The 57,671-nt window shown below is 69.8% G+C and carries 39 protein-coding genes, 3 rRNA genes and 8 pseudogenes (1 of these 50 cut by a window edge); 31 read left to right on the top strand and 19 right to left on the bottom strand.

All coding sequences use genetic code 11. The annotated features are described in order from the left end of the window. From ACSMXW_RS05145 to ACSMXW_RS05135, 3 genes are all read left to right on the top strand, one after another. Positions 1 to 114: the 3' end of an ABC transporter ATP-binding protein gene (locus tag ACSMXW_RS05145; RefSeq protein WP_485804270.1), read on the top strand. Its footprint begins 678 nt before the window's first position; 114 of the gene's 792 nt are visible here — the last part of the coding sequence; its start codon lies beyond the left edge, outside the window; the stop codon is at positions 112 to 114. A gap of 71 nt (positions 115 to 185) precedes the next feature. Continuing rightward, positions 186 to 614, top strand: a complete 429-nt coding sequence (locus ACSMXW_RS05140; protein ID WP_485804269.1) for an NfeD family protein — start codon at positions 186 to 188, stop codon at positions 612 to 614. 173 nt (positions 615 to 787) lie between these two features. Beyond that, positions 788 to 1,723 (top strand): SPFH domain-containing protein, encoded by a 936-nt coding sequence (locus ACSMXW_RS05135; protein ID WP_485804268.1) that lies wholly within the window; start codon positions 788 to 790, stop codon positions 1,721 to 1,723. Between the two features lie 121 nt (positions 1,724 to 1,844). On the opposite strand, the gene ACSMXW_RS05130 is transcribed toward ACSMXW_RS05135, so the two are convergent. The 3 genes from ACSMXW_RS05130 to ACSMXW_RS05120 all read right to left on the bottom strand — a co-directional run bounded on the left by ACSMXW_RS05130 (position 1,845) and on the right by ACSMXW_RS05120 (position 3,984). After that, positions 1,845 to 2,351, bottom strand: a complete 507-nt coding sequence (locus ACSMXW_RS05130) for an HNH endonuclease (protein ID WP_485804267.1) — start codon at positions 2,349 to 2,351, stop codon at positions 1,845 to 1,847. A 263-nt stretch (positions 2,352 to 2,614) separates the two neighbouring features. Next, positions 2,615 to 3,154 (bottom strand): YbhB/YbcL family Raf kinase inhibitor-like protein, encoded by a 540-nt coding sequence (locus tag ACSMXW_RS05125; RefSeq protein WP_485804266.1) that lies wholly within the window; start codon positions 3,152 to 3,154, stop codon positions 2,615 to 2,617. A gap of 47 nt (positions 3,155 to 3,201) precedes the next feature. Beyond that, the gene (locus ACSMXW_RS05120) at positions 3,202 to 3,984 is read right to left on the bottom strand and encodes a sporulation protein (RefSeq protein ID WP_485804265.1); all 783 of its coding nucleotides are present in this window, start codon (positions 3,982 to 3,984) and stop codon (positions 3,202 to 3,204) included. A gap of 153 nt (positions 3,985 to 4,137) precedes the next feature. On the opposite strand from ACSMXW_RS05120, the gene ACSMXW_RS05115 reads away from it, so the two are divergent. The 7 genes and pseudogenes from ACSMXW_RS05115 to ACSMXW_RS05085 form a co-directional block, all read left to right on the top strand. Further along, positions 4,138 to 4,779 carry a DNA-3-methyladenine glycosylase gene (locus ACSMXW_RS05115; protein WP_485804264.1) on the top strand — a complete coding sequence of 214 codons (642 nt, stop codon included), beginning with the start codon at positions 4,138 to 4,140 and terminating at the stop codon, positions 4,777 to 4,779. A gap of 531 nt (positions 4,780 to 5,310) precedes the next feature. Continuing rightward, positions 5,311 to 6,840 (top strand): 16S ribosomal RNA (locus ACSMXW_RS05110). Between the two features lie 324 nt (positions 6,841 to 7,164). Continuing rightward, positions 7,165 to 10,288, top strand: a 23S ribosomal RNA gene (locus ACSMXW_RS05105). Positions 10,289 to 10,427: 139 nt separating this feature from the next. Next, positions 10,428 to 10,544, top strand: a 5S ribosomal RNA gene (gene rrf, locus ACSMXW_RS05100). Together the 16S, 23S and 5S rRNA genes form the textbook arrangement of a ribosomal RNA operon. A gap of 495 nt (positions 10,545 to 11,039) precedes the next feature. Then, positions 11,040 to 11,612 (top strand): annotated as a pseudogene (locus ACSMXW_RS05095) (DEAD/DEAH box helicase); the annotation flags it as partial. 222 nt (positions 11,613 to 11,834) lie between these two features. Then, positions 11,835 to 12,542, top strand: a pseudogene (locus tag ACSMXW_RS05090) (tetratricopeptide repeat protein); the annotation flags it as partial. Positions 12,543 to 12,899: 357 nt separating this feature from the next. Further along, a pseudogene (locus ACSMXW_RS05085) lies at positions 12,900 to 13,006 on the top strand (IS5/IS1182 family transposase); the annotation flags it as partial. A 3-nt stretch (positions 13,007 to 13,009) separates the two neighbouring features. On the opposite strand, the gene ACSMXW_RS05080 reads toward ACSMXW_RS05085, so the two are convergent. Both ACSMXW_RS05080 and ACSMXW_RS05075 read right to left on the bottom strand, forming a co-directional pair. Then, positions 13,010 to 14,104, bottom strand: coding sequence for a DNA polymerase III subunit beta family protein (locus ACSMXW_RS05080; protein WP_485804263.1), 1,095 nt, complete (start codon positions 14,102 to 14,104; stop codon positions 13,010 to 13,012). Between the two features lie 307 nt (positions 14,105 to 14,411). Beyond that, positions 14,412 to 15,884, bottom strand: coding sequence for a DUF1015 family protein (locus ACSMXW_RS05075; RefSeq protein WP_485804262.1), 1,473 nt, complete (start codon positions 15,882 to 15,884; stop codon positions 14,412 to 14,414). A 132-nt stretch (positions 15,885 to 16,016) separates the two neighbouring features. Between ACSMXW_RS05075 and ACSMXW_RS05070 the strand changes: the two genes are divergently transcribed. From ACSMXW_RS05070 to ACSMXW_RS05055, 4 genes and pseudogenes are all read left to right on the top strand, one after another. Continuing rightward, positions 16,017 to 17,060 carry an HAD-IIA family hydrolase gene (locus ACSMXW_RS05070; protein WP_485804261.1) on the top strand — a complete coding sequence of 348 codons (1,044 nt, stop codon included), beginning with the start codon at positions 16,017 to 16,019 and terminating at the stop codon, positions 17,058 to 17,060. A 411-nt stretch (positions 17,061 to 17,471) separates the two neighbouring features. Then, entirely contained in the window at positions 17,472 to 18,515 is a 1,044-nt protein-coding gene (locus ACSMXW_RS05065) for a FecCD family ABC transporter permease (RefSeq protein ID WP_485804260.1), read from the top strand. A 20-nt stretch (positions 18,516 to 18,535) separates the two neighbouring features. Next, a complete protein-coding gene (locus tag ACSMXW_RS05060) occupies positions 18,536 to 19,600 on the top strand; it encodes a FecCD family ABC transporter permease (RefSeq protein WP_485807818.1) in 1,065 nt (354 codons plus the stop codon). 167 nt (positions 19,601 to 19,767) lie between these two features. Then, positions 19,768 to 20,556: pseudogene (locus ACSMXW_RS05055) on the top strand (ABC transporter ATP-binding protein); the annotation flags it as partial. Between the two features lie 332 nt (positions 20,557 to 20,888). Here the strand turns inward: ACSMXW_RS05055 and ACSMXW_RS05050 are convergent. After that, a complete protein-coding gene (locus tag ACSMXW_RS05050; protein WP_485804259.1) occupies positions 20,889 to 21,236 on the bottom strand; it encodes an alkyl sulfatase C-terminal domain-containing protein in 348 nt (115 codons plus the stop codon). A gap of 238 nt (positions 21,237 to 21,474) precedes the next feature. Between ACSMXW_RS05050 and ACSMXW_RS05045 the strand changes: the two genes are divergently transcribed. From ACSMXW_RS05045 to recN, 4 genes are all read left to right on the top strand, one after another. Beyond that, positions 21,475 to 21,822, top strand: coding sequence for a hypothetical protein (locus ACSMXW_RS05045; protein ID WP_485807817.1), 348 nt, complete (start codon positions 21,475 to 21,477; stop codon positions 21,820 to 21,822). 14 nt (positions 21,823 to 21,836) lie between these two features. Beyond that, entirely contained in the window at positions 21,837 to 22,652 is an 816-nt protein-coding gene (locus ACSMXW_RS05040; RefSeq protein WP_485804258.1) for a TlyA family RNA methyltransferase, read from the top strand. Further along, on the top strand, positions 22,649 to 23,554 hold the full coding sequence (locus ACSMXW_RS05035) for an NAD kinase (RefSeq protein ID WP_485804257.1): 906 nt from the start codon (positions 22,649 to 22,651) through the stop codon (positions 23,552 to 23,554). Before ACSMXW_RS05040 ends, ACSMXW_RS05035 begins: the two co-directional genes overlap by 4 nt. A 172-nt stretch (positions 23,555 to 23,726) precedes the next feature. After that, complete coding sequence (recN, locus tag ACSMXW_RS05030) at positions 23,727 to 25,454, top strand: DNA repair protein RecN (RefSeq protein ID WP_485807816.1); 1,728 nt, start codon at positions 23,727 to 23,729, stop codon at positions 25,452 to 25,454. A gap of 437 nt (positions 25,455 to 25,891) precedes the next feature. Here recN and ACSMXW_RS05025 read toward each other — a convergent pair. From ACSMXW_RS05025 to ACSMXW_RS05015, 3 genes and pseudogenes are all read right to left on the bottom strand, one after another. Beyond that, positions 25,892 to 26,170: pseudogene (locus ACSMXW_RS05025) on the bottom strand (transposase); the annotation flags it as partial. After that, positions 26,170 to 26,621, bottom strand: a pseudogene (locus tag ACSMXW_RS05020) (IS5 family transposase); the annotation flags it as partial. The pseudogenes ACSMXW_RS05020 and ACSMXW_RS05025, both read right to left, overlap by 1 nt. Before the next feature lie 718 nt (positions 26,622 to 27,339). Next, the gene (locus ACSMXW_RS05015) at positions 27,340 to 28,830 is read right to left on the bottom strand and encodes a hypothetical protein (RefSeq protein ID WP_485804256.1); all 1,491 of its coding nucleotides are present in this window, start codon (positions 28,828 to 28,830) and stop codon (positions 27,340 to 27,342) included. 312 nt (positions 28,831 to 29,142) lie between these two features. On the opposite strand from ACSMXW_RS05015, the gene ACSMXW_RS05010 reads away from it, so the two are divergent. After that, positions 29,143 to 29,499 (top strand): helix-turn-helix domain-containing protein, encoded by a 357-nt coding sequence (locus ACSMXW_RS05010; protein ID WP_485807814.1) that lies wholly within the window; start codon positions 29,143 to 29,145, stop codon positions 29,497 to 29,499. Positions 29,500 to 29,531: 32 nt separating this feature from the next. Here ACSMXW_RS05010 and ACSMXW_RS05005 read toward each other — a convergent pair whose 3' ends face one another. The 3 genes from ACSMXW_RS05005 to ACSMXW_RS04995 all read right to left on the bottom strand — a co-directional run bounded on the left by ACSMXW_RS05005 (position 29,532) and on the right by ACSMXW_RS04995 (position 32,125). Further along, positions 29,532 to 30,641 carry a hypothetical protein gene (locus tag ACSMXW_RS05005; protein ID WP_485804255.1) on the bottom strand — a complete coding sequence of 370 codons (1,110 nt, stop codon included), beginning with the start codon at positions 30,639 to 30,641 and terminating at the stop codon, positions 29,532 to 29,534. A gap of 81 nt (positions 30,642 to 30,722) precedes the next feature. Beyond that, the gene (locus ACSMXW_RS05000; RefSeq protein ID WP_485804254.1) at positions 30,723 to 30,989 is read right to left on the bottom strand and encodes a hypothetical protein; all 267 of its coding nucleotides are present in this window, start codon (positions 30,987 to 30,989) and stop codon (positions 30,723 to 30,725) included. Between the two features lie 215 nt (positions 30,990 to 31,204). Continuing rightward, a complete protein-coding gene (locus tag ACSMXW_RS04995; RefSeq protein WP_485804253.1) occupies positions 31,205 to 32,125 on the bottom strand; it encodes an SMI1/KNR4 family protein in 921 nt (306 codons plus the stop codon). A gap of 293 nt (positions 32,126 to 32,418) precedes the next feature. On the opposite strand from ACSMXW_RS04995, the gene ACSMXW_RS04990 reads away from it, so the two are divergent. From ACSMXW_RS04990 to ACSMXW_RS04980, 3 genes are all read left to right on the top strand, one after another. Continuing rightward, positions 32,419 to 33,609: an IS110 family RNA-guided transposase gene (locus tag ACSMXW_RS04990; RefSeq protein ID WP_485797820.1), complete on the top strand. Its 1,191-nt coding sequence runs from the start codon at positions 32,419 to 32,421 to the stop codon at positions 33,607 to 33,609. 148 nt (positions 33,610 to 33,757) lie between these two features. Further along, positions 33,758 to 35,215 carry an NF041680 family putative transposase gene (locus ACSMXW_RS04985; protein WP_485797821.1) on the top strand — a complete coding sequence of 486 codons (1,458 nt, stop codon included), beginning with the start codon at positions 33,758 to 33,760 and terminating at the stop codon, positions 35,213 to 35,215. 775 nt (positions 35,216 to 35,990) lie between these two features. Continuing rightward, positions 35,991 to 36,806, top strand: a complete 816-nt coding sequence (locus ACSMXW_RS04980; RefSeq protein WP_485804252.1) for a serine hydrolase — start codon at positions 35,991 to 35,993, stop codon at positions 36,804 to 36,806. 368 nt (positions 36,807 to 37,174) lie between these two features. On the opposite strand, the pseudogene ACSMXW_RS04975 reads toward ACSMXW_RS04980, so the two are convergent. Beyond that, positions 37,175 to 37,579, bottom strand: a pseudogene (locus tag ACSMXW_RS04975) (transposase); the annotation flags it as partial. 215 nt (positions 37,580 to 37,794) lie between these two features. Between ACSMXW_RS04975 and ACSMXW_RS04970 the strand changes: the two are divergent. Further along, positions 37,795 to 38,283 carry a VOC family protein gene (locus ACSMXW_RS04970; RefSeq protein WP_485804251.1) on the top strand — a complete coding sequence of 163 codons (489 nt, stop codon included), beginning with the start codon at positions 37,795 to 37,797 and terminating at the stop codon, positions 38,281 to 38,283. A 235-nt stretch (positions 38,284 to 38,518) separates the two neighbouring features. Here the strand turns inward: ACSMXW_RS04970 and ACSMXW_RS04965 are convergent, their stop codons facing one another. Then, positions 38,519 to 39,121, bottom strand: coding sequence for an SDR family NAD(P)-dependent oxidoreductase (locus ACSMXW_RS04965; protein ID WP_485804250.1), 603 nt, complete (start codon positions 39,119 to 39,121; stop codon positions 38,519 to 38,521). A 56-nt stretch (positions 39,122 to 39,177) separates the two neighbouring features. Here ACSMXW_RS04965 and ACSMXW_RS04960 point away from each other — a divergent pair, with 56 nt between their 5' ends. Further along, on the top strand, positions 39,178 to 39,441 hold the full coding sequence (locus ACSMXW_RS04960) for a Tn3 family transposase (protein ID WP_485804249.1): 264 nt from the start codon (positions 39,178 to 39,180) through the stop codon (positions 39,439 to 39,441). On the opposite strand, the gene ACSMXW_RS04955 is transcribed toward ACSMXW_RS04960, so the two are convergent. Then, entirely contained in the window at positions 39,425 to 40,000 is a 576-nt protein-coding gene (locus ACSMXW_RS04955; protein ID WP_485804248.1) for a CGNR zinc finger domain-containing protein, read from the bottom strand. The two genes, ACSMXW_RS04960 and ACSMXW_RS04955, sit on opposite strands and share 17 nt — an antisense overlap. A 103-nt stretch (positions 40,001 to 40,103) precedes the next feature. Between ACSMXW_RS04955 and ACSMXW_RS04950 the strand changes: the two genes are divergently transcribed. Beyond that, positions 40,104 to 41,270: an epoxide hydrolase family protein gene (locus tag ACSMXW_RS04950; RefSeq protein ID WP_485804247.1), complete on the top strand. Its 1,167-nt coding sequence runs from the start codon at positions 40,104 to 40,106 to the stop codon at positions 41,268 to 41,270. A 371-nt stretch (positions 41,271 to 41,641) separates the two neighbouring features. On the opposite strand, the gene ACSMXW_RS04945 is transcribed toward ACSMXW_RS04950, so the two are convergent. Further along, the gene (locus ACSMXW_RS04945; protein ID WP_485804246.1) at positions 41,642 to 42,025 is read right to left on the bottom strand and encodes a hypothetical protein; all 384 of its coding nucleotides are present in this window, start codon (positions 42,023 to 42,025) and stop codon (positions 41,642 to 41,644) included. Here ACSMXW_RS04945 and ACSMXW_RS04940 point away from each other — a divergent pair. Next, positions 42,024 to 42,458, top strand: coding sequence for an HNH endonuclease family protein (locus ACSMXW_RS04940; protein ID WP_485804245.1), 435 nt, complete (start codon positions 42,024 to 42,026; stop codon positions 42,456 to 42,458). The two genes, ACSMXW_RS04945 and ACSMXW_RS04940, sit on opposite strands and share 2 nt — an antisense overlap. Here ACSMXW_RS04940 and ACSMXW_RS04935 read toward each other — a convergent pair. After that, entirely contained in the window at positions 42,372 to 43,568 is a 1,197-nt protein-coding gene (locus ACSMXW_RS04935) for an ATP-dependent DNA ligase (RefSeq protein WP_485804244.1), read from the bottom strand. The genes ACSMXW_RS04940 and ACSMXW_RS04935 overlap by 87 nt on opposite strands. A gap of 193 nt (positions 43,569 to 43,761) precedes the next feature. Continuing rightward, positions 43,762 to 44,205, bottom strand: a complete 444-nt coding sequence (locus ACSMXW_RS04930) for a hypothetical protein (protein ID WP_485804243.1) — start codon at positions 44,203 to 44,205, stop codon at positions 43,762 to 43,764. Between the two features lie 1,826 nt (positions 44,206 to 46,031). Here ACSMXW_RS04930 and ACSMXW_RS04925 point away from each other — a divergent pair. Continuing rightward, the gene (locus ACSMXW_RS04925; protein WP_485804242.1) at positions 46,032 to 47,180 is read left to right on the top strand and encodes a glycosyltransferase family 4 protein; all 1,149 of its coding nucleotides are present in this window, start codon (positions 46,032 to 46,034) and stop codon (positions 47,178 to 47,180) included. Between the two features lie 487 nt (positions 47,181 to 47,667). Here ACSMXW_RS04925 and ACSMXW_RS04920 read toward each other — a convergent pair whose 3' ends face one another. Then, entirely contained in the window at positions 47,668 to 49,470 is a 1,803-nt protein-coding gene (locus ACSMXW_RS04920; protein WP_485804241.1) for a glycoside hydrolase family 15 protein, read from the bottom strand. Between the two features lie 462 nt (positions 49,471 to 49,932). Here ACSMXW_RS04920 and pyrG point away from each other — a divergent pair, with 462 nt between their 5' ends. The 4 genes and pseudogenes from pyrG to ald all read left to right on the top strand — a co-directional run bounded on the left by pyrG (position 49,933) and on the right by ald (position 57,187). Next, entirely contained in the window at positions 49,933 to 51,591 is a 1,659-nt protein-coding gene (gene pyrG, locus ACSMXW_RS04915) for a CTP synthase (protein ID WP_485804240.1), read from the top strand. A 354-nt stretch (positions 51,592 to 51,945) separates the two neighbouring features. Further along, positions 51,946 to 52,572 (top strand): NUDIX domain-containing protein, encoded by a 627-nt coding sequence (locus tag ACSMXW_RS04910; protein WP_485804239.1) that lies wholly within the window; start codon positions 51,946 to 51,948, stop codon positions 52,570 to 52,572. A 386-nt stretch (positions 52,573 to 52,958) separates the two neighbouring features. Continuing rightward, a pseudogene (locus tag ACSMXW_RS04905) lies at positions 52,959 to 54,983 on the top strand (tetratricopeptide repeat protein); the annotation flags it as partial. Positions 54,984 to 56,071: 1,088 nt separating this feature from the next. Next, positions 56,072 to 57,187: an alanine dehydrogenase gene (gene ald / locus ACSMXW_RS04900; RefSeq protein ID WP_485804238.1), complete on the top strand. Its 1,116-nt coding sequence runs from the start codon at positions 56,072 to 56,074 to the stop codon at positions 57,185 to 57,187. The last annotated feature ends 484 nt before the right edge of the window (positions 57,188 to 57,671 follow it).

The raw sequence follows: 57,671 nt of genomic DNA, 5'->3' as shown, positions 1-57,671 counted from the left end.
GGCCCGCTGGAGCTCGAGCTCACCTCCCGCAACCTGTCCCGCTGCTTCGGGCTCCCCCTGGTCGTCGAGCAGGTCGGCCAGCGCTGGACCGCGCAGGGCCTCCCGATGTCCTGAAAACCCCGCGCGGTCCAGTGCCTTGACAGGAGGTCTGTTCGGCGGCGGGACGGCGGTCCTACCATGACGATGTGAGCATCGACGCATGGGTGTGGTGGCTGGTCGGCGCCGTCGCGCTCGGAATTCCGCTCGTAGTGACCGCAATGCCCGAATTCGGGATGTTCGCCGTGGGAGCCGTCGCGGCTGCCGTCGTCGCGGCGCTCGGGGGCGGCATTGTCTTCCAGGTCGTCGTCTTCGTGATCGTCTCCGTCGCCCTCCTCGCGGTCGTACGCCCCATCGCCAACAGACACCGGCTGCAACGCCCTGAACTGGCCTCGGGAGTGGACGCGCTCAAGGGCAAGCAGGCCGTCGTCCTGGAGCGGGTCGACGGCGCCGGCGGGCGGATCAAGCTCGCCGGGGAGGTCTGGTCGGCGCGCTCACTCGACAGCACACAGAGCTACGAAGTGGGACAGGAAGTCGACGTGGTGGAGATCGACGGCGCCACGGCCGTCGTCATCTGAGCCGGCAAGGCCGTCCCAGCCCGCTCTCCCTGCACCGAACCGCCTTGAGCAGAGGCGGAGTTGCCGGAAGTCGCCCACGACGGGCGGGCTTCTGACAGACTCGACAAGCAAGATCTAATAGAGCCGCGGATCTTCCGGAAAAGCCGAGGCAAGAAGGGTACGGGGAAGCCACGATGGAACCGATCATCATCGTCCTGATCATTCTGGTGGTGCTGGTCTTCATCGCCCTGATCAAGACCATCCAGGTCATCCCACAGGCGAGCGCCGCCATCGTGGAGCGCTTCGGCCGCTACACGCGCACGCTCAACGCCGGGCTCAACATCGTCGTGCCCTTCATCGACTCCATCCGGAACCGCATCGACCTGCGCGAACAGGTCGTGCCCTTCCCCCCGCAGCCGGTGATCACCCAGGACAACCTGGTCGTCAACATCGACACGGTCATCTACTACCAGGTGACCGACGCCCGCGCCGCGACCTACGAGGTCGCCAGCTACATCCAGGCCATCGAGCAGCTCACCGTCACCACCCTCCGCAACATCATCGGCGGCATGGACCTGGAGCGCACCCTCACCTCCCGCGAGGAGATCAACGCGGCCCTGCGCGGCGTCCTCGACGAGGCGACGGGCAAGTGGGGCATCCGCGTCAACCGCGTCGAGCTGAAGGCGATCGAGCCGCCCACGTCCATCCAGGACTCCATGGAGAAGCAGATGCGCGCCGACCGGGACAAGCGCGCCGCCATCCTCCAGGCCGAAGGTGTCCGGCAGTCCGAGATCCTGCGCGCCGAGGGCGAGAAGCAGTCCGCGATCCTGCGCGCCGAGGGTGAAGCCAGGGCGGCCGCGCTGCGCGCCGAGGGCGAGGCCCAGGCCATCCGGACGGTCTTCGAGTCCATCCACGCCGGCGACCCCGACCAGAAGCTGCTCTCCTACCAGTACCTGCAGATGCTTCCGAAGATCGCCGAGGGCGACGCCAACAAGCTGTGGATCGTCCCCAGCGAGATCGGCGACGCCCTCAAGGGCCTCTCCGGCGCCATCGGCAACTTCGGCCCGATGGCCGGCGGCCCCACCAGTGCCAACGGCAAGGAACTGCGCGAGCAGCCCCCGATCGACTGACACCATCGCGGCGCCGACCGAAGCCCCACCCACCCGCAGCAGCCCCCCGCCGGTTCCCCGGCGAGGGGCTGCGTGCGTGCGTGTTCCACGGCGCCGACGGTGGGCTGTACGCCCTTCTTCGCTAGGCCGCCGGCTGCCCCAGCCACTCCGGCAGCGTCTCGCGCTCCTCACGGCCCAGTGCCAGCAGCATCGCGTCCGCCGGAGTCGGCTCGAAGGGCTGCCACAGCAGCTCCATGCCCGCCTCCTCCGGCGTGCGGTTCGCCTTGCGGTGGTTGTCCTCGGCGCAGGACGCCACCGTGTTCAGCCAGGAGTCCGAGCCACCCGCGGAGCGCGGCACCACATGGTCGACGGTGGTCGCCCGCCGGCCGCAGTACGCGCATCTGTGCTGATCGCGTACCAGCACACCACGCCTGGACCAGGGAGCGCGTCTTCGGAACGGCACGCGGACGTACCGGCAGAGCCTGATCACCCGCGGCACCGGAAGATCCATGGTCGCGGCACGCACCCGAAGCGCGGGGTGGGCCTGCTCCACTACCGCCTTGTCCTGCAGCACCAGCACGACGGCACGGTTCATGGTCACCGTCGACAGCGGCTCGAAGCTCGCGTTGAGCACCAGCGTGTCCCGCAACTCGCCCACCTCCCGTACGACTCGCCCACCCCTGGCGGGCTGGGATCAACTCTGGCCGGGCGCGCCGGGATGGACAACGCAATAAAGATGCCCACCTCCGGCCAAGGGCAAGGTCGAAGGCGGGCAAACGTCGGGTGAACTCGGGCCCAGCAGGAGGGCGGCCTCTTCCAGGCGGAACGGCCCCCCTGGGAGCACGTCTTCCGGACGTCCTCCCGGGGAGGGCCTTCGCCCGTCCGCGGGGCCGTCACCCTAGTGGGCGCGTGTCACCCCTGGGCCGGGGTCGCGTACTCCCCGATGAGCTGCGCCCGCGCCAGGGTGTGGAAACGCAGGTTGAACCCGACGAAGGCCGGTGACGCATCCGCGTCGGGCCCCAGTTTCTCCTGGTCCACGGCGTACACGGTGAACACATAGCGGTGCGCGGGGTCCCCGGCGGGCGGCGCGGCCCCGCCGAAGTCCCTCGTGCCGTAGTCGTTGCGCGCCTGGATCGCACCGCTCGGCAGCCCCTCGAACGACTTGCTCCCCGCCCCCGCGGGCAGCTCCGTCACCGAGGCCGGGATGTCGAAGAGGACCCAGTGCCAGAACCCGCTGCCCGTCGGGGCGTCCGGGTCGTAGCAGGTGACGGCGAAGCTCTTGGTCTCCGGCGGGAAGCCTTCCCACCGCAGGTGCGGCGAGGTGTTCCCGGCCGCGTAGACCTGGGCGTCCTTGAGCGTCGCCCCCTCCGCCACGTCCTCGCTCACCACGGTGAAGGACGGAACCTGAGGAAGGAATTCGTGGGGAAGCGGCGGCCTCTTGCGCTCGGTCACAACGGCACCTCCTGATCAGTGACAACGTTCGGAGCCGAGCCTAGGACCTAGAACCAGTTGCGGCGGCTACCGACCTCCGAGATCCACTGATTCAGATAAGCCGCCCAGTCCGTCGCCTGGAAGTCGTGCAGCCCCACCACGAAGGACTTGAAGGTGTCGCTGCCCTCACTGAACAGCCCCGCCTTCTTGTCCATCTCCAGGACGACGTCCATCTCCCGGTCGTCGGCCACGAAGCTCAACTCGACCTGGTTCAGCCCCCGGTACTGCTGCGGCGGGAAGAACTCGATCTCCTGGTAGAAGGGCAGCTGCTGCCGGGTGCCACGGATGTGGCCGCGCTCCATGTCCGCGTTCTTGAAGTGGAACCCGAGCCGCCCGAAGGAGTCCAGGATCGCCTGCTGCGCCGGCAGCGGATGAACCGTGATCGGATCGAGATCACCGGAATCCACCGCATGGGCGATCTGCAGTTCCGTCGTCACTCCGATGTTCATGCCGTGCAGCGCATGCCCGGAGAAGCTGGTGATCGGCGTCTCCCAGGGGATCTCCAGGCCGAACGGCACCGCGTGCACCGCCCCCGCCTGGAGCGGGAAGGCCCCGCCGAGCCGCACCTTGGTGAACTCGATGTCCTGCTTGAACTCCTGGTCGTTGCCCTCGACCTCGACCCGGGCCTGCAGACCGACCGACAGGCCCTGGATCTCCTGGTCCACGGACCCGCCCTGGATCCGCACCTCGCCCTGGACCACACCGCCGGGCACCACATTGGCGTCGTTCAGCACCGTCTCGACCGAAGCGCCGCCCGCGCCCAGACTCGCAAGCAGCCTCTTGAACCCCATGTCTCTCCTCCCCAGGCCCCGCCTGTGGTCTGCCTACCTGTTTCCTGATCCGTACACGCGACTCGGGCGCGTCTGGTTCAGCCCTCATCCTGGCAGCAGCCGGGCCGCTCCGCCGTCCATTCGGACGCCACCTGTGGACTACGCTCGGACCCCATGATCGTGGCCCCTGACCGTACGCCCCTCGACCGGGAGTTCTTCGACCGCCCTGTCCTCGACGTGGCCAGAGGACTCCTCGGACGACTGCTCGTACGCAACACCCCCGAGGGCCCGATCGAGCTGCGCCTCACCGAGGTCGAGGCCTACGCGGGCGAGGCCGATCCCGGATCGCACGCCTACCGTGGGCGCACCCCCCGGAACGACGTGATGTTCGGCCCGCCGGGACATGCGTACGTCTACTTCACGTACGGCATGTGGTTCTGCCTCAACGTCGTGTGCGGCCCCGAGGGCCATGCGAGCGGGGTTCTCCTGCGGGCCGGGGAGATCGTGGAGGGCGCGGAACTCGCCCGGGTGCGCAGGCTCTCCGCCCGGTACGACAGGGAGCTGGCCAAGGGTCCGGCCAGGCTGGCGACGGCCCTGGACGTGGACCGCGCACTCAACGGCACGGACCTCTGCGCCGGCCCCGACGCTCCGCTCCGGCTGCTCAGCGGGATCACCTGTGAGCCGGATCAGGTGCGCAACGGTCCACGCACGGGCGTGGCGGGGGAGGGCGGGGTCCACCCGTGGCGCTTCTGGATCGACGGCGACCCCACGGTCAGCCCGTACCGGCCGCACACACCGCGGAAGCGCCGAACTTGACGCGGGTGCCACGGATCCGTAATGTAGATGGAGCCGCTTGAACCGGGTACGGCTCTCAGCCAGCAGCCGGAAGCGGCACAACCACTACCTACGATCCCCTTCAGCGGGTGCGCATTCGGCATGCCGAAAAGCGAACCTGAATAGGGCTGCGGACGCACTTTGGGGGTCCGCACGGGAATCGGTTAAAGTGGTGATCGCCGAAAGGCCGTCAGGCCGAATAAGGCACCCCGCTCCGGCCGGGGAATCGGATCCGAAAGATCTGATAGAGTCGGAGACACCGAAGGGAAACGCCCGGAGGAAAGCTGCGGAACTTGGTTCCGGGGTGAGTACAAAGGAAGTGTCCGTTCCTTGAGAACTCAACAGCGTGCTAAAAGTCAACGCCAGATATGTTGATACCCCGTCTGCCGGAGATTGTTCTCCGGTGACGAGGTTCCTTTGAAAGAAATACACAGCGAGGATGCTGTGTGCGGGAGGGTAATTCCTCTTCCCGCACCGCTCTCGTGATGTGTTCGCCCCGAGTACGGGGAAGCATTCACGGAGAGTTTGATCCTGGCTCAGGACGAACGCTGGCGGCGTGCTTAACACATGCAAGTCGAACGATGAACCGGCTTCGGTCGGGGATTAGTGGCGAACGGGTGAGTAACACGTGGGCAATCTGCCCTTCACTCTGGGACAAGCCCTGGAAACGGGGTCTAATACCGGATATGACACCGGGAGGCATCTCCTCGGTGTGGAAAGCTCCGGCGGTGAAGGATGAGCCCGCGGCCTATCAGCTTGTTGGTGGGGTGATGGCCTACCAAGGCGACGACGGGTAGCCGGCCTGAGAGGGCGACCGGCCACACTGGGACTGAGACACGGCCCAGACTCCTACGGGAGGCAGCAGTGGGGAATATTGCACAATGGGCGCAAGCCTGATGCAGCGACGCCGCGTGGGGGATGACGGCCTTCGGGTTGTAAACCTCTTTCAGCAGGGAAGAAGCCGCAAGGTGACGGTACTTGCAGAAGAAGCGCCGGCTAACTACGTGCCAGCAGCCGCGGTAATACGTAGGGCGCAAGCGTTGTCCGGAATTATTGGGCGTAAAGAGCTCGTAGGCGGCGTGTCACGTCGGTTGTGAAAGCCCGGGGCTTAACTCCGGGTCTGCAGTCGATACGGGCATGCTTGAGTTCGGTAGGGGAGATCGGAATTCCTGGTGTAGCGGTGAAATGCGCAGATATCAGGAGGAACACCGGTGGCGAAGGCGGATCTCTGGGCCGATACTGACGCTGAGGAGCGAAAGCGTGGGGAGCGAACAGGATTAGATACCCTGGTAGTCCACGCCGTAAACGGTGGGCACTAGGTGTGGGTCACATTCCACGTGGTCCGTGCCGCAGCTAACGCATTAAGTGCCCCGCCTGGGGAGTACGGCCGCAAGGCTAAAACTCAAAGGAATTGACGGGGGCCCGCACAAGCGGCGGAGCATGTGGCTTAATTCGACGCAACGCGAAGAACCTTACCAAGGCTTGACATACACCGGAAAACCGTGGAGACACGGTCCCCCTTGTGGTCGGTGTACAGGTGGTGCATGGCTGTCGTCAGCTCGTGTCGTGAGATGTTGGGTTAAGTCCCGCAACGAGCGCAACCCTTGTCCCGTGTTGCCAGCAGGCCTTTGTGGTGCTGGGGACTCACGGGAGACCGCCGGGGTCAACTCGGAGGAAGGTGGGGACGACGTCAAGTCATCATGCCCCTTATGTCTTGGGCTGCACACGTGCTACAATGGCCGGTACAATGAGTTGCGATGCCGTGAGGTGGAGCGAATCTCAAAAAGCCGGTCTCAGTTCGGATTGGGGTCTGCAACTCGACCCCATGAAGTCGGAGTCGCTAGTAATCGCAGATCAGCAGTGCTGCGGTGAATACGTTCCCGGGCCTTGTACACACCGCCCGTCACGTCACGAAAGTCGGTAACACCCGAAGCCGGTGGCCCAACCCCTTGTGGGAGGGAGTCGTCGAAGGTGGGACTGGCGATTGGGACGAAGTCGTAACAAGGTAGCCGTACCGGAAGGTGCGGCTGGATCACCTCCTTTCTAAGGAGCACTTCTTACTCGGATCCTGTTGTGGGGTTCGGGTCAGAGGCCGGTTCATCGGCGAGTGTCCGGTGCCGGTTGCTCATGGGTGGAACGTTGACTATTCGGCCTGGTTCTGGGCTGGAGGCTGCTAGTACTGCCCTTGTGGGGGCGTGGAACGTGGTTCTTCGGGTGGGACGGGTTGAGCACGCTGTTGGGTGTCTGAGGGCGCGGCCGCTTGGTTGTGTCTTCGGTTGCCGGCCCCAGTGAACTCAAGCCGTGTGGTTTGGGGTGGTGGGTGGTTGGTCGTTGTTTGAGAACTGCACAGTGGACGCGAGCATCTGTGGCCAAGTTTTTAAGGGCGCATGGTGGATGCCTTGGCACCAGGAACCGATGAAGGACGTGGGAGGCCGCGATAGGCCCCGGGGAGCTGTCAACCGAGCTGTGATCCGGGGGTGTCCGAATGGGGAAACCCGGCAGTCGTTATGGGCTGTCACCCATACCTGAACTCATAGGGTATGTGGAGGGAACGCGGGGAAGTGAAACATCTCAGTACCCGCAGGAAGAGAAAACAACCGTGATTCCGGGAGTAGTGGCGAGCGAAACTGGATGAGGCTAAACCTTGTATGTGTGAGACCCGGCAGGGGTTGCATGCAGGGGGTTGTGGGAGCTTTCTTTCGTGATCTGCCGGTTGCGAGGCAAGTGAGAAATCGTTGATGTAGGCGAAGGGCATGCGAAAGGCCCGGCGTAGAGGGTAAGACCCCCGTAGCTGAAATGTCAGCGACTTGTTTGAGAGTTTCCCGAGTAGCATGGGGCCCGAGAAATCCTGTGTGAATCTGGCGGGACCACCCGCTAAGCCTAAATATTCCCTGGTGACCGATAGCGGATAGTACCGTGAGGGAATGGTGAAAAGTACCCCGGGAGGGGAGTGAAATAGTACCTGAAACCGTGTGCCTACAAGCCGTGGGAGCGTCGGAATGGAGTTTGCTTCATTCTCGTGACTGCGTGCCTTTTGAAGAATGAGCCTGCGAGTTTGCGGCATGTTGCGAGGTTAACCTGTTGTGGGGGAGCCGTAGCGAAAGCGAGTCCGAATAGGGCGGTGGAGTAGCGTGCTCAAGACCCGAAGCGGAGTGATCTAGCCATGGGCAGGTTGAAGCGGCTGTAAGAGGTCGTGGAGGACCGAACCCACCAGGGTTGAAAACCTGGGGGATGACCTGTGGTTAGGGGTGAAAGGCCAATCAAACTCCGTGATAGCTGGTTCTCCCCGAAATGCATTTAGGTGCAGCGTCGTGTGTTTCTTGCCGGAGGTAGAGCACTGGATAGGCGATGGGCCTTACCGGGTTACTGACCTTAGCCAAACTCCGAATGCCGGTAAGTGAGAGCGCGGCAGTGAGACTGTGGGGGATAAGCTCCATGGTCGAGAGGGAAACAGCCCAGAGCATCGACTAAGGCCCCTAAGCGTGTGCTAAGTGGGAAAGGATGTGGAGTCGCAGAGACAACCAGGAGGTTGGCTTAGAAGCAGCCATCCTTGAAAGAGTGCGTAATAGCTCACTGGTCTAGTGATTCCGCGCCGACAATGTAGCGGGGCTCAAGCACACCGCCGAAGTCGTGTCATTGCAGCGGAAGCCTTAACGGGTGTTGTGATGGGTAGGGGAGCGTCGTCTGCTGGGTGAAGCAGCACCGGAAGGTAGTTGTGGACGGTTGACGAGTGAGAATGCAGGCATGAGTAGCGATTCACACGTGGGAAACGTGTGCGCCGATTGACTAAGGGTTCCTGGGTCAAGCTGATCTGCCCAGGGTAAGTCGGGACCTAAGGCGAGGCCGACAGGCGTAGTCGATGGATAACCGGTTGATATTCCGGTACCCGCTGTGAAGCGTCAAACATTGAATCCAGTGATGCTAAGCCCGTGAAGCCGTCGGGCCTCGTCTTTGACGTGGTTCGGAGTGGTGGAGCCGGTGGTCCGAGCTGGTAGTAGGTGAGTGATGGGGTGACGCAGGAAGGTAGTCCATCCCGGGCGGTGGTTGTCCCGGGGTAAGGGTGTAGCCCGTCAGGTAGGTAAATCCGCCTGGCTTGTGGGTGAGGCCTGATGCCGAGCCGATTGTGGTGAAGTGGATGATCCTATGCTGTCGAGAAAAGCCTCTAGCGAGTTTTGTGGCGGCCCGTACCCTAAACCGACTCAGGTGGTCTGGTAGAGAATACCGAGGCGTTCGGGTGAACTATGGTTAAGGAACTCGGCAAAATGCCCCCGTAACTTCGGGAGAAGGGGGGCCATTCCTGGTGATGGCATATGCTGCCTGAGCTGGGGGTGGCCGCAGAGACCAGCGAGAAGCGACTGTTTACTAAAAACACAGGTCCGTGCGAAGCCGTAAGGCGATGTATACGGACTGACGCCTGCCCGGTGCTGGAACGTTAAGGGGACCGGTTAGCTCACTTTCGGGTGGGCGAGGCTGAGAACTTAAGCGCCAGTAAACGGCGGTGGTAACTATAACCATCCTAAGGTAGCGAAATTCCTTGTCGGGTAAGTTCCGACCTGCACGAATGGCGTAACGACTTCTTGACTGTCTCAACCATAGGCCCGGTGAAATTGCAGTACGAGTAAAGATGCTCGTTTCGCGCAGCAGGACGGAAAGACCCCGGGACCTTTACTATAGTTTGATATTGGTGTTCGGTTCGGCTTGTGTAGGATAGGTGGGAGACTGTGATGCGGGCACGCCAGTGTTCGTGGAGTCGTTGTTGAAATACCACTCTGGTCGTGCTGGATGTCTAACCTGGGTCCGTGATCCGGATCAGGGACAGTGTCTGATGGGTAGTTTAACTGGGGCGGTTGCCTCCTAAAGGGTAACGGAGGCGCCCAAAGGTTCCCTCAGCCTGGTTGGTAATCAGGTGTTGAGTGTAAGTGCACAAGGGAGCTTGACTGTGAGACTGACGGGTCGAGCAGGGACGAAAGTCGGGACTAGTGATCCGGCGGTGGCTTGTGGAAGCGCCGTCGCTCAACGGATAAAAGGTACCCCGGGGATAACAGGCTGATCTTCCCCAAGAGTCCATATCGACGGGATGGTTTGGCACCTCGATGTCGGCTCGTCGCATCCTGGGGCTGGAGTCGGTCCCAAGGGTTGGGCTGTTCGCCCATTAAAGCGGTACGCGAGCTGGGTTTAGAACGTCGTGAGACAGTTCGGTCCCTATCCGCTGTGCGCGTAGGAGTCTTGAGAAGGGCTGTCCCTAGTACGAGAGGACCGGGACGGACGAACCTCTGGTGTGCCAGTTGTTCTGCCAAGGGCATGGCTGGTTGGCTACGTTCGGGAGGGATAACCGCTGAAAGCATCTAAGCGGGAAGCCTGCTTCGAGATGAGGGCTCCCACCTACTTGATGGGGTAAGGCTCCCAGTAGACGACTGGGTTGATAGGCCAGGTCTGGAAGCACCGTGAGGTGTGGAGGTGACTGGTACTAATAGGCCGAGGGCTTGTCCTCAGGTGCTCGCGTCCACTGTGTTGGTTCTCAGACAACGAACAGTCGTGTCGGCTGAACGGCTTCACTTACTAATTAAAGAGTGTGCTTGTTCGCTGGCCCTGTTCAAAGCCCCGTTCAGAGACGGGGCGACTGATAGGGTTTCGGTGGTCACAGCGAAAGGGAAACGCCCGGTTACATTCCGAACCCGGAAGCTAAGCCTTTCAGCGCCGATGGTACTGCAGGGGGGACCCTGTGGGAGAGTAGGACGCCGCCGAGCAATTTTTGGAGGACCCTTGGTCCCAGCGTGCACGCTGGGACCAAGGGTCCTTTTGTTTTTTCGGGCACCGTCCACGTGCTCGGCTGCGTAAGAATGATTGTGGTAGCGACGACAGGAGCCAAACCCATGTCCGCCAACTCTCCCGACGAGCGTCCGGAGCGCGAGCAGCGCCGCCGGGACGGCGGTGACCGCGACGGTTACCGGAGTGGGCCACGACGCGACGGCGAGCGAGGCGGCTCCGGACAGCGCGCCGACCGCGATCGCGATGGTCAGCGATTCGGCGAACGCCGCGGCCCCCGAGGGGACTTCGACCGTGGTGACCGTGGTGGCCGCAGGGACCATGGGGATGCCCGCCATGACGACGGCCGAGGGGGCCCGCGTGGCCGGGACTACCGCGAGCGTGGCTCCCGGGACCACGGTGGGCGTCCGCCCTACCGTCGCGACGACCGGTTCGGCGGGCCCCGTCGCGACGACCGGTACAGCGGTGACCGCCAGGGCGACCGTTACGGCTCCGATCGCCGTGCCGGCGGCGACGGCGACCGCGGCTTCCGCAGGGACGCGGACCGCCCGGCCTCCCGCAGGGACGACCGCCCCGGCTTCCGGCGCGATGGCGACCATGCCTCTCGCGGCGGCTACCGCAGGGACGATCGGTGGAACGACCGCAGGGACGAGCGGCGGAGCGAACCACGAGACGACCGTCGCGGATTCCGTCGCGACGACCGCGACTCCAGGGACGGAGGCCGTCGCGATGACCGTGGTGGCTTCCGCCGAGATGACCGGGGCGGGTACCGCCGGGATGATCGAGATGACCGGGGTGGGTACCGCCGCGATGATCGAGATGTCCGACGTGACGACCGCGACGCCCGCAGGGACGAACGCGGGGGCCCGCGCGGTGACGGACAGCGAGGCGGCTTCCGTCGCGACGACCGGCGTGCCGAGCACAGGCGCGACGACAGGCGCGACGACCGCGGTGGCTTCCACCGGAGCGACAGCCGTGGTGCCCGCACAGATGACCGCGGTGGCTTCCGGCGGGATGACAGCCGTGGTCCCCGCACAGGGGAGTACCGCGGCCGTGACGACCGGCCCCGTGGTCCCCGAAGGGACGACCGGCGTGACGACGGCCGCGGCCGCCCCGGAGGGTTCCGCGGCCGGGATGGCCGGGACGGCCGGGATGGCCGCGGTGGGGACTGGCGCGGCGAGCGCCGCGGGGACCGACGCGGAGGCGGCCGCTTCCGGGACGACCGCGACCGCGACCGGAGCCGTGAGCGTGACCGCGAGCCCATCCAGCGGCTGCCGATCCCCGAGGACGTCACCGGCGAGGAGATCGACAAGGAAGTACGGCAGGAACTGCAGAGCCTGCCGAGGACTCTGGCGGACGACGTCGCGAAGAACCTGGTCATGGTCGCGCGGCTGATCGACGACGAGCCCGAGCGGGCATACGGCTACTCCAAGGTCGCACTGCGGCTCGCGTCGCGCGTCGCGGCCGTACGGGAGGCCGCGGGGTTCGCCGCGTACGCCAACCAGCTCTACGGCGAGGCCCTGGCGGAGTTCCGTGCCGCCCGGCGTATGACCGGAAACGTGGATCTGTGGCCCCTCATGGCGGACTGCGAGCGTGGCCTCGGCCGGCCTGAGAAGGCTCTCGACATGGCGGGCGCCCCGGAGGTGAGCAAGCTCGACAAGGCCGGCCAGGTCGAGATGCGGCTGGTGGCCGCAGGCGCCCGGCGCGACCTCGGCCAACTCGACGCCGCCATCGTGACGTTGCAGAGCCCGGAACTGGCCTCGAACTCCGTCCAGCCGTGGACCGCGCGCCTGCGCTACGCGTACGCCGACGCGCTGCTCGCCGCGGGCCGGGCCGACGAGGCACGGGAGTGGTTCGCCAAGGCGGTCGAGTCCGACCGGGACGGCAGCACCGATGCCTCCGACCGGCTCGCCGAGCTGGATGGCATCGAGTTCACGGACGCCCTCGACGACAGCCTGGACGACGAGGCCGAAGCCGAGGAGGCCCTGGCGGAGCCCCTCGCCCGCGGAGAGGAGCCCCTCGCCCGCGGAGAGGAGTCTTCCGCCCGCGGAGAGGAGTCCTCCGCCCGGGAAGAGGAGCACCCGGCCAAGGACCCCCAGGCCGAGGAGCCGCTCTCCGACGAACTGCCCACCGAGGAGCCTCTCGCCGAGCAGCCGCCGGCGGAGCGGCACCAGGAGGACGAGGAGATCAGCGACACCGAGGAGACCAAGAGCGCCGAGGACACCGAGGACAACCCGGGCACCCCGGGCGCCGACGACGCGCGGGAGCAGGACGCTTAGGCCTGGGCCGTGACCCTTTGTGAGTTGATCAGTTGATCGGATGCGTCAGTCCGGTTAATGATCACTGGTCCGATGTGGGACCGGATCGAGCGGCTATGCCGGCCGATCCGGTCCCTGGCAGGCGGTGGGCAGACCACCGCCGAACCTTTGAAGCCATCGCATGGAATCTAGTTCTCCAGGCGGACAGGCATCAGTAGCGAAAAGGCGTCCTCGGTGTCGGTGCGGCGAATCACCAGGGGTGCCTTGGGGGCGCCGAACTCCAGAATCAGTTCGTTCCGGGCTCCGGCGGTGAGGGCCTGCAGCAGGAACTCGCGGTTGACGGCAACGCGGTCCTGACCGCCGTCACCGTCTTCGCACACGGTCACCACGCCGTCAGCCCCGACCTTGAGCAGGGTGAGATCACCGGACTTGCCGTCCTGGTCGCGAACCTCGCTTGCACGGACAGGACCGGTTTCCACCGCCTTCAGGAAAGTCGGGACATCGACAAGGGCACGGCGCCCTGCCGGCAGGCGGACGAGGCGACGGTAATCAGGAAAGTCGTGAGCGAGGCACTGGCCGGCCGCCTGGCCGCCCTCCGTTTCCAAGGTCACGCGGTCACCGTCCACAGTGAGCTGAATCGATGCGTCGTCATTCAGCAGCGCCCGCATCGCATCGACCAGCGGGGACGGCACGATGGCCTGCACCCGGGGCCCTCCATGGCCGGTGGTACCGGCTTGTGCGACAGCCATCCGGTACCGGTCGGTGGCCACGACACGGAGTGCGTCGCCCTCGATGTCGAAGAGGACACCGCCGAGCATCGGCAGCTCCGGGTCGGTACTGGCGGCGAAGCGGACCGCATCCAGCGCACCGGCCAGTTCACGTGTGAGGACAGCCGTCCGGACGGTCGTGTTGCTGAGTGAAGTCATGGGGTTCTCCCTGCATTCGAGGAGTGCTCGGATCGTGGAGAACTCATTGCGAGCATCGGCCAGGCCCAGTTCGAGACGGTGCAGATGGGCCTGGAGCAGCTTCCGCACCAGGTCGGTGTCCGCAGCGGACCATCCGGCGAGTACCAGCCGAATGTCCGCCAACGGCATACCGGCCCGGCGTAGCCGTGCCAACAACCGGGACTCCTCAAGCTGCTCGGGGTCGTACCAGCGGTAACCGCTCACCGGGTCCACCCAGGCGGGAACCAGTACTCCGGCACCGTCGTAGAACCGCAAGGCGCTCACGCTCAGTCCACTGTCCCGGGCCATCTCGCCAATACTGCGCATCTCGCTCTCCACACCCAGAACTCTGAGCCCTTCACCAAGTCGAGGGTCAACCAGGACTTCGGCGGTGTCTGCGACCGCCTACCACGGACCGGACCGGACCGGCCGGCATCAGCAGCGCCATCCGGCCCCATATCGCCAGTGATCACAGACCGGACAGGCATATTCGATCCACACAGCAACTCACCAAAGAGGCAGGCTGAAGGCCGGACGTTTGAAAGGCATCCGTCCGCCAAGAGCACACGCCCCGACCGTCCGCACAGGGGAGAGCGGCCGGACCGTTCGCACGGGGAGAGCGGCCGGACCGTCCCCCCCGGCCCGCTCAGTCCGTGAGTACCCGCAGGACCAGCCCGGTCGCCGGTTTCGGGCCGAAGGACGTCGACTTGCGCGGCATCATCACGCCCTGCCGCGCAAGGTCCCGCACCACCTCCTCGCGGACCGGATGCATCAGGACGGCCGTGCCACCGTCGTGTTCCGCCTTGGCGACGGTGGCCGCGGTGTCGTGGATGTAAGCGATGTGTTCCGCGGCGTCCGGCACCTGCCAGATGTGTTCCAGCAGGACCGAGTGGAGCACGGTCGCGTCCAGGGTCCGCCAGGCCGCCGGGCCCGCGGGGACCAGACGGTCCAGCAGGGCGGGCGAGGGCCGGTCGATCAGGTGCAAGCCGCCGTCGCCGGCGAGCAGGAACGCGTTGCCGTCCGTGCGGGCCTTGGCGAGCGCGTCCATGGCGTGCTCCAGGGGCCCGTCCACCCTGCGCACCCGGAAGTGCCCGCCGACGGCGGCAAGCGCCTCGGAGACCGACAGCCGGTGCAGCAGGCGGTGGATCGCACGCACCCGCAAGGGATAGCGCACCGTGTCCACCAGCAGCACCAGCCCGTAGTCCCACGGCCCCCATGCGTCTGCCGTCTCTGCCGTCTCTGCCGCCTCTGCCGCATCTGCGGCTCGTGGCGCCCGGGCCCCGTGTGCGGCGTGCTCCGCGCGTAGATTCAGGTAGGTCGCCCACCGGTGATGGCCGTCCGCGATCAGCGCCTGGTGACGGGCGAGGTCCGCGCGCACCGCGGCGATCTCGGCCGGGTCCGCGACGGACCACAGGCGGTGGCGGACGCCGTCCTCGGTGGTGGTGACCAGCAGCGGCGGGCGCCGCACGGCATCGTCGACGACCGCGGCGGTGTCCCTCGGTGCCGGCCCCGGCACGGGTACCGACCCCGAGCGGTCGGACGCGCCCGCCCCGGCCTGGTGCGCCGTCCGCGGCTCCTCGGACGGGGCCACGATGTCCCTGAAACCCCCGCCCCCGTCACCGCGGTACGTCAGCAGCAGGGGCTCCAGATTGGCGGCCGTCGCGCGCATCAACTCGGCGCGGTCCGCGACGATCCGGGGCATGACGTCCTCATGGGGCAGGACGACGCCCCGGCCGGGCGCGGAGAGCCGCAGGGCGCCGATGACGCCGCGTTGCAGCAGATCACCGGTGTGCTGCTCGTAGACGTAGAGGGCCGGCTCGGGATCAGTGGTCAGGATGCCCGCGGCCCGCCACTCGCGGAGGGTGTCCGCGGCCCGCCTGGAGCGTTCGGCGGGCGTGGCGGCCTGCGGGAGGATCAGCCGGACGATGTTGTAAGGGTCGGCGGACTCCAGATGGTGCAGGCCGTCCGGGCGTACCACCACGTCGTACGGGGGCGAGGTGACGGCGGCGAGGCTGCGGACCCGGTCGGGGTGGTAGCGCACGCCGCGGAACGGGATCAGGTCGAGCCCGTCGCCGGCCGGGTCCTGGGCTGGATCTTCAGCGGGACCTGCAGAGTTCATTGGTGCATCGTAAGTGCGCCGGGCGCTGTCGGAGGCATGCGGGATGATCGGAGTGCACGGTGCCGAAGGGGCGCGGCAAGGGCCCGGCGGCGTGCACCATGCAGGGCACGAGCAAGTGGGAGACGAGGCGTGATGAGCCAGACGGTCAGGACGCGGCCCGAGGGCAGCGAGCAGGAGCTGAGCCGGGCCTACGACACGGCGCTGCTCGACCTGGACGGAGTCGTGTACGCGGGCGGCCGGGCGATCCCGCACGCCGTGCGCTCCCTGACGGCGGCCCGCGACGCCGGCATGCACCTGGCCTATGTGACCAACAACGCCCTGCGGACGCCCGACGCCGTGGCCGCGCACCTCACCGATCTGGGCGTGCCCGCGCAGGCGTCGGACGTCATCACCTCGGCGCAGGCCGTGGCCCGGCTGATCAGCGATCAGATCCCGCACGGGTCGCGGGTCCTGGTGGTCGGGGGCGAGGGGCTGCGGGTCGCGCTGCGGGAGCGCGGTCTGGTACCGGTGGAGTCCGCGGACGACGATCCGGCCGCCGTCGTCCAGGGTTACGGGGGGCCGGACCTGGCGTGGGGGAGGTTCGCGGAGGCCTGCTACGCCATCGCGCGCGGGGTGCCGTGGTTCGCGTCCAACACCGACCGGACGATCCCGAGCGGCCGTGGCATCGCCCCCGGCAACGGCGCGGCCGTCGAGGTCGTCAGGATCGTCACCGGCGGCGAGCCGCAGGTGGCGGGCAAGCCGCTGCCCCCGATGCACCGGGAGACCATCCTGCGCACCGGCGCGCAGCGCCCCCTCGTCGTCGGCGACCGGCTGGACACGGACATCGAGGGCGCGTTCCAGGGCGGCGTTGACTCCCTGCTCGTCCTGACCGGCGTGACCGACGCCGCCGAACTGCTGGCCGCCGAGCCGCGCCACCGGCCGACCTACGTGGCCGCGGACCTGCGCGGCATGCTGACCGGGCATCCGCGGGTCACCCAGGAGGAGGGCGAGGACGGCAAGGCGGCGTTCCGGTGCGGCGGCTGGCGCGCCTCGGCGAGGCGGGAGCGGCTCGACGTGCAGGGCGAGGGCGACGCCCTCGACGGCCTGCGCGCGCTGTGCGCGGCCGCCTGGACGGCCGCGGGGGAGGACGCCTGCCGTCTCGACGGCGGCAAGGCCGTGGCGCGTCTCGGGTGGTGAGCCGACCGCCCGGTGGTACGCGGCCCTCGGCCGGGTGGCGAGGAACGGAAGACGAGTAACGAGAAGCCGGCGTCGAGACACCGGCGTCGAGACACCGGCGTCGAGACACCGGCGTCGAGACACCGGCGTCGAGACACCGGCGTCGAGAAACCAGCGACGAGGATCGAGCGACGAGGAACGGGATGACGGAAGCTGGGGCGTTGGAGAGAGGGGCAACGAAGGCCGGGCCCCGAGGAGCCGACCGCAAGAGCCACGCAACCGGGCCCCGAGGAGCCGACCGCAAGAGCTACGCAACGAGGGCACGAGCCCCGCGGCGACCACCGCGGCCGAGCCGCGAGGGCCAGGCCGTGAGGGCCGGGCGCCGGGGGCGCGGACGTGAGCCCAAGGATCGGTTAGGCTAACCTAACCTCTGTGTTGGTCGACAGCCCGCCAGAGAAGCACGCGAACGCCACCCCTGTGCCCCGCGGCCGGCGGGCGGCGCGCGGGGCGGGGCTCCTCGTCTCCGTGGCCGTCCTGGCGCTCGTCGCCGTCGCCAGTCTGGTGATCGGGGCGAAGCCGCTGCCCGTGGGGCAGGTGTGGCACGGCCTGTTCGAAAACTCCGGCAGCTACGGAGACGTGGTGGTCGACGAGCGGCTGTGGCGCACGCTCCTCGGGCTGCTCGCCGGAGCGGCGCTCGGCCTCTCGGGCGCGGTCCTTCAGGCGCTCACCCGCAATCCCCTGGCGGACCCGGGCCTGCTCGGCATCAACACCGGGGCCGCGGCTGCCGTCGTCACCGGCCTCACCTTCTTCGGGGTCGACTCGCTCACCGGCTATGTGTGGTTCGCGTTCGCCGGGGCCGCCGGGGTCGGCGTGCTCGTCTACCTGCTCGGCGGCAGCCGAAGTGCCACTCCGGTACGGCTCGCGCTGGCCGGCACCGCCGTCAACGCCGCCCTCTACGGCTATCTGCAAGCCGTGATGATCATGGACGACGCGGCGCTCGGCAAGATGCGGTTCTGGACCGTCGGCTCACTGGCCTCCGCGAACTCCGCCACGATCCTCCAGGTGCTGCCGTTCCTCGGCGTGGGCACCCTCCTCGCACTGGGCCTCGCCCGGCCGCTGAACGCCGTGGCGATGGGCGACGACACGGCCCGTGCGCTGGGCGCCCACCTCACCCGCACCCGGGCGCTGTCGATGCTGGCGGCGACCCTGCTGTGCGGGGCGGCCACCGCGGCTTGTGGGCCGATCGCGTTCGTGGGGCTGATGGTGCCGCACGCCGTGCGCTCGTTCGCCGGGCCCGACCTGCGCTGGGTCCTGCCGTACGCCACCGTCCTCGCGCCCGTGGTGCTGCTCGGGTCCGACGTCATCGGCCGCCTGGTGGCCCGGCCTGCGGAGCTCCAGGTCGGCATCGTCACGGCGATCGTCGGCGGGCCCGTCTTCATCTACCTGGTACGGCGGCGGAGGATGGCGCACCTGTGAGAACCACCCGTACCGCGACCGTGCGAGCCACCGGGGCCGGCACGGTGCGAACCACCCGGGGCCGGAGCCTGCGCACCGGCCGGCTGTCCGTCCGGTTCGACGTCCGGGCGCTGGCCGTCGTCCTGCTGCTCGTCCTCGCCGCGCTGGCCGCGAGCGTGGCCCTGATCGGCACCGGCGACTTCCCGATCCCCGTGCCGGACGTGCTGCGGGCACTGGCCGGCGGGGGCGACGCGGGCCAGGAGTTCGTCATCCATGAACTGCGGCTGCCGCGGGTCCTGGTCGGGCTGCTGGTGGGCGGCGCGCTGGGGCTCGGCGGCGCGCTCTTCCAGGCGGTCTCCCGCAATCCGCTGGGCAGCCCCGACGTGCTCGGCCTGGGACAGGGCTCCACGGCGGGTGCCCTGGTGGTGATCGTGCTCTTCTCCGGGAGCGCCGTCGATGTCGCGCTCGGGTCCCTCGTCGGCGGCCTCGCGACCGGCCTGGTCATCTACCTGCTCGCGTGGCAACGGGGCGTGCACGGCTACCGTCTCGTGCTGGTCGGCATCGGCGTCGCCGCGGTGCTCACCGCAGTCAACGGCTATCTGCTCACCAAGGCCGACCTCGTCGACGCCGCACGCGCCGTCGTCTGGATGACCGGGTCACTGGGCGGACGGGACTGGGACCAGGTGTGGCCGCTGCTCGGGCTGTGCGCCGTCCTCGTACCGCTCGCCCTGCTCAACGCCCGGCCGCTGCGAATGCTGGAGATGGGCGACGACGTCGCCTCCGCTCTCGGCGTCCGTGTCGAGCGCACCAGGCTGCTGCTGATGCTGGCCGCCGTCCTGCTCACCGCGGCCGCCACCGCCGCGGCAGGACCGGTCGGCTTCGTCGCCCTCACCGCCCCCCAGCTCGCCCGCCGGCTCGCCCGCTCGCCGGGGCCGAACCTGCTCCCCTCCCTCGTCATGGGCGCCGCACTGCTCGTCACCGCGGACTGGGCCTCGCAGCGGGTCTTCGGCGCCGACCAGCTGCCCGTCGGCGTCGTCACCGGCGTGCTGGGCGGCGTCTACCTGCTGTGGCTGCTGGTCACGGAGCGCAGGGCGGGCCGCATATGAGTCGCGGGAACGAACCCGGACGGTCCCGCGGACACCGCGGCGCCGCGCCCCGTCCGCCGTCGTCGGCCCATCGGCCGCCGCCAGCCGGTCGATCCTCGCCGGCCCCCGACCGCCGTCGGCCCCCCGACCGCCGTCACCTCACCGATCGCCCTCAGGAGGGTGCCCCCGTGAACCGGCTCATCGCCGATGACGTGACCCTCGGCTACGACCAGCGCGTCATCGCCGAGAACCTCTCGGTCGAGATACCCGACCACTCCTTCACGGTGATCGTGGGCCCCAACGCCTGCGGCAAGTCCACGCTCCTGCGGGCACTCTCACGGATGCTCAAGCCGTCCCAGGGCCGGGTGCTCCTCGACGGGCAGGTCATCCAGTCGATGCCCGCGAAGAAGGTCGCACGGACCCTCGGGCTGCTGCCGCAGACGTCCGTCGCGCCGGAGGGGATCACGGTCGGGGACCTGGTGGCACGCGGGCGCTACCCGCACCAGGGGCTGCTGCGGCAGTGGTCGCCCGAGGACGAGCGCGTCGTCCGCGAGGCCATGGCCTCGACCCGGGTCGCCGACCTGGCCGACCGCTATGTGGACGAGCTCTCCGGCGGCCAGCGGCAGCGCGTCTGGATCGCCATGGCGCTGGCCCAGCAGACCCCGCTGCTGCTGCTCGACGAGCCCACCACCTACCTGGACATCCAGCACCAGATCGACGTCCTCGACCTCTGCGCCGACCTGCACGAGCAGCAGGGCAGGACGCTGGTCGCGGTGCTGCACGACCTCAACCACGCCGCCCGGTACGCCACGCACCTCATCGCACTCCGCGAGGGGCGGGTCATCGCCGAGGGCGCGCCGTCCGACGTCGTCACCGCGGAGCTGGTGCACGACGTCTTCCAACTCGACTGCCAGGTCGTCGACGACCCCGAGACGGGCACCCCGCTGGTCGTGCCCGCGGCCCGCAGGCCCCGCGCCGCGCGCCGGCCGGCCGAGGACCGGCGTCCCACCGGGACGACTACCACGGGAACGACCATCACGGGAACGAGCACCACGGAAACGAGCACCACTGCGGCGAGCCACGCCGCAACGGGCTCTTCCGGCGCGAGCTCGGCTGGTGCGGGCTCCGCTGGTACGAGCCCTGCCGGTACGAGGCCCGCTGGTACGGGCCCCGCTGGTACGGGCCCCGCTGGTACGGGCCCCGCTGGTACGGGCCCCGCTGGTACGGGCCCCGCTGGTACGGGTCCCGCCGGTACGAGCCACGCCGGGCCGGGCGACGCCGGGGACTCCGCCGGGACGGACTGACCGGCTCAGATCAGGCTTCGCAGCCGCAGCAGATCGCCGATGCCGGCCTCCAGACGGACCCGGCCGGCGGCCCACGCCCGCGGAAAGCTCAGCTCGCCTGCGACCAGCGCCACCAGGTCGGCGCCGGTCATCGCCAGCCGGATGTCCGCACGCTCCCGCGGCGGGCCCCGGAAGATGTCCTGCACCTCGATCCGGCCGTTGCTGAGGCGGCCCGCGAAGGTGGTGTCGAGGTCGGTGACGTGGCAGCTGACCGAGCGTTCCACGGTGGTGGCACTGCGCACCTCGCCGTCGGCGGAGTCCAGACGCTCCGCGAGCCTGTCGAGCGCGGCACGGCACTCCTGAATCGTCGCCATCGCGACAGACGGTACCGCAGCTCCACACGGTAGCGTCGGGGCCATGAGCGACTCCACGGCAGGCCAGGAGCCCCCCGAGGGCCGGCCCGGGGCGGAGCCCCTGGCGCCCTCGCCGGTGCCCAGGCCCTTCGCGCCCCCGCGCCCCGCCCCGCCCCCGGGCGCCGCAGGCGCCGTACCGCGCCCCGGTCCCGCTCCGGGGCCCGATCCTGTCCCTGGTCCCGTTCCCGTCTCCGGACCCGTGGCGGCCGTCCCCGGACCCGCGGCGCCCGTCCTCGGGCCGGCCGGCCCGAGCCCCGTCCAGGCGCCGCCGCCCGCCGAGCCCGGGACGGACCCGAGTGCCGAGCCCGGGACGGACCCGGGCGCCGACCCCGCCGCGCCCGCGCCCCTCGGTGTCGATCGGGCGCCGACCGGGCATGCCGACGTCGATGGCCTGCTGGAGCGACTGGCCGACGCCGACCACCTCGCGATCGATGGGCACCTGGAGGTGTACGAGGATGTGCACAGGGGGCTGCGCGACGCGCTGACGGCGCTCGACCAGCGTCCGGGACCGCCGCCCCCGCCCAGACCTGGCGACATCCGACGATAGGAGCTGAACCGACCGTGGCAGGAGTGGCACGCCGCCGCCTCGATGCCGAGCTGGTCCGCCGCAAGCTCGCCCGCTCGCGCGAGCACGCGGGGCAGCTCATCGCCGCCGGACGCGTGAGCGTCGCCGGCAGCACCGCGCTCAAGTCCGCCACCCAGGTGGCCACCAGCGCCGCCATCGAGATCGCCGAGGACGCCGACGACCCCGGCTACGTCTCCCGCGGCGGGCACAAGCTCGCCGGCGCACTCGCGGCCTTCGTGCCGCGCGGCCTGCGGGTGGAGGGCCGGCGCGCGTTGGACGCCGGGGCGTCGACGGGCGGCTTCACGGATGTGCTGCTGCGCGCGGGCGCCGCACACGTCATCGCCGTCGACGTCGGGTACGGGCAGCTCGCCTGGTCCCTGCGCAGCGACGAGCGCGTCACCGTCAAGGACCGCACCAACGTCCGCGAGCTGACGCCCGAGCACATCGACGGGCGGCTCGTGGACCTGGTCGTCGGGGACCTCTCGTTCATCCCCCTCGGCCTGGTGCTGCCCGCCCTCGTGCGGTGCGCGGTGCCCGGCGCCGACCTGGTGCTGATGGTGAAGCCACAGTTCGAGGTCGGCAGGGAGCGCCTGGGCAGCGGCGGGGTGGTGCGCAGCCCCCGGCTGCGCGCGGAGGCCGTGTGCGAGGTGGCGCGGCAGGCCGAGGGGCTCGGGCTGGGCGCTCTGGGCGTCACGGCGAGCCCGCTGCCGGGCCCTTCCGGAAATGTCGAGTATTTTCTGTGGCTGCGTGCCGGGGCACCCGTTCTGGACCCGGCAGAAGTCGACCGTGCAGTGGCGGAGGGGCCGCGTTGACCGAGACCCGTGCTCGTACTGTTTTCCTGCTCGCCCACACCGGGCGGCCCGCGGCGGTGCGCAGCGCCGAACTGGTCGTCCAGGGGCTGCTGCGCTGCGGCCTGACCGTGCGGGCGCTGGAGTCGGAGGCGTTCGACCTGCCTCTGCCGTCCTCCGTCGAGCTGGTGCCCGAGGCGACCCCCGAGTCGCTGGACGGCTGCGAGCTGCTGATCGTGCTCGGCGGCGACGGGACGCTGCTCCGCGGCGCGGAGTTCGCGCGGGCGTCCGGGGTGCCGATGCTCGGCGTCAACCTCGGCCGGGTCGGCTTCCTCGCGGAGGCAGAGCGGGACGACCTGGACAAGGTCGTCGACCGTGTGGTGACCAAGAGCTACGACGTCGAGGAGCGGATGACCGTCGACGTCGCGGTGCACAGCAACGGCGAGATCGTGCACACCGACTGGGCGCTCAACGAGGCCGCCGTGCAGAAGGTGTCGCCCGAGCGGATGCTGGAGGTCGTCCTGGAGGTGGACGACCGGCCGGTGACCGGCTTCGGCTGCGACGGCATCGTCTGCGCCACGCCCACCGGCTCCACCGCCTACGCCTTCTCGTCCGGCGGACCCGTGGTGTGGCCGGAGGTGGAGGCCCTGCTCATGGTGCCGATCAGCGCGCACGCCCTGTTCGCCAAGCCGCTGGTGACCTCCCCGACGTCCGTGCTCGCCGTGGAGGTGCAGCCGCACACGCCGCACGGCGTGCTCTGGTGCGACGGCCGCCGCACGGTCGGGCTGCCGGCCGGTGCCCGGGTGGAGGTCAGGCGGGGCGCCGTCCCGGTCCGGCTGGCCCGGCTGCACCAGGCGTCGTTCACCGACCGGCTCGTCGCCAAGTTCGCCCTGCCGGTCTCGGGGTGGCGCGGCAAACCGGCCTGACCCGCGGCAGGGCGGCCCGGAGGCGGGGCCGGTCATACCGGGTGGCCGCCCACCCCCGCGGGTGACAGCCACCGCCGTGGCTCGGCCGCCACCTGCGTCTTCACAGATCCGCCGCGGGGCCCGTCGCACAGCGCGGCCCGGACCTCGTAAGGTCGTGTGCGTGTTGGAGGAGATGCGGATACGGTCGCTCGGAGTCATCGAGGACGCCGTCGTCGAGCTGTCGCCCGGGTTCACCGCCGTCACGGGCGAGACCGGCGCGGGCAAGACGATGGTCGTCACCAGCCTGGGCCTGCTGCTCGGCGGGCGCGCGGACCCGGCCCTGGTACGGATCGGCGCCAGGTCGGCGGTCGTGGAGGGCCGCATCGCCGTGCCCGCCGACGCCCCGGCGGCCGCCCGGGCCGAGGAGGCCGGGGCCGAACTCGACGACGGCGCGCTGCTGATCACCCGCACCGTCTCCGCCGAGGGACGCTCCCGGGCCCACCTCGGCGGCCGGGGCGTCCCAGTCGGCCTGCTGTCCGAACTAGCCGACGACCTCGTGGCGGTGCACGGCCAGACCGACCAGCAGGGCCTGCTGAAGCTTTCGAGGCAGCGCCAGGCGCTCGACCGGTACGCGGGGGACGCGGTCGCCGTACCGCTCGCCAAGTACACCGCCGCGTACCGCAGGCTGCGCGCCGTCACCGCCGAGCTCGAGGAGATCACCACCCGCGCGCGGGAACGCGCCCAGGAGGCCGACCTGCTCCGCTTCGGCCTGGACGAGATCGCCGCCGTCGAGCCCAGGCCCGGCGAGGACGCCGAGCTGGCCGCCGAGGCCGAGCGGCTCGGCCACGCCGAGGCCCTGGCCTCCGCGGCGGGCGCCGCGCACGCCGCACTCGCGGGCAACCCGGAGGACCCCGAGGGCGTGGACGCCACCACGCTGGTCGGGGGCGCGCACCGGGCGCTGGAGGCCGTGCGCTCTCACGACCTGGCGCTGTCCCAGCTCGCCGACCGGCTCGGCGAGATCGCCATCCTGCTCAGCGACGTCTCCGGCGAGCTGGCGGGCTACGCCGACGACCTCGACGCCGACCCGCTGCGGCTCGCGGCCGTGGAGGAGCGGCGGGCCGCGCTCACCCAGCTCATCCGGAAGTACGGCACGGACGGCGAGGGGATCGCGGCGGTGCTGGACTGGGCCGCCCAGGGCGCCGCCCGGCTCACCGAACTCGACTCCGACGACGACCGCATCGGCGAGCTGACCGCGGAGCGCGACGCGCTCCGCGCCGAGCTGGGGGAGTTCGCCCAGGCGCTCACGGACGCCCGGAGCGAGGCCGCGGCCCGGTTCGGGGCGGCCGTGACCGAGGAACTGGCCTCGCTGGCCATGCCGCACGCCCGGGTCACCATCGAGCTCCGCCAGAGCGACGACCCCGAGGGCGTCGAGGTGGGCGGCCGCACCGTCGCCTACGGCCCGCACGGTGTCGACGAGGTCGAGCTGCTGCTCGCCCCGCACCCCGGGGCGCCGCCGCGGCCGATCGCCAAGGGTGCCTCGGGTGGTGAGCTGTCGCGGGTGATGCTGGCGGTGGAGGTGGTCTTCGCGGGTATGGACCCGGTGCCCACCTACCTCTTCGACGAGGTGGACGCCGGCGTCGGCGGCAAGGCCGCGGTCGAGATCGGCCGCAGGCTCGCCAGGCTCGCCAAGTCCGCCCAGGTCGTGGTCGTCACCCACCTTCCCCAGGTGGCCGCCTTCGCAGACCGCCAACTCCTCGTCGAGAAGACCAACGACGGCTCGGTGACCAGCTCGGGCGTCAAGGTGCTCCAGGGCGAGGAGCGGGTCCGCGAGCTGTCGCGGATGCTCGCGGGGCAGGAGAACTCGGAGACGGCCCGGGCCCATGCGGAGGAGCTGCTGGCGACGGCACGCGCGGACGTGTGAGGACCGCGGACCGGATCCGGCCGGTCCGCGGGATGTGGCGTGCGGCGTGCGATGTGCGGGGGTCGATCCGGGCGCCCCGGGCGGGCTCCGTGCGCCGACGGACGCGGCGGTGTCCGGGGTGGCGGACCGCGTGGCGGGTGCGTGGCGGGCGGGTGGGCCGGTGCGTGGTCAGTCGCCACAGCTCCCCCAAGACCATCAAGACCATCAAGGCCGTCGAACGCAGTCCCGGCGGGTTCAACCTCCTGCTGCTGCCCGGACCGTTCTATCGACAGGTCGGGGTGTTTACTAACTGCGGCCAGGTTCGGTGCTGGGTTCTCTTGAGCCGGTAGTTGGACATCTTGCGTTTGGCGACGCGGGGTTGGGTGCGCGCTCGGCGGGGTGGCGATAGGTGTGGCAGAAGATCGTCGCGGGGTTGGGTGAGCGCAGTGACCAGTCGCTCAGGGGGAAAAGATCCTTGGTGAGGTGGTGACGCCGCGGCGGGCGGCCCGCAGGGTGGCGGTGAAGGAGAGGCGGCCGGGATCGATCCCGCGGGCGGCAGCCGTTCGACACATCAGCACCCGCAAGGCGTGGTGGACCAGCAGATGCGCCCAGATCTGCTGACGGACACCGTCTGGGGTCTTGCTGGACAGGACCACCTTCCCGCCACGCTGGTGGGTCTTGATCTCCTTGAACACGGACTCGATCTCCCAGCGCCGGTGGTAGAGCGCGGCCACCTCTCCCCGGCGAGGTGGATCTTGCAGGTCAGGCCTCCCCGGGAACGGCCGAGTCCTTCGTCGGGGCGGTGCTGCCGGGGTAATGACCTCCTCTTCGGGATCCGTGGTGCTCTGCGCGGCAACCCGGCCGCGTGCCGGTGGGCCCGGCACGAGGTGGAGTCCACGCTCACCATGCTCCAGTCGATCCGCTCCTGGGCGTCGGCATCGGCCTGGACGGCCTGGAGGATCCGGTCCCAGGTGCTGTCTGCGGACCACCGGCGATGGCGCTCATAGACGGTCTTCCAGCTCCCGAATCGCTCGGGCAGGTCCCGCCGGGGGACGCCCGTACGAATCCGGAACAAGATCCCGTTAATCACCGTTCGGTGATCACACCAGCGCCCGCCTCCACGCCCGGCCTCGGCAGATGCGGCGCAAGCCGCGCCCACTCGTCGCCTGTCAGGTCACCCCGTCCCACGACCAGAACAATGGCCTCAAACGCGAGGCGGTCACATGATCCGCCGCACAGGCCTTAAGGCACCGGCTCGTCGCCGAGCTCGTCCGCTCCTACGCCCGCCAGGGCTACCAGGCCATGCTGGGTGGCATCCATACCCACAAGCCGCACCTGGCGCCCTACTACGAAGCCGATGGGTTCAGCGTCCTTCCAGCCGGTGCCGCGCTCGACCTGTGCCCGCCCATCGGGCGTCTACGTTGCCCGGCAGAACCCTCGATGCGGCATCTGGTGCGCGCGCTCCAACGGTCTCCTACCGCGCCGGCGCCCTCCAGGGCCTGTTGGCCGCCCGGCTCTCCTGACGGCGGGCGCCCAGAGGTGGCGACTCGGCTCGGCGGCGGGCCGGCCCCGGCGTCATCGGCCGGACGCGCCGTTCCATGTCGGCCAGGGTCAGCTGCTGCCCGCGCCGGCTCGCCTGCTCCAGCACCATGGCGCATCGACGCCTCAGCTCACTGGTAACGACCCTGCTTCATGGAGACGGCAGAGCTTCGGGAGTCCCGATGGAACGTCGAACTGTGATGCGCCGAACAGAAGGAACTCACGGGAGTCCCGGCACAGGGCCGCCGCACGACCTTCAGGCCACGGCCGCCGGCCCGGGCGCCCCGGCATCCGGCGCGACTGCCGGGACGGCCCTGGCCGGTGCCGTCCCGGGCCAGCCCGCCGGGCGGGCAATACCCGCCCAGGCTCAGAAGGCCGTGTGCGGGTCGTCCAGTGCCGCGCCGAACTCCCCCTCGGCATCGTCGCGGAGGGTGATCCCGGCGCTCTGGCCGCAGAGGTTGGCCGAGCCGGCGGGCACCGGGCCTGTGGCCGAGCCACGGGCGACCCACACGCATCCGTCGCTGTTCTCGCCGGGCGCGCCCACGACCAGGTCCGGGTGGTGGTCCCCGTCGAGGTCCGCGAGGTGGACGGCGCTGCCGAGGGCGTCGCCGGCCTCGGCAGCGCCGGGCACGCCCGCGCTGTCCTGGGAGTAGCCCGTGGCGCGCGCGGTGGTCAGGCCCGCTGCCGAGCCGTGCAGCAGGAGGGTGCTGCCCGCCGAGGCGAGCGAGCCGATGGCCTCGCCGGGGATCCCGATCAGCACGTCGGCGTACCCGTCGGCGTCCGTGTCGGCGACGCTGAGGGCGCGGCCGAACTCGTCGGCGTTCTCGGCGCTGCCGGGAACACCGGCGGTGTCCTGGTGGAAGACCTGCGGGTGCTGGTCCGCGGTGATGCCGTCCGCGCCGCCGTAGAGCACCTGGACCTCACCGCCCCGGTGCGCGGCGCCCGTGCTGCCGCTGAGGTAGTCGTCGTCGCTGATGCCGGTGACCAGGTCGCCGTATCCGTCGCCGTCGACGTCGCCGACCTGGCCGTTGTAGCCGTCCGCGTAGGGCAGGCTCAGCGGCTCGTCGATGGTGGGATTCCCGTTGGGGACGGGTGGGCCCTGGTCGAGGTGCACCGGGCCGCGGAGGTCGCCATCGGTCGGTCCCGAGAGCCAGAACCGCTCGGCCAGTCCGTCACCGTCGACGTCGCCCATCACCACGCCACGCATATCACCGAGCCGCCACTCACGGTAGGAGCCGGCGGCCTGGCCGGTCCGGGTGAAGGGGCCCGTGTACGAGACACCGTCGCAGCGCGAGCCGACGGCCACCTCGGCGGCTCCGTCGCCCGTCATGTCGCCGGTGGCCAGCGCCAGGCCGAAACCGCAGATGACACGACCTTCGCTGTACCTCGCCGGCGGGGAGAGGTTCACCCCGCCGGCCAATCCAGCGGGCCCGCCCCAGACCACGGTGACCGAGCCGCGGGCCTGCTCGGTGCCGACGTCCTCGCCCGGGGCCCCGACCAGCAGGTCCGCGTACCCGTCGCGGTCCAGGTCGGCCGCCGCCACCGCGGCTCCGAACCGGTCCCCGTCCTCCGGGTCGCCGGGCACGCCCGCACTGGCCTGGGTGACGACGGTACGGCGGGCGGTGCCCACCGACGAGGCCGAGCCGTACAGTACGACCACGGACCCGGCGTACGGCACGCTGCCGTTGGCGGCGCCGGGCGCGCCCACGGCCAGGTCGCGGTAGCCGTCACCGTTGAAGTCGTCCTGAACGGCGGCCGTGTTCGCACCGTGGAACGGCGCTGCGGCGGCAGGCAGGGGCGCGAGCGTGAGGGCGGCGACGGCGGTGACGATCGCAGCGCTCACGACTGTTCTGAACAATCCGTCTCCTCGGCAGGTCCCAGGCAATCCTGGCGGTTCTCGGCAGGCGCAGGGCTGTCCTGGCGGTTCTCGCCGGGTCCTCCGGAGGCCCCGCAGTCGCCGGCAGTGGCGACAGGCCTCTGCGTAGACTCCCGAAACGGTGCGAAGGTTGTACGGGCGCGGCGGAGAAGCGCACACCGGCCGTGGCCCGGCCAGCCCGTAGGGTGGAACAACCCGATCGGCTACCGGTTCGCGTGGCCTTCAGCGGTCTGACTGATGTGCCCCGCGCCAGGCATATGCGGCATGCCTCGGGGGAGCTGATCCGTGAGCGGGATGAGCGGGTCTTGTTTCCTGACAGAGCACGCCGTGCGGGCGAGTGGGTATGTGAGCAATCTGGTGATGCGCGACCTGGACGAGGTGGCCGTCGGCGTCCCGATCGGGGCCCGCCTGGTCGCCTGGCGCCGTCGCCGGGGACTGACCCGGGAGGATCTTTCCTCCCGCACAGGCCTGGAGAGCGACTACCTTGCCGGGCTGGAGACGGGTCGGGAGTGGGTGGACCGCCGTGGCCGGCTGGCGGCGTTGGCCACTGCCTTAGCTGAATACATGAGGCCAAGGCGTTGTTTCTCGCACGCGGTGCTCTCCCGCCGGGGACGGCCCTCCCTCAGACATGGGTGGCGCGCTGCGCCGTGAAGCCATGCTGGTGCAGGCCCCTACCCGCGGGGCTACTCCGCGCACTGATGGGCAGCGGCGGCGAGGAGGTCGCGGTGATCGGGTGGACCGTAGGCGCGGGCTGCCGCGCAGAGCGCGTCGATCGCCGCGCGCAGCGGATCCGTACCGCCCGCAGCAGCCACTGCTCTGAGGGCCATGGCCTGTTGAGACACCGGGAGCCGTCGGCCGTCGAGGGACTCGACGCTCGTCCGCCGAATTTTTTCACCCTCGGTCAGCGCTGCCAGCGCACGCAGGGGGTCCCGCAGGAGTTCCGGGAGGTCATGGCCCTCGTCGACAGCTTTCAACGCGGCGCCCACAGCGGGTATGTCGTCCAGCCCGGCAGGCTCGCAGGCGCGACGGGCCGCCCATCGTGCCAGATCCCGCTGAGTGCGCGGTGGCGCCGCCTCCAGGGACGTCAGCAAGGGGCGGTCCAGAGCCGCGAGCTTGCGCGCCTGGCCTCCCCCGGCAGCAGGCCGCGCGCCGGGCGCCCCGCCGCCTCGGTGCCCGGCACCGGAACGACGCCCGCTCGCACGCTCCTGTAGGCGAGCGGCCCATTCGACAGCTCCCCGGAGTGCTTCGGGGTCTCCTTCCTCCCAGGTCGCTGACGGGGCAGGCAGCCTGCGGGCGGCACGGTGCCAGACGCCCGCCTCGGCGGAGGTTTCCCGGACGACGGCGTCCGGCGCCGACTCCGCGGGCCAGAACTGCAGGAGGCACCGGGTGGAATGCGGCCGCCCGGCCCCGTGGCCTTCGGCCGCGCTTATTCGGCTCGTGCAGTAGCGCACTCGGAGGCTCGTGCGGGGCAGGACGAGGGGCCAGGCCCCGGTGCCGGCCCACTGCACCAGCCGTACGCCGTCCGTCGCCGGCCTGAAGGATGCCTCCACCACTTCCTGCCAGCTCGCCTCCGGTACTCCTGGGGCCGTGTCGCCGAGTTGGACGCGCCAGTCGACCGTTGCCGTGTGCGGCTCGGCGACCAGGTGCAGAGCGCCCGGCGTCGCCGCCCCGAGCAATCCGTTCCGCTGCCCGGCGAATGCGTCGGCGTACTCGACCCCGTTCTCGTCGGCGCGGCTCTCCATGTAGACCTGGTGAAAGCGAACGGTCACTTCCTCCGCGAATATCTCTTCCAAGATTTCCAGCCTCTGCGGTTTTCCTTCCTGCTCTCCCGAAGCTACTGCGAAGTGACAGTCAGCTCTCCCAGCGCCGCTGTTTCAGGCTTGGGCCGGTTGCAGGACGGCAGGCCACAGGCGTTCCTCCAGCTGGGTCCTGCGGTGTCGGACCGCGGCGTCGCGGAGTCCCGCCATCGCCACGTCCCGGTAGGGACTGGCCGCCAGCTCGCGGGCGGCGTCAGCCTGTGCGTCCTCGGCCCGGCGTTGGGCGGCGGCTGTGTCGAGTGCCTTCTGCAGCATCGACTGGGGGCCGTCGGCCAAGCCCGCGATCAGCCGCAGCCAGTCGGCGCGGTCCGCGGTCGAGGCCATCCGGGTCAGCGGCTCAGCTCTTCCACTCTCATGCCGCGAATAAGATTGAGACAGAAGCTGGGATATCGCGGGTCATTTACCCACTGCCATCCGCTCATACTGCTATGCCCTTCGTACTACAAGGGGGTGGCACCGGCTCTGGTGCCACCCCCGTCGCTTCAGGAAGTGATCTGCAGTTGTACGGGTCGCCATCGAGCAGACGTTGCTCCTGCACCCTACGGCCCGGCGTCTCTGTTGTCGTCAAAATCGATCCTGCTGCCCCATACCAGTGCCCCGCCGACCAGTCCGGGCCTGTCCCGTGTAGCCAGGGCCGGGGCTTCGAGCATGTCGGCGACCTCTTCCAGGTAGGTGGTCAGCGTGTCGAGTTCCTCGCCGGGGCCTTCGTTGTAGCGGGACCAGCGGCCCAGATAACCAGTCGTCGCGTCCAGGTACAGGCCCGAAGTGCGGTCAGCCACGCCGTGGGAGACAACCGGAATCCAGGCTGCCTTCCACACGGTGATTCGGTCGTATTCGGGGCGGCGGGCGTTGAGGGTGTCCTCGTGAGCTTGGGCGGCCATCTGCTGCCGGTGGACGGCGGCTGCGGTCTCCGGAGTCATCAGGGCCTGGTTGCCGGGCAGGCACCCCGCGCCGTTGACCCCGTCGTCGCCTGCGGTCAGTGACCACAGGGCACGCAGGTCGGCGGGTATCCGGATGCCGAGATCGCGTTCCACAGAGGTGATGGTGGCAGGGCTCGCCCCGTCGCGGAGCGCAGCATGGGAGTCGGGGGCGTTGCGCTGGAGCCAGCGGGCGATGCGCCGCCAGGCGTCGGCGAGCTCCCGCGCGGTGACCGTGGCGGCAGCGGGGCCGGCCCACCGCTCCTGCTCCGGGGCCTCCACGGCGGTCTCCGCGGAGGCGGCCAGATTCACGTACCGGACCTCGACCCGGTCCGTCTCGCGGACATAGCCGACGGCCAGGGCGGGGCAGTCCTCGAACAGATCACCGTCGACCATCACAGTAGGGATCCCGGGAAAACCCAAGGGCTGCCCCATATCCGGGTCGTCGGCCAACTGGCCAGCCAGGACCTTCAGGGCATAAGGGACCCCCGCCCCGAGCTGGGCAGCGGCGGCGCGTACGTGCGGCGGGATCTCGACGTTCACCGCCTGGTGCTCCTTGCTGGTCAGATGAGAACGGTGCTCCCACACAGTAAGCGTAAGCTTGTCCTACCTTCCAAGCGTGGGTCTGAGCTGGTCCTTCGTAAGATCGGCGGGCCCAGGGGTTCTGGGTATGGCTGTGAGCTTGTCGCCGTTGGATGGCTCAAAGAACTTGGCCGCCCGGAGCCCCGCGACGACTCGACCGCTAATTGGGATACGCGACTCGATCGCTGTGTAGGACAACGTCGGCGAGGTCGTCTGCGGGACAGTCTGTGACGACGAGCTGGCGGAGGTGACCCGTGCCTCAGATCTGGGCCGGAGTGGACATCGGCAAGGAACACCATCACTGCGTGGTGGTCGACGAGCGAGGCGAGCGCCTCCTTTCACGCCGAGTGTTCAATGACGAACCGGCCCTGCTGGAGCTCATCGCAGACGTGCTCACGCTCTCTGAGGACGCCCTGTGGGCGGTGGACATCAACCACGGCGGCGCCGCCCTGCTCATCGGCCTCCTGCTCAGCCACCAGCAGCCGATGGTCTACATCACCGGCCTCGCCGTGCACCAGGCCTCGACGGCCTACCGCGGCCAGGGCAAGACGGACGAGAAGGACGCGTTCGTCATCGCCGACCAGGCACGCATGCGACAGGACCTTGGCCCCCTGCGGCCCGGCGACGAGATAGCCGTCGACCTGCGCACCCTGACCGCCCGCCGCCTGGACCTAGTCAACGACCGGACCCGTCAGACCAACCGGTTGAGGGCACAACTGCTGGAGTTCTTCCCCGCGTTGGAGCGCGTGTTGGCCTTGAGTAAGAAGGGTCCGGTCGTGCTGCTGACCGGCTACCAAGCGCCGGCAGCGATCCGCCGCAGCGGGGCCAGGCGGATCGGAACCTGGCTGAAGAACCGCAAGGTGAAGAACGCGGCGGCGCTCGCCGAGACGGCCGTCGAGGCGGCCAGGGCCCAGCACACCGCACTGCCGGGCGAGACCCTCGCGGCCGCCATGGTGGCCCGGATCGCCAAGGGCGTGCTGGCCCTGGACGAGGAGATCGCCGAACTCGACGCGCTCATCGAAGCCCGGTTCAACGAGCACCGACACGCGTTGGTGATCCGGAGCATGCCCGGCATGGGCACCCTCCTCGGCGCCGAGTTCATCGCCGCCACCGGTGGCGACCTGGAGGCGTTCGGCACGGCCGATCGCCTGGCGTCCTTCGCCGGCCTCTCACCAGTGCCGCGGGACTCCGGCCGCGTCAGCGGCAACATGCGCCGCCCGCGCCGCTACCACCGAGGTCTGCTCCGGGCCTTCTACCTCTCCGCCATGTCCAGCCTGAGAACCTGCTCCGCCTCCAAGGCTTACTACGGGCGCAAGCGGAACGAGGGGAAGGGGCACAAGCAGGCCCTGCTCGCTCTGGCCCGTCGACGAGCCAACGTCTTGTGGGCAATGCTTCGAGACGGAAAGTGCTACGAGGTTCTACCGACCGTAACGCCAGCGGCTTGACATCGTCATTGGGAAGTTCTTTTTCTTCCGGTCTCGAATGACGACTCGAACTACGTCGCTCACCTGGGCATTCGCCGGACGTGGGGGCGGCCTTCGCTTGATCCTGTGCTCCGTCACAGAGGTACGGGATCAACCGAAGGCCGTTGTCATGAGTGTGGTGTGCCGCGATGTCCGGCGCGAAGCGTTCGCGGAAGCGTCACGCTTCCGGGGCCAGTTCTACGAGTGTCTGACCGCCCGGCGTGACGAACTGTTCGAGCTGACCGACGCGCTGTTGTGCGCCGACGGGCCTGTGGTCTCGCCGGTGGACCTGACGCTGGTGCCCGAGCACCGTCGCGGTCACGGCGCGTTGTACGGAGCCCTCAATCGCGGCCGGATCGACGTCGGCAGGTTGCGGGCCCTGCTGGCCGACATGCCTCTGCCGCACTTCGAGGGCGGGCGCCTGGTGCTGGCGATCGATGTGTCGCCGTGGCTGCGGTCGGATGCGCCGTGCTCGGCGGACCGGCTGTTCTGCCATGTCTACGGGCGGGCGAAGTCCGCTTCGCAGTTCATCCCGGGCTGGCCGTACTCCTTCGTCGCGGTCCTGGAGCCCGGGGCCACGTCGTGGACCGGCATCTTGGACGTGGTCCGCCTCGGGCCCGAGGATGATGCGACCGCGGTCACCGCCGCCCAGCTGAGGGCCGTGGTCGGGCGGCTCGTCGCGGCCAGCCAGTGGCAGTCCGGGGACCCGGACATCACGATCGTCATGGACGCCGGCTATGACGTCACCCGCCTGGCCTGGGTCCTGCGGGATCTTCCCGTTGAACTGGTCGGGCGGGTCCGCTCAGACCGGGTGATGCGCTGTCCGGCACCCTCGCGTGAGGAATTCCATCGCGCTCATCCCCGCGGCGGCCACCCGCCCAAGCACGGGCCGGAGTTCCGCTTCGCCAAACCGGAGACCTGGCCCGAACCGGCGATCACCACGGCCACCGACACCGTGAACTACGGCAAGGCCGAAGCCCAGGCGTGGGACCGGGTCCACCCGCGGCTGACCCACCGCTCGGCCTGGCTGGACCATGACGGTGACCTTCCCATCGTCGAAGGCACCTTGGTCCGCCTCAAGGTCGAGCACCTCTCGAAAGACCGGGAGGCTCCACCGGTCTGGCTGTGGTCTTCGAAGACCGGAGCCGCCCCGGCGGACGTGGACCGCTGGTGGCAGGGCTTCTTGCGGCGTTTCGACCTGGAGCACACCTTCAGGTTCAGCAAGCAGACGCTCGGCTGGACCACTCCGAAGATCCGCACTCCCCAGGCGGCGGACCGCTGGACCTGGCTCCTGGTCGTCGCCCACACTCAGCTACGTCTCGCCCGACCGCTGGCCACCGATCTCCGTCGGCCCTGGGAGAAGCCGGCCAGGCCCGAACGCCTCACCCCGGCGCGGGTCCGCCGGGGGTTCAGGAACATCCGAGCCTACCTGCTCTGCCCGGCCCGTGTTCCCCAACCTCGTGGCCTCGGTCCCGGACGGCCGCCCGGGAGCAAGAACCGCAGTCCCGCACTGCGCTACGACGTGGGCAAGACCGTCAAACGCCCCGAGACCCTCAAGGCCATCGGCAGACCCGGAAGATCTTGGTAGATAAAGAACAAGGTAAGTGCGTGTTTCTGATCCCAGGCCGTCACGCGGGCGGTAGATCGCGTTGTGACAGTGACTAACCGCGGTTGTTATCCATGGCATGAGCGAGACGCGGCGGTTGCGGGTCAGGCCTGGCATACCCGGACAAGGGTCCGAGTCCTAGCCGGCTACGGCCCGGGGGCGGTCGATCCGCCGGTGCGCCGACAGTTCCATGCCGGGGAGGAACTGGTGCTTGTCCGCTGGGGCAGGGCCGGGCGGTCGGTGGGCAAGGACGAGGCTTGGTGGACGTCGCCGGAATGGCACACCACCGTATGCCTCGTCACCGCCATGGGCTGAGAGCCCAAGACCATTCGCCCGTTGCGGTACGCCGCGGAGCAAGCCAACTACACCGGAGCGAGCCCCGACACACGGCCCATCCCGGCAGGCTCCTTCGGGTGATGCCGTGGCACAGACAGTCTCGCTCAGGCGGGAGCGGTTGAGGACTTCCGAGCAGCCCTCAACCGGAAGCTGGAGACAGTCAAGGCGTAGAGCCTCCACTGATGCCGGAGTAGTTCACTGTGACCATTCGGGAGAAATCCTGTGCGACTCGGATGCGCCTGGGGCAACACCTGTCGCTGGTCAGGCAGCCTGTGCCGCGATCACCGCGACGTCTTCGCAACAAAGCGAAGGCACCCCTCCTGCACACGAACGAATGGACCAGCACCCCATGGGTCGACACCGACGGATATCCCAGCTTCCCCGCACCCCCCTCGCGTCAAAGGCAGCCCTGGCCGCGGGAGTGCTCGTGCCGACGATCGCTTCGGTGGCATCGGCTGACGCAGCCTCCGCACCGGCGGCGCTCTGCACCTCGGACACGCCGGCACTCGCCGACAAGCTCTCCGAAGACATCAACGCGGCACTGGACGGCGCCTCCGCCACGACATCGATCAGCCTCCACGACCGCACCACGAATACCACCTGCACCCTGGATGCAGACCGGCATTTCGACTCCGCGAGCACGGTCAAGGTGACCGTGCTCGCCACACTGCTGTGGGACGCGCAAAAAGACGGTCGCGCATTGACGCAGGACGAAAAGGATCATGCCACCGCCATGATCACGAAGTCGGACAACGATGCCACCACCGCGTTGTGGAAGCAGATCGGGGTGGACAGGATCAACGAGTTCCTGCGGATCGCGGGGATGACCGAGACCGTCCCCGACGACGAGGGGTACTGGGGGCTCACTCAGATCACCGCGAACGATGAGGAAAAACTCCTGGATCTGGTGACCCACGCGAACCCGGTACTCAGCGACGACTCCCGCGCCTACGTCCTGAAGCTGATGGGCGGGGTCATCCCCGAGCAGCGCTGGGGGACCCCGTCCGGCGCGCCGAGTGACGCGCAGGTACACGTGAAGAACGGCTGGCTGGAGCGGGACACGAACGGCTGGCGCGTGCACAGCCTCGGCGCTTTCACCGGTGCCGGCCATGACTACACGATCACGGTGCTCTCACAGGACAACACCACGATGGACGACGGCGTCGCCCACATCGAGCGCATCGCCCGCGTGGTCCACAAGGACCTCAACGCCCCCGCGCCCAGCGCTCAGCCGTAGCGTCATCGCCTGGGCCTGCGGAAGCTGACACCCGCCCTCTGCGCTCTGCACAGCCGTGCGCCGGGACGTGGGGCGGCCCGTACACGTTGCCGTCCACAGACTCGGAGCAGGAGTAAGGAAGACCGGGGCGGGAATTCGTGGACGGCGTGTCGCCGTTCGGTCCGTCCGTGACTCGGGCCGCGTCAACGAGTACGTCTGCCGCGCTGGATGGAGCGACAGGCGGCTTGGGTGGCAACAAGCAGGCCACTGGGTCGCATCGCACGAGTTGGTGCGGCTTCTTCATTGGTAGGACGACAGTTCTCGCAAGTGGCCGCCAGGAATTCCCGGCGGCCACTTCTGCCACTGCCGTTCTGGCGCCGCCTGAGTCAGCTATCGGCCGGCGCCGGTTTCCCCGACCAGCTGGGGGTGGCGCCTTTCCGGGCGAGGCGCCTGGTCATGAGGGTGATGGCGGCCCAGGTGATCAGAGTCTCGGAGTGCTGGACGAGCCGTTCGTAGTCCCTCGCGTGGGGACGTGCGTGCTTCATCCACGCCAGCGACCTCTCGACGACCCGACGGCGGGGCAGCACGACGAGACCGGAGGCGTCCTTCGGGCGGCTGACCGGTTTGATTGTCAGGTTGAGGTGCTGCTTGGCCCAGCCGACGAGCTTTCCGGCATAGGCGGAGTCGGCCCAAACGATCGTGATCTCCGGGTGCATCAGGGGCAGGCGGAAAAGGACCTCCTTCGCGGCTGCGGCGTCGTGCAGGTCAGCGGGGGTGACCATGAGGCCCCGAGGCCGATCCCGAAGACGAAGACCAGGTCGACGAACAGCTCCAGTGGGGAGACGTTCCGGCGCTGAACGGCGGACAGCGTGCCGCTCACGTCAGCCCGGCGGTCGGAAACCCGGAGAGGCGCAGCTTGGGTTCATTGATCCGACAATGCGACAAGATGCGTTATCTGGGTACCAGAGCAGCGATGAATAGCCATCAAGGAACTGGAGGAGAGGATCCCATGGCTGTCGCCGCTACTCCCATGAACCTCACGAGGGCCGCCCACGCCGGGATCTCGGTCTCGGACCTGGACGTGTCAATCGCGTTCTACACGGCCCTGACCGGCCGGGGGCCCGTCGCCCAGGGGACCATGAGCAGCGTGCCGTTCGGTAAGTCGCAGGGACTGCCCGTCGCGAAGCTGCGGTACGCGACGATCAACATCGACGGGCTCGGCATCGACCTCATCCAGTTCACTGAGCCGGTGGGCGAGCGTACGAACGGCAAGGCGAACCGCCCCGGTTCCATGCACCTGTGCTTCAAGGTCGACGACTTCGATGCGGTCTATCAGCGGATGAAGGAGGCCGGGTACGACTTCCTGGGCGATGACTACACCTTCATCGAGGGCGAGGTCACCCCGGACACCGCCCTCGGCACCAAGGTCGCCTACTTCAACGACCCTGACGGGACCAACCTGGAGATCATCGAGCCCAAGGGTGGCTTCGCCAACTAGCCAATCGGCACATACCGATCGGACGGGTCCGGACCCGAGCCGGTGTCGTCAGCCACGGGCCGGCGGGCGCCGGGGAGTGCATGGCCTTTGGGCCGGGGACCGGGCGATCTGTGGCTGCTTTCCGTCGCCGCCTTCCGCAGCTGTCGATGCCGCTCGGGCCGCCTTCGAGACGGTGCGCCGGGTCCTGAGGCCCGCGCCCCACCGGTTGATCGACTGGGGCGGGGCCGAGCGATCGTCACTGGGCGGTCCAGCCGCCGTCGACGGTCAGCAGCGCGCCGGTGACGAAGCCAGCCGCGTCGGAGGTGAGGAAGGCGACGGCTTCCGCGACCTCCTCGGGGCGTCCGATCCGCCCGATCGGGTGGGCGGGGCCGAACGAGGCGAGCATCTCGCGGCCGTTGTCGACGACGCCCTCCATGATGTCGGCGCCGATGACTCCGGGGAGTACGGCGTTGGAGCGGATGCCCTCGGGCCCGCCCTCGATGGCCAGCACCCGGGTGATCTGGGCCAGTGCGCCCTTCGACGCGGCGTAGGCGGTCTGCGTGGCGTAGGCGACCAGCGACGAGACGGAGGCGATCGAGACGATCGCGCCGCCGCCACCGGCCGCCATGGCGCGGAACGCCTCGCGGTCCTGGACGAAGTTGCCGCGGGCGTTGACGCGCAGGATGGCGTCGAAGTCCTCGACGGTGGTCTCGGTGACCGGCTTGTTCAGGGTGCGGCCGGTGTTGTTGACCGGGATGTCGGGCGAGCCGAAGCGGCGGGTCGCGAGCGCTGCGGTGGCCCGGGCGAGGTCTTCGTCGGCGACGTCGCCGACGAGCGCGGTCGGCCGCGTGATTCGCACCGTCCAGCTGCTGGGCTACCTCTCCGACGCCCCGCTGCGCCGGCGGGGTGACCGCAGTGACGGACAAGGTCGAGGCGTTCAACCGATTCTCCCAGTGGATTGGCTTCGGCAACGGCGGCGTCATCACCGACAACGACCCCGTCGAGCAGGAGAAGACCGCGAAATTCAACGACCTGCTCACCAACGCGGTGATTTTCCACAACGCCCTGGACATCGCCGAGATCGTGCGCCAGCTCCGGGAAGAGGGCCGCGTCATCGACCCCGAGGGCCTGGGTCCGCCTGAATGTGTACCGAGGGTGACGATTACTTTGCTGATCTAGGGTTTTTGCGCTTGTTGGCGTTGAAGCGTGCCTTCTTCTGGCGATTCCCGCATGTGTTCATTTCGCACCATTTGCGGGTACGGCTTTGGCTGGTGTCGAAGAAGGCGGCTCGGCAGGTTGGCGATGCGCACAAGGCCAGTTTTCCGTCTCGTTCGCCTGCGAGGATGCTGATCGAGTCGGCGGCGATCACGCTTAGGGCATCCGCCACGCAGGAAGCCGAGATCAGTCGCCATTGCCGATTGTTCTCGGGCGTCAGGATGGCCGCGGCCCGACCCTGAGTGCTGCGGTCATTGATGACCTGGACGGCAGACGCGGGGAGAGGGTCTTGGATCGCGGCCGCCGTCAGGGCGGCGTGAATTGACTCCCTCAGTTCCCAAGCGAGTTCGAGCTGGGCCGTGGTGCAGGACTCCACGGCGAGGCCATTCACTGTGAGCCAGTCGACGAGTCGCTGCGGCGTGGGGATGCGTTCCACCGCGTTGCCGCACCGCTCCGTCAGAGTCGCCGTGAAGCTGGTCGCCAACACCTTGCCGAGACGGAAGTCAGGGAACCCATCATGCATGGAACCACCTTAGCTGGTTCCGCGTCGGCGTCGAAACATGCTAGAACCGTCGTAGACGGTTCACCACAGGTTCAAGCCGGGTCCACGATGACCAGGAGGTCTCATGCCCAGCGACGTGCAAGCATTCGAAGCCCACGCGACTGACGCCGACCTCGACGATCTGCGCGCGCGACTGGCCGCGGCGCGGCTGCCGGAAGCCGAGACGGTCCATCGCGCAGCGCCCGACCCTCGCCGATGGGAGCAGGGCGTCCCTCTCGCCGACCTCGTCGATGTTGTGGACTACTGGCGCACCGGGTACGACTGGAGGTCGTTCGAAGCGCGCCTTAATCGGATCGGCCAGTTCCGCACGACCATTGACGGTCTGGGAATCCACTTCCTGCACCGCCGATCCCCGCGCGCGGATGCCACTCCTCTGATCTTGACGCACGGCTGGCCGGGCAGCATTGCCGAGTTCGCCGATGTGGCGGACGAGCTGGCAGATCCGAAAGATGCGGACACACCGGCGTTCCACGTCGTGGTCCCGTCGTTGCCGGGCTTTGGCTACAGCGACAAGCCGGCCACCACCGGGTGGGGAATCGAAAAGATCGCGGCCGCATGGGTGGAGCTGATGGGAAGGCTCGGCTACCGCAAGTTCGTAGCCCACGGCGGCGACTGGGGAGGTGTGATCACCACGGTCCTCGGCGGCAGGTTCCCGGCGCACGTCATCGGCATCCACACGACGACCGCGCAGGCACCGCCCGGGTTGACAACGGACGGGCTGACGGCGACCGAGCGCAGATGGACCGAGGAAACCCGCGATTTCTGGGGCGGCCCCCCGGCGGCGTTCGCAAAGCAGCAGGCGACCCGACCGCAGACCATCGGCTACTCGCTCGTCGACTCACCAGTCGGGCTTCTCGCCTGGATCCTTGACAAGTTCGCCGAATGGACAGATACCCAAGACAGCCCCTTCGAGATGATTTCCATAGACAGGGTTCTCGACAACGTCACCCTGTACTGGCTGACACGGACCGGAGCATCGTCGGCCCGCATCTACTACGAAAGCCACCTCTCGCTCGACCCCGCACTTCGGGTCGACGTCCCGTCAGCAATCATTGTGTATCCCCGCGACATCGAGAAGTGCCCGCGCCCCTGGGCACAAGAGCGGTACCGACAGATCGTCCAATGGAGGTCGCCTGAAACCGGGGGACATTTCCCGTCGCTGGAGGTTCCCGAGTATTTCGTCAAGGATCTGCGAGAAGGCCTTGCGGCAGTGCTGGCCGCTGATCGGTGAACCCCGCCGCGCCGACGGTGCTGGCAGTGCGCCGCGCCGCTGGGCCCGCGTCCGGCGCTCTCCGGACCGCCGGCGCTGGCGTGGGTGCGGGCTATCAGGAGGACGATGTCGTCCTCCTGCGGAGCCTGCGCCATCATCCGGGCGATCGCGCGGGAGCACAGGCCGTCGAGGTCGTCCGGCGGTTGCCGCCGCCTGGCTCTCGTGCACCCAGAAGGCGTGGGTGAGGGCTGGGGCTAGGAGCCCGGGGGTTCACCCGCCTTCGGAGGCCCGTCCCTAGCGTGACGCGCGGCAATGGCATGGCCGTCGCATTCTGAGAGCTCTGGCCTACGTTTGTGAATCCGGCCGCTCGAATGCCTTTCTTTCCTGCTCGGTCAACGATGCCTGGGCTTCCTCATGTGCGCGTTCGCGGTCATAGCGGATTTGACGACTGCGTGGCTGGCCGTATGCTTCGGGGTGTAGGTAGAGACCTCGTTCCTCCTCGGGTTTCTCCTCTTCGGGTGTGATCCGATTCTGTTGGCATAGGGGTCCTTGCGTACCCCGGTGACTTGCCATGAGACCTTGACATTCGGTTTGTCGGTCTTGATGGTGAATCGGTTTTCGTGAATTTCTTCGGAGACGGTCATGTTGGTAAATCGACCGATGCTCGTCAGTTGGTAGGTGAAGTCCTGGTTGAGCGCGTCGAAGTAGCCTGGGAGTGTCACCACGGCCTCACCGTTGCCGTCTGTCTCGACGTTGCCTGAGTAGAGATTGAGCATGTCGGGCGACTCAACGAATGAGTGGACCAGGTACCTGTTCTCCGGAACCGCAGGCCTGTGGCACTCCTGGTACGACAACAAGGACATCACCAACCCCCGCAGCCTGGACATCGACCACCTCGTCCCCCTCGCCGAAGCATGGGACAGCGGCGCCAGCTCCTGGACGGCGAAGAGGCGCGAGCAGTACGCCAACGACCTCGGCGTCCCCAGGGACCTGGTCGCGGTCACCGCCCGCTCCACCAGGCAGAAGGCCGATCAGGACCCCACCACCTGGCTGCCACCAGACAAGACGGTCACCTGCCGCTACATCGCCGACTGGACCGCGGACAAGCTCCGCTGGGGCCTGTCAGCCGACCCCGCCGAGGACCAGAAGCTGACCACCCTGGCAGCCGACTGCCCCAACGAACCGGTCAGCTACACCCGCGCCGAGTGATCTGCGGCCCGACCCGGGAAGGATCCAGCCGCCCATCTGGCTCTGCGCGGTCAGCGCAGCGGCCGCCCTCCATTCCTGGAGGCGCTCCACGCCGTCCACCGTGCCCGGCTGTCCAAGGCCACACGCACCCCGGCGAGGGAACCGTCCCGCGCCCGCCCGGCCCCGGTCAAGAAGCTCACCGCGGCGGTCCCCGGCACCCGCACGAGTGGGGTGAGCCTCAGCCGGCAGCCGGCCGGTCTGCGGACTCGAGGAGGCGACGTCGCCCGGGGGCGATGTCCAGGCGAGGGCGCAGTGTCCGCACGGGGTGGCGCCAGCGGCCGGCGGCATCGCGGGAGACGTCCATGACGACCTCCACCACCGTGTCCGGGCCGTGAGGCGCACGTCCAGGACGTCCCGGCTGCCCCAGCCGACGGTGAAAGTGCGCCCGGTCCAGGGGTGCTTGGGTCCGGCTGGGGCGAGAAGGGGTCCGATACTGCGGGCGAGGTCGGCGCCGAGCGGGGTGGTTCGGCCGGTGTAGCGGAAGCGGCCGGCGGCGTCGTAGCGGCCGAGCAGCAGGGTGCTCGGCTCGGTGAGGCTGCCGATGGCACCAGCCACGATGGCCTCCGCTGTGTGCCGGACGCGGTACTTCTGCCAGGCGCTCTGCCGGCCCGGCCGGTACCGGCTCGCTTCCCTCGTCAAGACCCAGCCTTCGATGCCTGCCGTTGTCCACTCCAGCCAGCCGTGGGCGATGTCCGGGTCCGTCGTGGCCGGGCACAGCGTCCACGGAGCGCGAAGCTGGTGTGCGGCGAACAACTCCGCGAGCATCGCTCGCCGCTCCCGGTATGGACGTGGCAGGGTACTGCCGTCTCGGGTGTGCAGTAGGTCGAAGGCGACGTAGTGCGCGGGCATCAGCGCGGCCAATTGCTTGGCTGCGGCGCCGCGGCGGTTCATCCGCGCCAGCAGCGGCTCGAAGACGATGCGGGCCTCCGACTCGGCCACCAGTTCGCCGTCCAGCGCCACCTCGTCCGGTAGTGCCGCGGCCGCGGCAGTGACTTCAGGGAAGAACGGCGCCAGGTCGGTGCTGCGGCGCGAGCGCATGACGACCGGAGCAGCGCTGGGGCGGGCGAGCATGCAGCGGAAGCCATCCTTCTCCGGACTTCGCGATGTCTCATGCGACATAGACGGCAGCGGAGCCAGCCCTCATGCTCCACGTCTGGCGGCTCGGCGACGTTCGGTAGATGGTCCTGCGTTGGGCTCACCGCCAGGTCAGGGCCCGTCCTCCGAGTCAGAGGCTGAGCGCTGCGGGTGGTGGGAGAGCTTCCTGTCATGGGGCGCGCCTCTGTCGGCACCTGTACACCCCCCGGCTGCGCGTATCAGCAAGCGATCGTCGGGACAGCATCTTCAGGATGCGTTTCTCGGCAACAGCCGCCGACTCCGGGAGGTCCTTTTGACCAGCATTCGTCGCGTCTTTGCCCCGGTCGTCATACCCGCCCCCGCCCAGCAGGTCACCCCCGGGGTCTTCGTCGGCGTGAGCGATCAGGCCATCCCGTCGTTTTGCGACAACCAGGCACGCAGGAGGAAAGAACGTGTTCGCTTCATGGCGCACGCCGGCGACCGGATCCGTCGTGGCGGGGCTGGTGATGGGCGCGCTGACGGCCGCGCCCGCCTCCGCCGGGTCCCTGAAGGCGGCTCCGCCGAAGCCGCAGGTGTTCTCCGAGCCCGGCAAGGTCCAGTACTGGGTGCCGGACAATGTGACCAAGTTGACCATCGCCGTTCTGGGAGCTGGGGGCGGAGGAGGAGGCGCTGAACGAGCGACGGTGCCCGACGCCCAGGGCGGACAGGGAGCTGGCGGTGGGGCCACTACGACCTGTACGTTCCAGATCCAGAAGTCCATCCTTCTGGGGATCGAGGTGGGCAGCGGCGGTTCCGGTGGCGGTGTCTCGTCAGGCGGTGGCAAGCACGACGGGGACGGCGGCCGGGCCCGAACCACTTCGGTGGCGATCTCGCACTCCCAAAAGAAGCCCTACAACCCATGTTTGCGGGTCTTGCGGAGGCCAATAGTGGCACGCGTGGTGGGGGCGGTCACTCAACTCCCAGCAGCGGGGAAGGCGACGGCGGGAAGGCCGGGGCCTGTATGTGGCGCTTCAAGAGGGTCACGCCGATGTCTTCGGCCGCTGGTGGAAATGGGGCTGCCGCGCGTGGCCCGGCAGGCGGGAGCGGCGGAACCGCCACCGTGCCCAAGGGGCTGTCCCAAGGGCAGCGGCGCGGGCGGCAAGGGCGGCAACGTCGACAGGGGCGGCGATGCCAAATCGAAAGGCAGCCCGGGAGGCAACGGCTGCGTCGTGTTGACCTTCGACTGGTGACCGCGTTCCTGGCGTGGCCCGCCTGCCCCGGCCGGGCCACGCCAGGACAGCCGCACGCTGTCAGCGTGGTGGAGGGCCACCGTCCTGCCCCTGCCCAGGGCCACCGTCCTGCCCCTGCCCGCTTGTGCGCTTCCCACCCCGACCTCACTGCCGTGACCTGCACCCGTGTGGTGGTGCCGGCGCGCGTCGGCACCAGCAGGCGTAGGTGTGGCGGTGTGGTTCTGACTCCTCCGATCGAGCCGATGTTCGCTGAAGCGCGGCGGGAGCCGCCCCCGAAGGGGCGCTGCCCGGGGGGATCTATGAGCAGAAGCTGCACGACTTCCGAGCCGCTGCCCGCACCCGGCTGGGGCACAGCCCGCAACACCCGGCACTACCGCGTGTACGGGACCTCGTAGGGCGCCAACCACACGAGAGGTCCCGTGCCGCCATCCATCACTTGCAAGCGTTCAGGAGAACCTGTGTCGGAGTGCATGAGTCTCAGCGGCTGTGTGGTGCCGGTGGCCTGGTGGTGATCGAGGCCGGCCCCTCGGGGCGGTCGCGTCGTGAGGGTTTCGTCGTGGCTCGTCGCGCAGTTCCTCGCGCCCCTTCCGGGCACGTTGCGCGGGGCACGTTGCGCGCGGGGTGGGGCGCGCCGGCGAATCGGCGCGCAGGCGAACCGGCGCGCGCTGGCACACGCTCAGCCGCCATCGGTCGGTCGGGGGCTCAGGTGTACCTGCCCTGTGGTGCCGGTGACCTGGCGGCGGTCGGGGGCGCCCCTGGCTACTGCGGCGTCGTGGCGGTTTCGTTGTGGTTTGCCGCTCGGTTCCTCGCGTCCCTTCGGGCGGGGGCGGCGCCCGGGGGCGTGGGGCGTGGGGTGGCGGCGCGTTGGTGGAGGGGGCAGGGGCCGGCGGCTCCGGCGGGCGGCTGCGCCCGCCTCAAACCCCTTCTCTCAGCGGCGGGTTGCATTTTCCGCTGAGGTAATCCCGTATATATTTGTACTGATCGCATGCATTCTCATGTGAGACGCCATCCTCACCCGGTGAATCCCAGGCGGCCACCGGGGTGTCTCACTCGTGTGGGTGATCGCACAGGGCGCGGGGCCGGTGTCGGCGGGGGCGGCGGAGGAACGATGCCGCAACGCCCGGGGGCCATGGCGGGACGGACGCCGATGTCCGCGCAGCGCGCCGTGGTGCGGTTCGCCTTGCTGTAACTTCCTTCGCGCCCGCCCGCAGCCGACCCAGGAGCCTGCCCCGTGAGCAGCCACGCACCGCACGGCACACCGCCGCTGCGCGCTGTGCTGGTGCTGAGCGGCGACAGCCCGTGCGTCGGCAGCCATGTGCGCTCACTGGCCGCGGGATTGGTCGCACGGGGCGTGCGGGTCGTCGTCTGCGCTCCCGAGGAGAGTGAGCGCGCCTACCGCTACTCCACCGTGGGCGCCCACCACATCCCCGTCCCGCACCGTGGCGACCCGACGAGCATGGCCGTGCTGCGTGCCGCCTGCACGGGCGCGGACGTGGTGCACGCCCACGGCGTCTCCACCGCCCTGCGCACCGCGCTCGCCCTCGGCGGCCGCCGCACCCCGCTGGTCGTCACCTGGCATGCCCACACCGATGCGGAGGGGCCGCGGGCACGTCTGCCGCGGCTCCTGGAGCGCCGGGTGGCACGGGCTGCCTCGGTGGTGCTGGGCCCCTCGGCCGGCCTGGTCGACCGGGCCCGGGCCAGCGGAGCCCGGGACGCCCGGCTGGCCGCGGTGGCCCTGGCCGGGGCGCGCCGCACCACGGCGGTCTGCCCCGCCGGCCCCGACCACAAGGCACGCGCCGAACTCGGCGCCGTCGAGCGCCCGTTGCTGATCGCCGTCGGCGCGCTCGAGGCGCACCGCGGCTACGGCACACTGCTGGACGCCGCGCACGCCTGGCGCGGGCTCGACCCGGCGCCGCTGCTCGTCGTCGCGGGGGAGGGCCCCCTTCGGGCCGCCTTGCAGCGGCGGATCGACGACGAGGGTCTGCCGGTGACGCTGCTGGGACGGCGCGAGGACGCACGGGAACTGCTGGCAGCCGCCGACCTCGCCGTGCTGCCGCCGAGCACCCGGCCGTACCCCGTCCTGGCCCAGGAGGCCCTGCACGCGCGCGTGCCGCTGGTCGCGCCGGACAGCGGGGGCATCCCGGAACTCGTCGGCGACGCGGCCGAGATCGTCCCGCACGGCGACGCGGACGCGCTCGCCGAGGCCGTGGTCCGCCTGCTCGCCGACCCCGTGCGCAGAAATCTCCTCAGGGACCGCGCGGAGGTCCGGGCGGCGAGTTGGCCGACGGAGGACGAGACGGTGGCGCAAGTCCTCAGCGTCTACGACGAGTTGACCCACCCACTGCCGCCCTCGGTCCCCTGGGCCAAGGCCCCCTCGTAACGCCCACGGGCAACACCTGCGGCCGGCGCCGGCCGAGGAAGGACGCGAGCGGGCCGGGGCTCTCCCACCCGGCCGCGGTGGCCGCTCTGCACCGGACGCAGGCCGACGGCCAGTGCGGCCGACGCAGTCCCGCGACGAGGAGATCGACCAGTCGACATGCGTCGCAGCGGGGATCGTTGCCGGCGCCTGCACAGAGCCCTCCGACGCCGCGCACGAGCTCGTAGGCCCGTACGTGCGCGTGTCCGCGCCGACGACCGGGCGCGAACTGCCGATCATCGTCTTCACACACGGTTTCGCCTCGTCGCTGGACGGCTATGGCCCCCTGGCCGACTCCTGGGCTGCGCCGGCTTCGCGATCGTGCCACCCACCCGTCTCGACCCAGGCGGGACCGGCCGCCGAACGGCAGCAGATCCCCGGGGACCGGCTCGCCCCGGTCGTGCGCATCGAGGACGACCGGGGCAAGGCGACACGAGAAGCGGACTTTCCGCTACCCCCCGTACGCCCCCGCCGCCGTCAGCCGCAGGGCGGTGTCGATCAGCGGCACATGGCTGAACGCCTGGGGGAAGTTGCCGACCTGGCGCTGGCGGCGCGGGTCCCACTCCTCCGCGAGGAGCCCGAGGTCGTTGCGGAGCGAGAGCAGCTTCTCGAAGAGCTTGCGGGCCTCGCCGACCCGGCCGATCATCGCGAGGTCGTCGGCGAGCCAGAACGAGCAGGCGAGGAAGGCGCCCTCGTCGCCCTCCAGGCCGTCCACGCCGATGTCCTCGCCCGTCGTGGGGTAGCGCAGGATGAAGCCGTCGGGCGTGGACAGCTCCCGCTGGATGGCCTCGATGGTGCCGATGACCCGCTTGTCGTCGGGCGGCAGGAAGCCCATCTGCGGGATCAGCAGCAGGGAGGCGTCCAGCTCCTTGGACCCGTAGGACTGTGTGAAGGTGTTGCGACCCTTGTCGTAGCCGCGCTCGCACACGTCGCGGTGGATGTCGTCGCGGAGCCGGCGCCACCTCTCCAGCGGGCCGTCCGCGTCGCCGGACTCGATGAGCTTGATCGTGCGGTCCACGGCGACCCAGGCCATCACCTTGGAGTGCACGAAGTGCCGGCGTGGGCCGCGCACTTCCCAGATGCCCTCGTCGGGCTCGTTCCAGTGGTCCTCCAGGTAGTGGATCAGCTTGAGCTGGAGCAGCGCGGCGTAGTCGCTGCGCGCCAGGCCCGTCATGTGCGCCAGGTGCAGGGCCTCGGTGACCTCGCCGTAGACGTCGAGTTGGAGTTGCTGCGCGGCGCTGTTGCCGACCCGCACCGGGCGGGACTTCTCGTAGCCGGGCAGCCAGTCCAGCTCGGCCTCGCCCAGCTCGCGCTCGCCCGCGATGCCGTACATGATCTGCAGGTTCTCCGGGTCGCCGGCGACGGCGCGGAGCAGCCACTCGCGCCAGGCGCGGGCCTCCTCGCGGTAGCCGGTGCGCAGCAGGGAGGAGAGTGTGATCGCGGCGTCCCGCAGCCAGGTGTAGCGGTAGTCCCAGTTCCGCACGCCGCCGATCTCCTCCGGCAGCGAGGTGGTGGGCGCGGCGACGATGCCGCCGGTCGGGGCGTAGGTGAGGGCCTTCAGCGTGATCAGGGAGCGGACCACGGCCTCCCGGTAGGGGCCGTGGTAGGTGCACTGGCCCACCCACTCCCGCCAGAACTCCTCGGTGGCCTGAAGCGCCTGCTCCGTCTCCGGAAGCGGCGGCTCCGCCTTGTGCGAGGGCTGCCAGGAGATCGTGAAGGCGACGCGGTCACCGGGCCCGACGGTGAAGTCGGAGTACGTCGTCAGGTCCTTGCCGTAGGTGTCCACCGAGGTGTCCAGCCAGACGGAGTCGGGGCCGGCCACGGCGACCGTGCGGTTCTCGACCCGGTGCACCCACGGCACGATCCGCCCGTAGGAGAAGCGCATCCGCAGGGCGGAGCGCATCGGCACCCGGCCGCTGACGCCCTCGACGACCCGGATGAGCTGGGGGGCGCCGTCACGCGGCGGCATGAAGTCGGTCACCCGGACCGTGCCCCGCGGAGTGTCCCACTCCGACTCCAGGATCAGGGAGTCGCCCCGGTAGCCGCGGCGGGACGCCGCGGGGGGTTCGGCGCCGGCGGGATGGGCCGGGCCCAGCCGCCAGAACCCGTGTTCTTCGGTCCCGAGGAGGCCCGCGAAGATCGCGTGCGAATCGAAGCGGGGCAGGCACAGCCAGTCGACCGTGCCGTCCCGGCAGACCAGGGCGGCGGTCTGCATGTCTCCGATGAGTGCGTAGTCCTCGATGCGCCCGGCCACGTGCATCTCCAGTCAAACGGACACGTCGCCCCCCATCCTGGAGAGCGTTCGTTCTGCGGTCAAAGCATCAAATATAGAAAGGCCTGCCGACGCGCTTCCATACCGGGACACAGGCGAGTGTGGTGCCTTCTGCCGGCGGCTCTGCAGCAAGTGTCCGAGCAGGATACGACGCTCGTCGGTGATCCGTGCACCTCACTTGAGAACCCGATACCCCCGATAGGGGGAGCCGGGCGAGGCGTGTCCGATCCCTTGCGGAGTGTGGCCGGAAGCAGCCCCTGTTCGGCGCTGATACCCTGGTAGCCCGTGGACCGGTGGGCTCATCATCGGTATGGCCGGTGCCAGTGCCGACGATACCGCGACGGTGCGTGACCCCCGAGCCGCAGCGAAGGCACTCCTGGAGTACCTCACCGCCCAGGCCGCCGCCAGCCCCTCAGACCGCGACACGGGAGCCCCGTCTTGGCCATGCCGAATCGTTTGCCGCCCTCCTCGACGACCAAGCACATCTTCGTCACCGGGGGTGTTGCATCCTCCCTCGGCAAAGGCCTCACCGCCTCCAGCCTGGGCGCGCTGCTCAAGGCCCGCGGACTCAGGGTAACGATGCAGAAACTCGACCCGTACCTGAACGTCGACCCGGGCACCATGAACCCGTTCCAGCACGGCGAGGTGTTCGTCACCAACGACGGCGCCGAGACCGACCTGGACATCGGGCACTACGAGCGCTTCCTCGACGTCGACTTGGACGGGTCCGCCAACGTCACCACGGGCCAGGTGTACTCCCAGGTGATCGCCAAGGAGCGGCGCGGCGAGTACCTCGGTGACACGGTCCAGGTCATTCCGCACATCACCAACGAGATCAAGCACCGCATCCGGCGCATGGCGACCGAGGACGTGGACGTCGTGATCACCGAGGTGGGCGGCACCGTCGGCGACATCGAGTCGCTCCCGTTCCTGGAGACCGTCCGCCAGGTACGGCACGAGGTCGGCCGGGACAACGTCTTCGTCGTGCACATCTCCCTGCTGCCCTACATCGGGCCCTCCGGCGAGCTGAAGACCAAGCCCACGCAGCACTCCGTGGCCGCGCTGCGCAACATCGGCATCCAGCCCGACGCCATCGTCCTGCGCGCCGACCGCGAGGTGCCCACCGCGATCAAGCGGAAGATCTCCCTGATGTGCGATGTCGACGAGGCCGCGGTGGTCGCCGCCATCGACGCCAAGTCGATCTACGACATCCCCAAGGTGCTGCACACCGAGGGCCTGGACGCCTATGTGGTCCGCAAGCTCGACCTGCCCTTCCGCGACGTCGACTGGACGGTCTGGGACGACCTGCTCGACCGCGTCCACAACCCCGAGCACGAGGTCACGGTCGCCCTGGTCGGCAAGTACATCGACCTCCCCGACGCCTACCTCTCGGTGACCGAGGCGCTGCGCGCCGGAGGCTTCGCCAACAAGGCCCGCGTCAAGATCAAGTGGGTTGCCTCCGATGACTGCCGGACCCCGGCCGGCGCGCAGCAGCAGCTCGGTGACGTCGACGCCGTGTGCATCCCCGGCGGCTTCGGCGACCGTGGCGTGAGCGGCAAGGTCGGCGCGATCCAGTACGCGCGCGAGCAGCGGATTCCGCTGCTCGGTCTCTGCCTCGGCCTGCAGTGCATCGTGATCGAGGCCGCCCGGCACCTCGCGGACATCCCCGACGCGAACTCCACCGAGTTCGACTCCGCGACGCCCCATCCGGTGATCTCCACCATGGCCGAGCAGCTCGACATCGTCGCGGGCGAGGGCGATATGGGCGGCACCATGCGGCTCGGCATGTACCCCGCCAAGCTCGCGGAGGGCTCCGTCGTGCGGGAGGTCTACGACGGCAGGGAGTACGTCGAGGAGCGGCACCGGCACCGCTACGAGGTCAACAACGCCTACCGCGCCGAGCTGGAGAAGAAGGCGGGTCTGCACTTCTCCGGCACCTCGCCGGACGGCAAGCTCGTGGAGTACGTGGAGTACCCGCGCGAGACCCATCCCTATTTGGTCGCCACCCAGGCCCACCCCGAGCTCCGCTCCCGCCCCACCCGCCCGCACCCGCTCTTCGCGGGACTGGTCGAGGCGGCCGTGCGCCGGAAGAACGGCGAGTAGGGGCTCCGGAGCCCCGGGCTTCCCCGGTCCTGGTTTTCGAGCCACGCTTCCCACGCCCCTGCCCGGGCGCACCCTGGCCGGGGTGCGGGGAACCGCGCGCTCAGCCCCACCGGCCGGTGGCCGCGCGCTCAGCCGCACCGGCCGGTGGCCCGGGAACGACCGCAAGGGGCTCCCCGGACCCGGTAACCCGCCGCAGGCGTGTGCCGGGGCCCGGGCCCCGCGTACACAGGGCCGGAGGCCGCCGCACGTCTTGCTGCGGACAGTTCCCCGGCGAGCGATACGGTGGCCGGGGTACGCTCCTTTTGCGGGGCCTGCCCTGGTTTCTGGTTGCGTGTGTGTGGGAGGACAGGGCATATGACGATCAAGGACACGCCTGAGGAATGGCAGATCAGGGCCAGCGAGACGCCGTTCAGGGGAAACAAGACCTCGGTGCGAGCCGACGACGTGCTCATGCCCGACGGTTCGATCGCCCGCCGCGACTACCAGGTCCACCCCGGCTCGGTCGCCGTCCTGGCCCTGGACGACGAGGACCGCGTCCTGCTCATCCGCCAGTACCGCCACCCCGTGCGGCAGAAGCTCTGGGAGATCCCCGCGGGTCTGCTGGACGTCCCGGGTGAGAACCCGCTGCACGCCGCGCAGCGCGAACTGTACGAGGAGGCGCACGTCAAGGCCGAGGACTGGCGCGTGCTGACCGATGTGTACACCACCCCCGGCGGCTGCGACGAGGCCGTGCGGATCTTCCTCGCCCGCGACCTCTCCGAGGCCAAGGGCGAGCGGTTCGCCGTGGAGGACGAGGAGGCCGACATGGAGCACGCGCGCGTGCCCGTCGACGAACTGGTCGGCCGCATCCTCGCCGGCGACCTGCACAACAACTGCCTCGTCGTCGGCGTCCTTTCGCTGGTCGCGGCCCGGCAGGGCGACGGCTTCGACGCGCTGCGGCCCGCGCTGGCGCCCTGGCCGGCACGGCCCTTCGAGTCCTGACGTCGGGCGGGGCGACGGCGTCCCCTGACGTCGGGCGGAGGACGGCGTCCCTGATGTCGGGGGGACGACGGCGCGCGGACGGCTCCCGCACCCGGACGCCCGTACCGCGGCCCCGCTTGCCGGCTCCCGCCTGCCGGGACCCGCTCACCAGGGATCAGGGACCGCCCGCTCCCCGGCACCCGGGACCACTCGCCCACCGGGACCACTCGTCCACCGGGCCGCCGCGAGCGGCCCCGCCTCGCCCCGGTGCGACCATCGCCTGATCCGATCGAGGGATCCGATTGCCGCGCGCCGCACCGATCGTCGCAGAGAGTGAACTAGGCTCTGAGACGCCCCGGCGGGCGTCCCGGCGGGCGAGTGCGCGCAGTTCGACGGGAGCGTGGCCCGTGTCACAGCAGGCGGTGGACACCAGCGGTATCGAGGTGCCGGGTCAGGGGCAGCGCCCCACGCCCGGCGACTCACGGACGGAACGTCAGTTCCTCGGCCGCATACAGGAGTTGAAGGCCCTCCGCGCCGACACCCAGGGCGCGGGCCTGAACACGCTGGCCGGCCGCAAGGCCCCGCGTGCCCGGGTCCTGCTCATCGCCGGCCGGCCCGGCTCCGGGCGCACCGCGCTCGCCGAGGAGTTCGTACGGCAGGTAGCGGACCGTTACCCCGACGGCGTGCTGCGCGCCCGGCTGACCGGGTCGGACGGCGCACCGGTGCCCCTCGCACGCACCGCCCGCGACCTGCTCGGCGCGCTGCGGCTGCCCGCACCCCCCGGCGCCGACGAGGACGACCTGACCGGCGAGCTGCGCGACGCCCTCGCCACCCGCCGCGTGCTGCTCCTCCTGGACGGCGCCGCCGACGCCGAGCAGGTCGACCTGCTGCTGCCCGACGCCCCCGACAGCCTGGTCGTCGCCGTATCCGAACGCCCGCTGACCGGCATCCCGGACGTGCGGCCCTGCACGCTCGGCGGCCTCGACACCACCTCCGCCGTGCGGCTGCTGAGCCGCTACGCCGGCTCGGTGCGCATCACCTGCGACCCACAGGCCGCCGAGCGGCTCGTCGAGGAGTGCGGCCGGCTGCCCGCCGCGCTGGTGCTCGCCGGTGGCTGGCTCGCCGCCCGGCCCCGGGCCGCCGTCGCCGATCTGGCGCGCAGGATCGCAGCCGAGCCCGCGGGCGCCGACGGCTCCCCCCTCGCGCGGGTCTTCGCCCTCGTCCACGCAGACCTGCCGGGTCCCCTCGCACGCGTGCTGCGGCTGCTCAGCATCACCCCGGCCGGGCTCGCCGACCCGCACACCGCGTCCGCGCTGTCCGGCTGCTCGGTCCCGGACGCCCACGCCGCCCTGGACGACCTCACCGCGCTCGGCCTGGCGCGGCGGCTGGACTCCCCGCTGCCGCAGTACGTGGCACCCGACTGCCTGCTGCCGCTGCTCCGCCGCCTGACCGAGACGCAGGACCGCCCCGCCGAGCTGCAACTCGCCCGGGCCCGGATGCTGGAGCGGACCGTACGCCTCCTGCAGTCCTGCCGTGCCGCCGCCGAACCGGCCGGCTCGGCGGCCCGCAGGAGGCTCGCGGAATTGCCCGCCACCCTGCGCTTCCCCAGCACCACCGCCGCCCGGCGCTGGCTGGAGATCCGGCAGCCGGCGCTGCTCGCCGCCGCCGACGCGGCGGTCGCCGACGGCGGCCTCGACACCCTCGCCCGCCGGCTGATGGCGGCCCTCGTGCGGGCGCTCGTCGCACACCGCGGCACCGAGGCGGCCGCCGCCGAGCTGTACGGCATCCACCAGCTGGTGCTGGACGTCGCCGAGCGCCGCGGCCTGCACCGTGAGCAGGCCGCCGCGCTGCTGAACCTGGCGGACCTGGACGCCCGCACCGGCCGCACCGAGGCCGCGCTCACCCGTTACCGCGCGGCACTGGATGCCGGGCGCAGGGCCGACGACCCCTACGCCACCGGGCGCGCCATGGAGTCCATCGGCGGCGCCCACCAGGAGCTGGGGGACTGGCAGCGGGCCGCGGACTGGTTCGGACGCGCCCTGGCCCAGCGTCTGGCCCGCGACGAGCGCGCCGACGCCGCGCGGCTGTACGGCCGTATCGCGGCCGCGCAGTGCCTCGGCGGACGCTATCCCGAGGCACTGCGGAGCTGGCGCGCGGCGGTGGCCGGCCACCGCAAGGCGGGGGACCTGGCGGGACAGGCGCGCGCCATGAGCGAGCTGGCACGGGTGCAGGAGTACGCGGGCCAGTACGAGGAGTCGCTGCGCACCTGCCGCGAGGCGGTCGAGTGGGCCAGGCACGCCCGCGACGAGCGGTTGCAGGCGGCGCTCCAGCTCCGGCTCGCCGACACCTTCGCCCGGCTCGGCGACCCCGCTGCGGCCCGCCTGCACCGTCAGGCGGCGGAACGGATGCTCGGCCAGGAGCTCTCCGCCGCCGAGGCCGGCCGGGGCGTCCCGGACGGCCCGCTCGGGACGGCCGGCGACGGCGCCGGGGCCGTGGCACCCCCCGAGGGCGGGGACGGCGCCGGCCCGCCCGCGGAAGCGGAAGGAGACGAGCAGAAGCCCGCACGCGGTGCGGGCACGGCGGCCGCAGAGGCCTCCGGTACAGCCGGACCGGAGGCTTCCGAGGCACCGGAGGCACCGGCACGCCCGGAGGCCCCGGAGGCCCTGGACGCCCTGGAGGCCCGGGAAGCATCCGGAGCCGAGGCCTCCGGCACCCCCGCACCGTCCGAGAAGGAGACCTCCGGGGCCCTCGAGCCCCTCGAGCCCCTCGAGCCCCCCGAGCCCCCCGATACTGATGCTCTCCCCGAGGCCCCCGAGGCCTCCGCGTTCTCCCAGGTCCCCGAGGCCTGCGCGTTCCCCGAGGCCCCCGAGGCCTGCGCAGCCTCCGAGGCCGCCGAGCCCTCCGCACCCCCCGAGCCCTCCGCCCCCGGAGCAGCCGGCCCCGACGCCCCCGACGCCCCCGGCACGTCCGCCCCGGAAGCTCACGGCGACCCCGGCTCGTCCGGCCCGGGAGCCGTCGACGCCCCCGGCACGTCCCGCGCGGAGACCTCCGGGGCGCGCGCTCCCGGAACCCCCCGTACGGGCGAACCGGAAGCTCCAGGGCCGCCCGCGACGCCCGGTCCGGAAGTGGCCCGTCCTGACACCCCCGCCACCCCCGCCACCCCGGCCACCAGTGGCACCCCCAGCACCCCGGCCACCCCGGGCGCCGGCCGCACTCCCGAAACCCCCGAGGCCGGCCCGACCCCCCGCGCGGCCGCCCCGCACGTGCCCGCCCCCGCCACCGCGGAGAGGAACGCAGTCAGCCCCGAGGCTCCACCTGCAACCTAAGAAATCAGCGGCAGATTGCGTGCGAGTTACTGTATTGAAAGGCTAGACACCGGGAAATCCTTCATTAGACTGGCTCCGCCATAGTGTTTTGCGGTCTCTCCCGTGATGCGCCGCTGCATCCGAGTGTGTTCGCATATGTCCACATGCGCTGCATTCGTTTCCGAGAACCCCCGAGCCAAGGACCGTGATCGACGATGAAGGTCGGCATCCCCCGCGAGGTCAAGAACAACGAGTTTCGCGTGGCGCTCACGCCCGCCGGCGCCCACGAGCTGGTCCGTCACGGCCACCAGGTCCTCGTCGAGCGGAACGCCGGCGTCGGCTCCTCGATCACGGACGACGAGTACATCGCCGCGGGCGCCCGGATCCTGGAGGGCGCGGACGAGGTCTGGGCAAGCGCCGACCTGCTGCTCAAGGTCAAGGAGCCGATCGCCGAGGAGTACCACCGGCTCCGCAAGGACCAGACGCTCTTCACCTATCTGCACCTGGCCGCCTCCAGGGAGTGCACGGACGCCCTGCTGGACTCCGGCACCACCGCGATCGCCTACGAGACGGTGGAGCTGCCCGGCCGCGCGCTGCCGCTGCTCGCGCCGATGTCGGAGGTGGCGGGCCGGCTCGCGCCCCAGGTCGGCGCGTACCACCTGATGCGCCCGGGCGGCGGGCGCGGCGTGCTGCCCGGCGGGGTGCCCGGGGTGCTCGCGGGCCGGGCCGTCGTCATCGGCGGCGGCGTCTCGGGGTGGAACGCCGCGCAGATCGCCGTGGGCATGGGCTTCCATGTGACGCTGCTGGACAAGGACATCCACAAGCTCAAGGAGGCGGACCGGATCTTCGGCACGAGGATCCAGACCGTGGTCTCCAACGCCCTGGAGCTGGAGAAGGCCTGCCTCGCCGCGGACCTCGTCATCGGTGCCGTGCTCATCCCGGGCGCCAAGGCGCCGAAGCTGGTGAGCAACGAGCTGGTCTCGCGGATGAAGCCGGGAAGTGTACTTGTCGACATCGCTATCGATCAGGGCGGCTGCTTCGAGGACTCCCGGCCCACCACGCACGCCGAGCCGACCTTCGGCGTGCACGAGTCGCTGTTCTACTGCGTCGCGAACATGCCCGGCGCCGTCCCGAACACCTCGACGTACGCCCTGACCAACGCCACGCTCCCGTACGTCGTGGAGCTCGCGAACCGCGGCTGGGCGGGCGCGCTGCGCCGGGACCCTGCGCTGGCCAAGGGGCTCAACACGCACGACGGCAAGGTCGTCTACAAGGAGGTCGCAGAGGCGCACGGCCTCGACCACACCGACCTCGACGCGGTACTCGACTGACGGCAGACCGCGACGCGGTGCTCGACCGGCAGCCGCCCGGAAGGCGGCGCGATGCCGCTCGGCCGACGGTCCCGCGCCGCTCGGCCGACGGTCCCGCGCCGCTCGCGGGGCGGCGTCCCGCCGTGCGGCCGGTGTCAACGGCCCGCGTCAACACCCTCACACCGCCGGATCCCGTCAGCGGGTTCCGGCGGTCGCCGTTTCGATGTGTGTCGCGCCACTGTGCGAACGGGCCGATCTTGTTCGCTCTCGGCGTGCTCAACTCGCCTCGAACGTAACCCTTTAACCGATTCGCACACCCGTGAAAGCCGGTGAACGCCTGCTGTGCGCCCTTGACAGCGGGGTGTTCGGTTGCCGACACATCGGGCCTGGTCTGGCGGATTGTGTTGCTGCGGACCGGTGACACGCCATAGAGTCGCCAACCGTCGGCATGGTGCCACGCTGACCTATAGACAAGTTTCCTGGTCATCCGAGGAGGTAAGACGAC

The organism is Streptomyces sp. DSM 116793, assembly GCF_057320905.1.
This window is presented reverse-complemented; position numbering and strand designations above follow the sequence as displayed.

Bases quoted from the DNA above. Each gene is read 5' to 3' on its own strand.
- ACSMXW_RS04970 (WP_485804251.1), top strand. From the start codon at position 37,795: ATGGCTGTCGCCGCTACTCCCATGAACCTCACGAGGGCCGCCCACGCC.
- ACSMXW_RS04955 (WP_485804248.1), bottom strand. From the start codon at position 40,000: ATGCATGATGGGTTCCCTGACTTCCGTCTCGGCAAGGTGTTGGCGACC.
- ACSMXW_RS05120 (WP_485804265.1), bottom strand. From the start codon at position 3,984: ATGGGGTTCAAGAGGCTGCTTGCGAGTCTGGGCGCGGGCGGCGCTTCG.
- ACSMXW_RS04985 (WP_485797821.1), top strand. From the start codon at position 33,758: ATGAGTGTGGTGTGCCGCGATGTCCGGCGCGAAGCGTTCGCGGAAGCG.
- ACSMXW_RS04945 (WP_485804246.1), bottom strand. From the start codon at position 42,025: ATGCTCAATCTCTACTCAGGCAACGTCGAGACAGACGGCAACGGTGAG.
- pyrG (WP_485804240.1), top strand. From the start codon at position 49,933: ATGCCGAATCGTTTGCCGCCCTCCTCGACGACCAAGCACATCTTCGTC.
- ACSMXW_RS04940 (WP_485804245.1), top strand. From the start codon at position 42,024: ATGTCGGGCGACTCAACGAATGAGTGGACCAGGTACCTGTTCTCCGGA.
- ACSMXW_RS05070 (WP_485804261.1), top strand. From the start codon at position 16,017: ATGAGCCAGACGGTCAGGACGCGGCCCGAGGGCAGCGAGCAGGAGCTG.
- recN (WP_485807816.1), top strand. From the start codon at position 23,727: ATGCGGATACGGTCGCTCGGAGTCATCGAGGACGCCGTCGTCGAGCTG.
- ACSMXW_RS04950 (WP_485804247.1), top strand. From the start codon at position 40,104: ATGCCCAGCGACGTGCAAGCATTCGAAGCCCACGCGACTGACGCCGAC.
- ACSMXW_RS04910 (WP_485804239.1), top strand. From the start codon at position 51,946: ATGACGATCAAGGACACGCCTGAGGAATGGCAGATCAGGGCCAGCGAG.
- ACSMXW_RS05135 (WP_485804268.1), top strand. From the start codon at position 788: ATGGAACCGATCATCATCGTCCTGATCATTCTGGTGGTGCTGGTCTTC.
- ACSMXW_RS04935 (WP_485804244.1), bottom strand. From the start codon at position 43,568: ATGCTCGCCCGCCCCAGCGCTGCTCCGGTCGTCATGCGCTCGCGCCGC.
- ACSMXW_RS05010 (WP_485807814.1), top strand. From the start codon at position 29,143: ATGAGCGGGTCTTGTTTCCTGACAGAGCACGCCGTGCGGGCGAGTGGG.
- ACSMXW_RS04930 (WP_485804243.1), bottom strand. From the start codon at position 44,205: ATGGTCAACTTGGTCACATTGTCCGGCACCCAGTACTGGACCTTGCCG.
- ACSMXW_RS05000 (WP_485804254.1), bottom strand. From the start codon at position 30,989: ATGGCCTCGACCGCGGACCGCGCCGACTGGCTGCGGCTGATCGCGGGC.
- ACSMXW_RS05075 (WP_485804262.1), bottom strand. From the start codon at position 15,884: ATGAACTCTGCAGGTCCCGCTGAAGATCCAGCCCAGGACCCGGCCGGC.
- ACSMXW_RS05050 (WP_485804259.1), bottom strand. From the start codon at position 21,236: ATGGCGACGATTCAGGAGTGCCGTGCCGCGCTCGACAGGCTCGCGGAG.
- ACSMXW_RS05115 (WP_485804264.1), top strand. From the start codon at position 4,138: ATGATCGTGGCCCCTGACCGTACGCCCCTCGACCGGGAGTTCTTCGAC.
- ald (WP_485804238.1), top strand. From the start codon at position 56,072: ATGAAGGTCGGCATCCCCCGCGAGGTCAAGAACAACGAGTTTCGCGTG.